General features: G+C 45.9%; 45 protein-coding genes and 1 pseudogene (1 of these 46 running past the window's edge). 16 read left to right on the forward strand and 30 right to left on the reverse strand.

The features are described 5' to 3' along the window. Positions 1 to 177: 177 nt before the first annotated feature. The 3 genes from ABMY42_RS08770 to ABMY42_RS08780 form a co-directional block, all read right to left on the reverse strand. On the reverse strand, positions 178 to 1,536 hold the full coding sequence (locus ABMY42_RS08770; RefSeq protein WP_349266215.1) for an MATE family efflux transporter: 1,359 nt from the start codon (positions 1,534 to 1,536) through the stop codon (positions 178 to 180). A 118-nt stretch (positions 1,537 to 1,654) separates the two neighbouring features. Continuing rightward, on the reverse strand, positions 1,655 to 2,365 hold the full coding sequence (locus ABMY42_RS08775) for a FadR/GntR family transcriptional regulator (protein ID WP_349266216.1): 711 nt from the start codon (positions 2,363 to 2,365) through the stop codon (positions 1,655 to 1,657). A gap of 119 nt (positions 2,366 to 2,484) precedes the next feature. After that, positions 2,485 to 3,261, reverse strand: a complete 777-nt coding sequence (locus tag ABMY42_RS08780) for an SDR family NAD(P)-dependent oxidoreductase (RefSeq protein WP_349266217.1) — start codon at positions 3,259 to 3,261, stop codon at positions 2,485 to 2,487. A gap of 368 nt (positions 3,262 to 3,629) precedes the next feature. Between ABMY42_RS08780 and ABMY42_RS08785 the strand changes: the two genes are divergently transcribed. From ABMY42_RS08785 to ABMY42_RS08800, 4 genes and pseudogenes are all read left to right on the forward strand, one after another. Beyond that, positions 3,630 to 4,349 (forward strand): FadR/GntR family transcriptional regulator, encoded by a 720-nt coding sequence (locus ABMY42_RS08785; RefSeq protein WP_005450857.1) that lies wholly within the window; start codon positions 3,630 to 3,632, stop codon positions 4,347 to 4,349. A 177-nt stretch (positions 4,350 to 4,526) separates the two neighbouring features. Then, positions 4,527 to 6,389, forward strand: a complete 1,863-nt coding sequence (locus ABMY42_RS08790; protein WP_053053419.1) for a putative nucleotidyltransferase substrate binding domain-containing protein — start codon at positions 4,527 to 4,529, stop codon at positions 6,387 to 6,389. Next, positions 6,389 to 7,105, forward strand: a complete 717-nt coding sequence (locus ABMY42_RS08795) for a 3'-5' exonuclease (RefSeq protein WP_349266218.1) — start codon at positions 6,389 to 6,391, stop codon at positions 7,103 to 7,105. Before ABMY42_RS08790 ends, ABMY42_RS08795 begins: the two co-directional genes overlap by 1 nt. Before the next feature lie 18 nt (positions 7,106 to 7,123). Next, positions 7,124 to 7,261, forward strand: a pseudogene (locus tag ABMY42_RS08800) (EamA family transporter); the annotation flags it as partial. A gap of 158 nt (positions 7,262 to 7,419) precedes the next feature. Here ABMY42_RS08800 and ABMY42_RS08805 read toward each other — a convergent pair. Continuing rightward, positions 7,420 to 8,136, reverse strand: coding sequence for an oligogalacturonate-specific porin KdgM family protein (locus ABMY42_RS08805; protein ID WP_349266219.1), 717 nt, complete (start codon positions 8,134 to 8,136; stop codon positions 7,420 to 7,422). A 69-nt stretch (positions 8,137 to 8,205) separates the two neighbouring features. Next, positions 8,206 to 9,465, reverse strand: a complete 1,260-nt coding sequence (locus ABMY42_RS08810) for an alginate lyase family protein (RefSeq protein WP_005450861.1) — start codon at positions 9,463 to 9,465, stop codon at positions 8,206 to 8,208. A 1,429-nt stretch (positions 9,466 to 10,894) separates the two neighbouring features. Here ABMY42_RS08810 and ABMY42_RS08815 point away from each other — a divergent pair. The 4 genes from ABMY42_RS08815 to ABMY42_RS08830 all read left to right on the forward strand — a co-directional run bounded on the left by ABMY42_RS08815 (position 10,895) and on the right by ABMY42_RS08830 (position 16,388). After that, entirely contained in the window at positions 10,895 to 12,673 is a 1,779-nt protein-coding gene (locus ABMY42_RS08815; RefSeq protein ID WP_349266220.1) for a sodium:solute symporter family protein, read from the forward strand. 65 nt (positions 12,674 to 12,738) lie between these two features. Then, complete coding sequence (locus tag ABMY42_RS08820) at positions 12,739 to 14,355, forward strand: polysaccharide lyase 6 family protein (RefSeq protein WP_349266221.1); 1,617 nt, start codon at positions 12,739 to 12,741, stop codon at positions 14,353 to 14,355. Positions 14,356 to 14,534: 179 nt separating this feature from the next. Beyond that, positions 14,535 to 15,491 (forward strand): AEC family transporter, encoded by a 957-nt coding sequence (locus tag ABMY42_RS08825; protein ID WP_349266222.1) that lies wholly within the window; start codon positions 14,535 to 14,537, stop codon positions 15,489 to 15,491. 87 nt (positions 15,492 to 15,578) lie between these two features. Beyond that, the gene (locus tag ABMY42_RS08830; RefSeq protein WP_349266223.1) at positions 15,579 to 16,388 is read left to right on the forward strand and encodes a fumarylacetoacetate hydrolase family protein; all 810 of its coding nucleotides are present in this window, start codon (positions 15,579 to 15,581) and stop codon (positions 16,386 to 16,388) included. Positions 16,389 to 16,452: 64 nt separating this feature from the next. Here the strand turns inward: ABMY42_RS08830 and ABMY42_RS08835 are convergent, their stop codons facing one another. The 3 genes from ABMY42_RS08835 to ABMY42_RS08845 form a co-directional block, all read right to left on the reverse strand. Next, on the reverse strand, positions 16,453 to 17,154 hold the full coding sequence (locus tag ABMY42_RS08835; protein ID WP_349266224.1) for a DUF1028 domain-containing protein: 702 nt from the start codon (positions 17,152 to 17,154) through the stop codon (positions 16,453 to 16,455). A 22-nt stretch (positions 17,155 to 17,176) separates the two neighbouring features. Then, positions 17,177 to 18,568 (reverse strand): TIGR00366 family protein, encoded by a 1,392-nt coding sequence (locus ABMY42_RS08840; RefSeq protein WP_349266225.1) that lies wholly within the window; start codon positions 18,566 to 18,568, stop codon positions 17,177 to 17,179. Positions 18,569 to 18,701: 133 nt separating this feature from the next. Then, positions 18,702 to 19,949 carry an allantoate amidohydrolase gene (locus ABMY42_RS08845; protein ID WP_069686979.1) on the reverse strand — a complete coding sequence of 416 codons (1,248 nt, stop codon included), beginning with the start codon at positions 19,947 to 19,949 and terminating at the stop codon, positions 18,702 to 18,704. 517 nt (positions 19,950 to 20,466) lie between these two features. Here ABMY42_RS08845 and ABMY42_RS08850 point away from each other — a divergent pair. Then, positions 20,467 to 21,213 carry an FCD domain-containing protein gene (locus ABMY42_RS08850; RefSeq protein WP_349266226.1) on the forward strand — a complete coding sequence of 249 codons (747 nt, stop codon included), beginning with the start codon at positions 20,467 to 20,469 and terminating at the stop codon, positions 21,211 to 21,213. Positions 21,214 to 21,241: 28 nt separating this feature from the next. On the opposite strand, the gene ABMY42_RS08855 is transcribed toward ABMY42_RS08850, so the two are convergent. The 3 genes from ABMY42_RS08855 to ABMY42_RS08865 form a co-directional block, all read right to left on the reverse strand. Then, complete coding sequence (locus tag ABMY42_RS08855; RefSeq protein WP_005446725.1) at positions 21,242 to 21,694, reverse strand: MarR family transcriptional regulator; 453 nt, start codon at positions 21,692 to 21,694, stop codon at positions 21,242 to 21,244. 1,166 nt (positions 21,695 to 22,860) lie between these two features. Then, complete coding sequence (locus tag ABMY42_RS08860) at positions 22,861 to 26,022, reverse strand: efflux RND transporter permease subunit (RefSeq protein ID WP_017188233.1); 3,162 nt, start codon at positions 26,020 to 26,022, stop codon at positions 22,861 to 22,863. Positions 26,023 to 26,024: 2 nt separating this feature from the next. Beyond that, positions 26,025 to 27,161, reverse strand: a complete 1,137-nt coding sequence (locus tag ABMY42_RS08865; protein WP_349266227.1) for an efflux RND transporter periplasmic adaptor subunit — start codon at positions 27,159 to 27,161, stop codon at positions 26,025 to 26,027. Positions 27,162 to 27,658: 497 nt separating this feature from the next. Between ABMY42_RS08865 and ABMY42_RS08870 the strand changes: the two genes are divergently transcribed. Continuing rightward, complete coding sequence (locus ABMY42_RS08870) at positions 27,659 to 28,297, forward strand: winged helix-turn-helix domain-containing protein (RefSeq protein WP_033008669.1); 639 nt, start codon at positions 27,659 to 27,661, stop codon at positions 28,295 to 28,297. A gap of 438 nt (positions 28,298 to 28,735) precedes the next feature. On the opposite strand, the gene ABMY42_RS08875 is transcribed toward ABMY42_RS08870, so the two are convergent. From ABMY42_RS08875 to ABMY42_RS08920, 10 genes are all read right to left on the reverse strand, one after another. After that, complete coding sequence (locus ABMY42_RS08875; protein ID WP_349266228.1) at positions 28,736 to 29,632, reverse strand: alpha/beta hydrolase; 897 nt, start codon at positions 29,630 to 29,632, stop codon at positions 28,736 to 28,738. Positions 29,633 to 29,649: 17 nt separating this feature from the next. Beyond that, entirely contained in the window at positions 29,650 to 31,569 is a 1,920-nt protein-coding gene (locus ABMY42_RS08880; protein ID WP_274876764.1) for a TonB-dependent receptor, read from the reverse strand. A gap of 145 nt (positions 31,570 to 31,714) precedes the next feature. Further along, entirely contained in the window at positions 31,715 to 32,653 is a 939-nt protein-coding gene (locus tag ABMY42_RS08885; RefSeq protein ID WP_020195661.1) for a LysR family transcriptional regulator, read from the reverse strand. Positions 32,654 to 32,849: 196 nt separating this feature from the next. Continuing rightward, positions 32,850 to 34,487 carry a methyl-accepting chemotaxis protein gene (locus tag ABMY42_RS08890; RefSeq protein ID WP_349266229.1) on the reverse strand — a complete coding sequence of 546 codons (1,638 nt, stop codon included), beginning with the start codon at positions 34,485 to 34,487 and terminating at the stop codon, positions 32,850 to 32,852. 192 nt (positions 34,488 to 34,679) lie between these two features. Then, positions 34,680 to 35,147 carry a hypothetical protein gene (locus ABMY42_RS08895; RefSeq protein WP_069686975.1) on the reverse strand — a complete coding sequence of 156 codons (468 nt, stop codon included), beginning with the start codon at positions 35,145 to 35,147 and terminating at the stop codon, positions 34,680 to 34,682. A gap of 164 nt (positions 35,148 to 35,311) precedes the next feature. Further along, a complete protein-coding gene (locus tag ABMY42_RS08900) occupies positions 35,312 to 37,021 on the reverse strand; it encodes an ABC transporter permease subunit (RefSeq protein ID WP_349266335.1) in 1,710 nt (569 codons plus the stop codon). A gap of 46 nt (positions 37,022 to 37,067) precedes the next feature. Continuing rightward, a complete protein-coding gene (locus ABMY42_RS08905; RefSeq protein ID WP_171344149.1) occupies positions 37,068 to 38,582 on the reverse strand; it encodes an ABC transporter substrate-binding protein in 1,515 nt (504 codons plus the stop codon). Next, positions 38,572 to 39,420 (reverse strand): dipeptide/oligopeptide/nickel ABC transporter ATP-binding protein, encoded by an 849-nt coding sequence (locus tag ABMY42_RS08910; protein ID WP_213965112.1) that lies wholly within the window; start codon positions 39,418 to 39,420, stop codon positions 38,572 to 38,574. The genes ABMY42_RS08905 and ABMY42_RS08910 overlap by 11 nt, the downstream gene beginning before the upstream one ends. 20 nt (positions 39,421 to 39,440) lie before the next feature. Next, a complete protein-coding gene (locus ABMY42_RS08915) occupies positions 39,441 to 40,202 on the reverse strand; it encodes an ATP-binding cassette domain-containing protein (protein WP_079401269.1) in 762 nt (253 codons plus the stop codon). Positions 40,203 to 40,631: 429 nt separating this feature from the next. Continuing rightward, complete coding sequence (locus ABMY42_RS08920) at positions 40,632 to 41,936, reverse strand: MATE family efflux transporter (RefSeq protein WP_349266230.1); 1,305 nt, start codon at positions 41,934 to 41,936, stop codon at positions 40,632 to 40,634. A gap of 307 nt (positions 41,937 to 42,243) precedes the next feature. On the opposite strand from ABMY42_RS08920, the gene ABMY42_RS08925 reads away from it, so the two are divergent. Both ABMY42_RS08925 and ABMY42_RS08930 read left to right on the forward strand, forming a co-directional pair. Next, complete coding sequence (locus ABMY42_RS08925) at positions 42,244 to 42,909, forward strand: DUF1007 family protein (protein ID WP_349266231.1); 666 nt, start codon at positions 42,244 to 42,246, stop codon at positions 42,907 to 42,909. Next, positions 42,909 to 43,778, forward strand: coding sequence for a nickel transporter (locus ABMY42_RS08930; protein WP_349266232.1), 870 nt, complete (start codon positions 42,909 to 42,911; stop codon positions 43,776 to 43,778). Before ABMY42_RS08925 ends, ABMY42_RS08930 begins: the two co-directional genes overlap by 1 nt. Before the next feature lie 80 nt (positions 43,779 to 43,858). On the opposite strand, the gene ABMY42_RS08935 is transcribed toward ABMY42_RS08930, so the two are convergent. Both ABMY42_RS08935 and ABMY42_RS08940 read right to left on the reverse strand, forming a co-directional pair. Further along, positions 43,859 to 44,182 (reverse strand): cupin domain-containing protein, encoded by a 324-nt coding sequence (locus ABMY42_RS08935; protein ID WP_009698239.1) that lies wholly within the window; start codon positions 44,180 to 44,182, stop codon positions 43,859 to 43,861. Between the two features lie 3 nt (positions 44,183 to 44,185). Then, entirely contained in the window at positions 44,186 to 44,992 is an 807-nt protein-coding gene (locus ABMY42_RS08940) for a class I SAM-dependent methyltransferase (RefSeq protein ID WP_069686970.1), read from the reverse strand. A 212-nt stretch (positions 44,993 to 45,204) separates the two neighbouring features. Here ABMY42_RS08940 and ABMY42_RS08945 point away from each other — a divergent pair, with 212 nt between their 5' ends. The 3 genes from ABMY42_RS08945 to ABMY42_RS08955 all read left to right on the forward strand — a co-directional run bounded on the left by ABMY42_RS08945 (position 45,205) and on the right by ABMY42_RS08955 (position 49,272). Further along, entirely contained in the window at positions 45,205 to 45,885 is a 681-nt protein-coding gene (locus tag ABMY42_RS08945; protein ID WP_069686969.1) for a Crp/Fnr family transcriptional regulator, read from the forward strand. 201 nt (positions 45,886 to 46,086) lie between these two features. Beyond that, positions 46,087 to 48,342 (forward strand): TonB-dependent hemoglobin/transferrin/lactoferrin family receptor, encoded by a 2,256-nt coding sequence (locus ABMY42_RS08950; RefSeq protein WP_349266233.1) that lies wholly within the window; start codon positions 46,087 to 46,089, stop codon positions 48,340 to 48,342. 93 nt (positions 48,343 to 48,435) lie between these two features. Continuing rightward, positions 48,436 to 49,272 carry an ABC transporter substrate-binding protein gene (locus ABMY42_RS08955; RefSeq protein ID WP_187992393.1) on the forward strand — a complete coding sequence of 279 codons (837 nt, stop codon included), beginning with the start codon at positions 48,436 to 48,438 and terminating at the stop codon, positions 49,270 to 49,272. A gap of 81 nt (positions 49,273 to 49,353) precedes the next feature. Here the strand turns inward: ABMY42_RS08955 and ABMY42_RS08960 are convergent, their stop codons facing one another. From ABMY42_RS08960 to ABMY42_RS08975, 4 genes are all read right to left on the reverse strand, one after another. Then, positions 49,354 to 49,689 (reverse strand): zinc ribbon domain-containing protein YjdM, encoded by a 336-nt coding sequence (locus tag ABMY42_RS08960; protein ID WP_005450215.1) that lies wholly within the window; start codon positions 49,687 to 49,689, stop codon positions 49,354 to 49,356. 153 nt (positions 49,690 to 49,842) lie between these two features. Further along, positions 49,843 to 51,297 (reverse strand): sucrose-6-phosphate hydrolase, encoded by a 1,455-nt coding sequence (locus ABMY42_RS08965; protein ID WP_349266234.1) that lies wholly within the window; start codon positions 51,295 to 51,297, stop codon positions 49,843 to 49,845. Positions 51,298 to 51,328: 31 nt separating this feature from the next. Further along, positions 51,329 to 52,252 carry an aminoimidazole riboside kinase gene (locus ABMY42_RS08970; RefSeq protein WP_349266235.1) on the reverse strand — a complete coding sequence of 308 codons (924 nt, stop codon included), beginning with the start codon at positions 52,250 to 52,252 and terminating at the stop codon, positions 51,329 to 51,331. Between the two features lie 165 nt (positions 52,253 to 52,417). Next, positions 52,418 to 53,857 (reverse strand): sucrose-specific PTS transporter subunit IIBC, encoded by a 1,440-nt coding sequence (locus ABMY42_RS08975; protein ID WP_005450218.1) that lies wholly within the window; start codon positions 53,855 to 53,857, stop codon positions 52,418 to 52,420. Between the two features lie 235 nt (positions 53,858 to 54,092). Here ABMY42_RS08975 and ABMY42_RS08980 point away from each other — a divergent pair, with 235 nt between their 5' ends. Next, positions 54,093 to 55,079: a LacI family DNA-binding transcriptional regulator gene (locus ABMY42_RS08980; RefSeq protein WP_349266236.1), complete on the forward strand. Its 987-nt coding sequence runs from the start codon at positions 54,093 to 54,095 to the stop codon at positions 55,077 to 55,079. Positions 55,080 to 55,142: 63 nt separating this feature from the next. Here the strand turns inward: ABMY42_RS08980 and ABMY42_RS08985 are convergent, their stop codons facing one another. From ABMY42_RS08985 to ABMY42_RS08995, 3 genes are all read right to left on the reverse strand, one after another. Beyond that, positions 55,143 to 56,516, reverse strand: coding sequence for a carbohydrate porin (locus ABMY42_RS08985; RefSeq protein ID WP_069686966.1), 1,374 nt, complete (start codon positions 56,514 to 56,516; stop codon positions 55,143 to 55,145). Between the two features lie 459 nt (positions 56,517 to 56,975). Beyond that, positions 56,976 to 57,359 (reverse strand): carboxymuconolactone decarboxylase family protein, encoded by a 384-nt coding sequence (locus ABMY42_RS08990; protein WP_009698247.1) that lies wholly within the window; start codon positions 57,357 to 57,359, stop codon positions 56,976 to 56,978. A gap of 58 nt (positions 57,360 to 57,417) precedes the next feature. Next, positions 57,418 to 57,671, reverse strand: the 3' portion of a protein-coding gene (locus ABMY42_RS08995) for a MerR family transcriptional regulator (RefSeq protein WP_038898134.1). 103 nt of this gene lie beyond the right edge of the window; the window shows 254 of its 357 coding nt (coding positions 104–357); the start codon falls outside the window, past its right edge; it ends in the stop codon at positions 57,418 to 57,420.

A 57,671-nucleotide genomic window follows, 5' to 3' on the forward strand; every position in this document is an offset into this window, starting at 1 on the left:
CCAGAATGAAGATAGGAAAGTATGATTCGACATGAAAACGGTAGTTTGTGTAGGTTTTGTTTGGCGATAAAACTCTATCACTTACTACCGTTTTTGTTTTCAGTTCCCGCTTATCCGCGATGAACCATAAAAAAGCCCTCGTCGTTGAGGGCTTTTAATCGGATGACAACTTACTTATTAATCATACATAAGCTTTTCTGCTTTCTTTAAATCAAACTCATTAAGGGATTTACGCGCCAAATGCCTAAACGGTAGCGCTTTTACTACCTCCTCAAATGGCATGACGGCGAACGCCCAGAAAAAAGAAAGGTCCCAATGCAGAATGATCAACGCACATAACGGGATAGACACGATCCACTGCCCAGTGAAGTTAATCTTGAATACTTCCGTTGTCTTACCTAATGCACGTAAAACATGCCCATGCACCGTGTTATAGCCACGCACAATTGGCAACAAAATGTACAGCGGGGCAATAGAAGCAAGTGCAACGTATGTAGTCGGGTCCAAATCTGGATACAAATCTGGAAGAACGAAACTCAACGCAAGGAAAAAGGCAGCGGACACAAACGAGATCATCACTGCCATATCGATGCTGATATCAACGTTCTTGCGTAACTCATCCATTTGTCGTGACCCGATAGCTTGACTGATCGTAATCGCCGACGAGTGTGCCCAAGCGGTGATGAACTGTGTACCTGCTTTAATCCAAGGCATCACAATGGTCATAGCTACGTAGGCGTTCAAGGTAAGCTGCGAGTACAGCAACATGTAAATGGTCGCACCGGTTTGCAGCATGGTCACGTTTGCTGCAACAGGGAAAATCTCTTTAAAGTGATTGAGTGTGTTTCTCTTCAGTGAAGCATCCAGATTTTTAGTCGACAAGACAATGGAGTCATCTAACTTGATACAGAGAGTCAAATACGACAGTCGAATGGTGATCGCGATTAAGCTGCCTGCCGCTGCACCTTGCACACCAATCCCCTCAAAGCCTGCTAATCCGTGAATCAGCACATAAGACATTGCCATGTTCACTGGCAACTCAATCAAGTAACCTTTAAACGGCACTTTGGTTCGACCAAGTGCATTAAACAAAGCGATCATCACTTGAGTAATTGCGTTGAAAATAATGACGAACTTAGCAACAGCGAGGTAGCGTTCGGTCTCTGCATAAAGGGCGACATTATCGGTTAACTTACTGATCAGCGCTTTGTCGAAGGCGGTAATTAATGTCCAAAACAAAACCGCGACCAAAACGTTGATAATTAAGCCCGCCCAGAAGCCTTTGTTGAGCGACAAATGTTGCCCAGATCCGACCGCACGGCTAAGTACCAACTGTGAACCGTTCGCCAACGCCATTTGTATACCTAAAACAAAGGAGACGATGGTGGTAGCAATACCCATGGCAGCAAGAGAAACTTCACCGAGCGGTGATACTAGGAAGGTGTCGATCATTAACATCGACTGCATTAACAGTGCGTTCAAGGCCAGAGGCCAAGCGAGGGACAGATTTTTTCTTATATAGGGTTGGGAAGACATGCTAGACCTTTCAAAGTTGTCACAGAGAACCGCTAACACAACAAGCGGTTGTCATTAAAACCTTGGCTCTGCCCCCCTTTTCATATTCATGGAGCAAAGCCAAACATATGTTGATTCATCAACCGTTAACGACCTGGGACAGTTTTTGGTTTTCGTCATTCAGCAAAGTGTTCGACGCTAACCGAGCTTGATCACCATTGCCCGCCATGATGGCGTCATAAATTTCACGATGCTCTTCAATGCAGAATCGACCACCTTCAGCTGAATGATCGATAAACAGCTTAAAGATGGTCGAGAGAATATTGCCAAACGGAATATAGAATTGGTTACCCGTGGACAAGAAAATTGTCTGGTGAAACAGGTGGTCGTTGACCGTCCAATCGTCATAGCGACTGGCTGCCATGGTCATACGCTGAAAAATGACCGACAATTCCTTTCTTTGCTCTGCCGTTGCGTTACTTGCAGCCAAGGCACATGCCTCAGGCTCAATCGCTTTACGTAGCCCCAAAAACTGAGCCAGAAACGGCTCGGTATCTTCTAAATCTTGAATCCATTCCAAGAGTTGTGGATCGAGAAAATGCCAATTATTACGCGCACGAACTGTTGTCCCTACTTTTGGCTTAGACTCGATCAACCCTTTTGCTGAAAGCAGTTTGGTTGATTCGCGCAATGCCGTACGACTCACCCCAAATGCGTCACAGAGTTCCATTTCATTCGGTAGCCTTTCATTTTGATTTAGCTCACCTGACAGTATTTTGCGGGCGATTTGTCTGGCAACTTGCACATGAATCTTGCGGTGTGAATCTTCCACAAGAGAAAATTTTGCCATTTGACGCTCCTTATAATTATGTTTCCAGTGCTTTGACACTCAATAAATGATCAAAAAAAGCCAGACGAAGCTGGCTTTTTGAGGTCAGTGTATTCGTCTGAAACGAAATGGGTCAGCGCTTATGGCGCCATTTGACCACCATTTACATCCAGAACTTGACCAGTGATGTAACCCGCACATGCATGTGAAGCGAAGAAAGCAAATGTTGGTGCAACTTCGTCGATTCGACCAAAGCGTCCCATTGGAATGCCATTTGCGATCGCCGCTTTCAACTCATCAGACTTACCATCGTGGAATGCTGTGTCGATTGTGCCCGGTGAAACGATGTTGAAACGGATATTGTCTTTAGTGAACTCTTTCACCCAGTTACGGTGAATGTCATGCAACCACGCTTTTGATGCTGCGTAGATACCTGCACCAACACCACCACCTTCGCGAGCAGCGATAGAACCAGTACTAATCACACAAGCAGTTTCACCAGATTCTGCAGCCGACGTACGTAGGTGTGGGATTGAATATTTGGTTGTCATTAACGCTGAACGTGCGTTCAGATCCATTACACGGTTGTAAAACTCATCATCAATGTTTTCTAGGTTTTCACGACCGCCAAGACCACCAGCGTTGTTGATTAGCACGTCCATGCCACCGAAATAATCAGTGAACTCCTTAACCAGTTTTTCGCAATCAGCGGTCACCATAAGATTCGCTTGGAAAAACTTCACATCACCACCAAGTGCGGTAAGCTCGGTTACCGCAGCATCGGCATCCGGACCAGCTTGATGACTGTTGATGCCGATTTTTGCGCCGTATTTTGCAAACACGCGTGCAGCCGCTAAGCCCATACCTGCTGTAGAGCCAGTGATAAGTACGCGTTTACCTTTCAAATCGTTAAACATTACGGTTTGCCTATGTTAGTTATTCGTGCTGAACTAATAAATCATACAATAAGATCTTTCTCCTGCAAGCGTATTTACTATCAATTGAGTGAGAACTGGCAAAATTCGTCATTTTTGAACCGCAATTGTGCTTCTGGTCACAGTGCGCTGGATTTTTGAGCTATTATTTGTATGAATAATTTAACAAGTTGATAGCGTTCAAAACGATTGAGAGAATAGGCTGAAGTCAACGCAAACATTGATTATGCCTGCTGCAAAGAAAGGTTCTGTGACCCCTCTTATATTACGTTAACATCCGCTTGGTACAGGGGTGTAGGAGTGCTATAGTACGGCTTAAATAATACATATTTAGCAATTAAGTGAAGATTATGTCTGGCGAATTTCATTCTATCTCAGGCTCGAAGCGAAGCCTTCATGTGCAAGTTGCACGTGAAATCGCTCGTGGCATTTTGTCTGGTAAGCTCCCTCAAGGTTCTATCCTACCCGGTGAAATGGTTCTTTGTGAGCAATTTGGCATTAGCCGCACCGCATTACGTGAAGCAGTAAAATTGCTGACGTCTAAGGGTCTGTTAGAGTCTCGTCCTAAAGTTGGTACGCGTGTTATCAACCGCGCTTACTGGAACTTTTTGGATCCTCAATTAATTGAATGGATGGACGGACTTGCTGACACTGACCAATTCTGTAGTCAGTTCCTAGGTTTACGCCGAGCTATCGAACCGGAAGCCTGTGCACTCGCAGCTATCCACGCGACAGCAGAGCAACGAATTGAATTATCGGAAACTTTCCAACAAATGGTTGAAGTGGCAGAAGCCGAAGAATTTGACCAAGCACGTTGGATGGAAGTCGATACCCGTTTCCACAGCCTAATCTTCAATGCGACAGGTAACGATTTCTACCTCCCGTTTGGCAATATTCTGACGACCATGTTCGTGAACTTCATTGCCCACTCTTCGGAAGAAGGTAGCACGTGTATCAAAGAACACCGCCAAATTTACGATGCAATCATGGCAGGTAACCCGGATAAGGCTCGCCAAGCTTCGGCAAACCACCTACTCGATTCAAAGCACCGCCTGACCGCAGTCAACTAAAGCACTTTCTAGATCTGACATTAAAAAGCACGCCCTAGCGCGTGCTTTTTTGTCTACTCTTTCCTTCTTATCCTCTCAGAATCCCTTCGACCTTCACAAAAATTTTCCTAATCAATGATACTTTGCATGGTTTTGGATATATAATAATACAAATTAAATCATCTAATGTGCCTTGTTATGACTGAATCTCTGCTGCCAAACATCTTGCAATTTATTGGGCAAATCGACCCATTCGACAAAATTCCAAAACCGGCTTTGCGTGAACTCGCATCGCACGTGCAGATTACTTACCTTGGCAAAGGTGAAGTCATTGACCAATGCGTGACTGGGCAAGAGAAATCACTCTATATCATCCGCACAGGCTCCATGGAACAAAGAAAGTCTGATGGTGTACTGCGCGCGAAACTGGGTCCTGAAGACATTTTCGGTTTTACTTTTCTTGGTAGGCAAATAGACAGCAATAAGGGCTATCGAGCCATCGCTATCGAGAACTCGCTGGTGTACGTAATTCCTAATTCTGCTCTCAAAAAATTGTTTGAAGCGCACCCTGAATGTGCGGAGCATTTTGCTTCACAGGCACAGGTTCGTTTGAAATCAGCACTGGATGTCGTTTGGTCCAACAAAGAGAAAGGTTTGTTCATTCGCCGAGTTGGTGAAGTCGCCAGTGGTCGCGTTGCTGTAGTGACAGCCGACCAGTCGATTCAAACCGTTGCCAACGAAATGCTAACTAAGTGCTCACCTTGCGCCGTGGTTTATGAGAATGACAAAATCGTCGGTTTAATTACCGACCGCGATATGACCAAGCGTGTTATCGCGCAAGGGGTAAGTACCGACAGCCCTATTTCAGAGGTCATGACGCACGATCCACAGACCATCAAACCGGATGACCTAGTTTTACACGCTGCATCTATGATGATGCAACACAATATCCGCAATCTACCGCTGGTCGAGAGCAATAAGGTCGTAGGTGTTCTTACTACGACGCACCTTGTACAAAATCACCGCGTACAAGCGATCTTCTTAATCGAAAAAATCAAATATGCGGGCAGCGTAAAATCACTGTCGAGCTTCACACCAGAGCGCCAAGCTATCTTTGAAGCTCTGGTTGATGGGCACGTTTCACCGGAAGTCATCGGTAAAGTGATGACGATGATCATGGACGCTTACACGCGCCGCTTGATTCAAATCGCGATTGATAAACTTGGCCCTCCACCATGTAAGTTCTCATGGATTGTGGCAGGTTCGCACGCTCGTAACGAAGTCCACATGCTGTCGGATCAAGACAGTGCGATCGTCCTTGCTGACCACGCGACGGAGAATGACCGAATTTACTTCAAGCATCTTGCTATGATCGTCAGTAACGGCCTTGCGAGTTGTGATTATCCTTTGTGTCCTGGCAAGTTTATGGCCGCAACGCCAAAGTGGTGCCAACCTTTGAGTGTCTGGAAGAAGTACTACAAGAAATGGGTTGCCAACCCAGAGTACGAACGCTTACTGAACATCAGTGTGTTCTTGGAAATTCGTACCCTTTATGGCAATAAAGATTACGAAAGTATCTTGCGAGATGAACTGCACACCAACATTCGCAGTAACCGTGAATTCCTTTCCATGCTGGTGAATGATGCGGTAAACACGAACCCTCCGCTTGGCATCTTCAACAGTTTAGTCTTGGAGAAATCCGGCGAGAATAAGAAGACGCTAGACGTGAAAAAGTACGCCATCAACCTAATCATTGATTTGGCGCGCATTTACGGTTTAGCAGTTGAGTGTGATTTAACCGCGACCGACGAGCGTTTCAAAGCCGCCAATGAAGCGGGTGTATTGAGTGAAGATGCGTACAAGAACATCCTGAACGCGTACCAGTTCATCTTGTCGTTCCGTTTTGGTCATCAGTTAGAGGCGCTTAAACGCGGTGAAGAGCCAAATAACCACATCGACCCAAACACGTTCGGTAGCTTTGAACGCCAACACCTGAAAGACGCCTTCCGTATTATTGCAGATTTGCAAGAAGCCGCGAAAGTGCGCTTTGGGAGCCGTTAATGAAGGGTATCTTAGACCACTTTCATCCTTGCTCACGCCTGAATCGAAAGCGTGAGCAATACGCGAAGCAAACAACAATGCCAGAGCACATCAAAGCGTTGGTTCAAACGCCATATTTGGACGCCACGCAATTCGCTCAGGATGCCAGCTATATTGTATTGGATTTGGAAACGACAGGATTAGACAGCGAAGAAGATTTGATTTTATCAATCGGCTGGGTCGACATTGTTCATGGCAAAGTAGATCTTGCCACCAGTCAGCACATGTACATTAATAGCGATTCGCAAATCAAGCCAGAAACTGCCGTGATCAACCATATTACGCCGCAAATGCTGTCTGAAGGCGTTTCTATCCATGATGCAATGCGTGCATTCTTCTGCGCAGCCAAAGGCAAGATTTTAGTCGCTCACGCTTGTGTCGTCGAAACTCAGTTCATCAATCAGTATCTTCAGCGCGTGTTTAAACTCTGCGAGCCGCCCTTGGTTTGGCTCGACACTATGTGCATTGAAAAGCACTTACAAAAAGCTATCAATCCTCGTGACGAAATTGATGTCACCCTGTCAGGCACTCGCGCTCGTTATGGCTTGCCTGAGTACAACGGACATAATGCGTTAGCGGACGCGGTCGCGACAGCAGAGTTGTTGTTGGCACAAAAAACTCGAATTACACCTCAAGGAAAAACTACCATCGGTACCCTTTATCGATTGAGTCTCTAGCTCACTATACATTCGAATATGAAAAAATCTGACGTATCTAGCGCCAGCTTCCTTTTGGTGGCGGCGTACTTGGTTGCGTCTCTTTCGAACGTGTCACTCAAAATGCTCAATGGCGAAGTTCCCACTTTTCAATACCTCTTTATTCGCCAGTTAATCCGACAAGTTACCAATCTAAGTGGATTAAACATAGATCATGCAGACGTTTTTAGGTTCATGTTGATATGCTCTTGTACTGTAATCATGCGAAAGCCATACAAAAATAGCCCGCTTCGGGGCGGGCTATTGGAAAGACTCTAAATTTGTATTCGCTTGGATTAGAAGCTGTACGTGACACCAACACGGCTACGTAGCTGGCGCGATGAGCTGTCATCACAAGAGCTGTTACACTGAACGTTGCCGAACTCAACGTATGGACGCCAATCCCAATCTTTCTCTTTGTAACCCACTTTTAGGTTGTAATCCCACTCGTATTTACCGTCACGGTTGCCAAGCTTCCACTCATTACTGAAGAAATCTTCTTTGTAGTTCGCTTCAAAGCCAAATTGCCATGCGTTCCAGTTGTAATCGATATTACCTGTGATCTTGCCTGCGTTTAGTGAATCATGTTGCTGACCATCTAAGCCCGTTGAAGTTTTACCCGATGCGTAGTTGCGGAATTCGTGACGGTAGCGAAGCTTCGTTGTGATACCAGAATCGAATTTGTATTGAACGCGAACCTGAGGTTTGTATGTTACGGCTTCATCACCAAACGTAATTGGCATCGAAGTAGTAATACGCCAGTGGTCATCCAATTTGAAGTGGTAACCATATTCAAACTCACTGTCACCGCGCTGAAGTTCACTTAGGTTGCCTGTGTGCTTCATTTCAACGCCGTAGTAATGATTGCCAGTGCTACCACTGATCTTAATACGACCTGCCCATTGTTCTGAATCGTGTTTGTATTCTTCACGGAAGTCTAGTGATGCGGCTGAAATACTGCCTGCAAAAAGGGTGGTCGCGATCGCTAAAGCAATTTGTTTTTTAGATGTCATAGTAGTGTTCCACTGTAGATAAATAGTTTTTCAAAGTGGCGACGCATTACACGCCGCCCTTCTAGGGTTTTATTGTTTTGGGTAAAGCAATTCGATATCGCGCTGAGCCCAAACTTCTGCCAAATTCTTCTTCACTGTGAATTGGCTAAAGTCGGTTTCTGTTGCCAGTTTCACCCATTCAGGTTTCTCCATCGCCACACCTGCTTTTAGGTAAATTGGTGTCATGCGTTCTACTCGGCGTGGATTGTCTTTTGCGGTGTATGGCCAGTCAGACGCTGGATCTTGATAAGTCGCCATTAGCTGAATACCTTGTGCTAACGAGCCACCTTTCTTGTTTTGGTAGTGCCAGAGGTCGATGCCCACTTTGTCACCGATTTGAGCGATGCCGACCAATGGATCTAAGCTGAAGTAGTGGTAGTGGTAAGCACGAGTGCGTTCGATTTCATGAGGTTGAGAACCGTCTTTTTCAAACTGAGTGTCTACACGCATCTTGCCCTTTTGAACCATCTGTTTTGCTAGAGGCTCATTACCTAAGAAGTAAGCAATACTCGCGACTTGGAAGTCATACCAAGTGCCGTGGTTGTTCGCCGCTGCCGCTTCGCCTTTCGGACCACCTGATAAGTCATCAACAATCAACCAATCTAAGTACTCGCCGTACCATTGTGTGATTTGCTGTTCGTCTTTATCCGTCCAAGCTGGAGAAAGCGATAGGATGGCAATGGAATCCAGCATGCGATCTGCCAGCGTACGTGTATCAATGATGCCGCCACGACGTCCTTCTGCTCGTCCAGGAACACCCTGCCCATAATTCACGTTCGGGTTCATCTTGGTTTCGTCATTCATAAACCAAGTGCGAACATACTCAATACCTTGGTTTGCGTATTTCTCGTCTTGACTGAAGTAATAAGCCAATGCAAGTGCACGAACAGAGCGCGTGAAATGACCTATGCGTTTAGAATCTGTTTCCGCCGTTTTCGAAGCAGGGTTAGTTTTGCCATCATGGCGGACCCAAGGAAGACCATCTTCTTTGGATTCATCTGGCCACCAGTAAGGGCTGATACTCATGTAATCGTTTTTGCTACCGCTTGGTGGAGTCATGCCTTTCGCGGTAACCGTGAACGGGCCATCTTTCATTGCCAGTTCTGCTTCTTCAATCAGACGATCGTACGCGTCTTTCATTGAATCGCTCGCTTTATCTGACTGTAAAACAGCGCGATTTTGTTCAAGCGTTGCTTCATCAAGAAACACAAAGTCTGCAGCAAGAGTGTTAGCACTGAAAAGAATGGTGCTGAGGCAGGTTGCTAGATGTAGAGGTCGTAGGGATTTCATTATTATCGGCCTTTTATCTTGAGTTAAAATACTACAAATATAGTACCTAGCCGATGTTGAGCGATCTGTGAATTAGATCTAATTGTATGATTTATCCACCTTATAAAGCTTTATTACAACTTCCACTTAATTAAATAAACCATTGATATTAAATATATTAAGGCTGTTTCAGTGTTTTTAATTGTCTTAATATTTAGGGCAAAAGTGTGCTCTACCGCATATTTTTACACCAACTTAGTTTACCTTCATTTGTCATACAATATAATCATTTGGAGATTTTGAGACACAGAACATAAAGTTACTGTTGACGTGTGCTTTTCGCCATGATCTTTCCTGCATAGAGTCAAATTACAGGTTAAGCATCCTTGGTTTTTAGAGGTGAAATGAAGAGGGCTCGACGCAACAGAAGCGAAGATCACTTGTGTAAGGCTGAGACATAAGTAGATAGAAAGGTGAGCAAGCAGCAGAAATAGCCAATAGAGGCAAAGCAAAGCGAGCAGGATGGATTCACCCGGTGAAAATTTCAACATTGAAGAATACTGTTTTGTCATCCCTACTCACTTTTGCTCAAGTTTTAATGGTCCTGAGCAGCTTGTTGTTACTCCCTACCGTTGTCGTCCTCATCGGACTTAAGTGGGTGTAGAGATTGTTCTTTTTGTCGCCACGCCCCATCTCGACCAGCGACCAGCGACCAGCGACCAGCGACCAGTTTAGGCTTGCTATTGACGGACAATAAGCTAATGAAAACGCTTTATTCGTCAGTAATCATTAATTAAGTGGAGAAAGTTAAGCGGAGATCATTAATACCAATCGGCATAAGTAAAGCGCCGAGATCGATCAGACGAGGATGATGACTTGTGTCGATTGGTATAGTTGCTCCCATATCATAACAACACTTTACAGAGCCTAGCTTTGTTGAACTTTGCAATGATTGTCGAAGATCTTACAGCGTAACGTGCTTAGCAGCGATGAGAGATATACCCCTCGAGTATCTTTCAGCTACATCCAGAACCGCGTTTCACTGTTCTATTGCAATCCAACAGAGCTATTGGCTCAGACGGTATCAATACCGTTTTTCGCCCACGCATTACAGGCATGTCGTGGGCGTTTTTTTATCTGAAATAGTCATACAAATCTAATAATACTTCCTACCTTCTTACACCGTTATACCCTTTGATATCTAAACCTAGAAATCCTACTGAACGTACCTCGTACACATCCAATTTATTGATAGATTAATGTGATGTTGTAGTGGTTTTCCTTTCCCTTTTTGAGTGCAATGTCAATATTCGATCACGATCACTTGTATGATTATTGAAACAACCCATTCCGGATCATTCGTCACGCTTTTGAGTTATTGTACTACAAATAAACAGGCTGATAGTTAGTATTACCTCAAGACATTAAATAACTATCAAAAGGTCTAAAGATGGAACTCAATACCCTTATTGTAGGCATCTACTTTCTATTCTTAATTGCAATAGGTTGGATGTTCAGAACGTTTACCAGTACCACCAGTGACTACTTCCGAGGCGGCGGCAGCATGCTTTGGTGGATGGTAGGTGCAACCGCATTTATGACGCAGTTCAGTGCATGGACGTTTACTGGTGCAGCTGGTAAAGCCTATGCTGATGGCTTTGCGGTGGCCGTCATCTTCTTAGCTAACGCATTCGGTTACCTAATGAACTACCTCTACTTTGCGCCTAAGTTCCGTCAGCTACGCGTCGTGACGGTTATAGAGGCAATTCGTATGCGTTTCGGTAAGTTCAACGAGCAAGTGTTTACTTGGTCTGGCATGCCAAACAGCGTAATCTCAGCAGGTATCTGGTTGAATGGTCTGGCAATCATCGCATCGGGCATATTCGGCTTCGATATGACCACCACAATCATAGTGACAGGTCTTGTTGTACTTGTAATGTCGGTAACGGGCGGCTCTTGGGCGGTTATCGCTTCTGACTTCATGCAGATGGTCATCATTATGGCAGTAACGGTAACCTGTGCGGTTGTGGCGATCGTTCAAGGCGGTGGCGTTACAGAGATCATCAATAATTTCCCTGTAGAAGAAGGCGCATCATTTGTTTCAGGTAACAACCTGAATTACCTAAGCATCTTCGGTATTTGGGCATTCTTTATCTTCTTTAAGCAGTTCAGTATCACCAACAACATGCTGAACTCTTACCGCTACCTTGCAGCAAAAGACTCTAAGAACGCGAAAAAAGCAGCTCTATTGGCTTGTTTATTAATGACAATGGGTCCACTCATTTGGTTCATGCCTTCTTGGTTCATTGCAGGTCAAGGTATTGACCTAGCAACACAATACCCAGATGCAGGTTCTAAAGCTGGTGACTTCGCGTACCTTTACTTCGTACAAGAGTACATGCCAGCAGGTATGGTGGGTCTACTGATTGCCGCCATGTTCGCAGCGACCATGTCTTCTATGGACTCTGGTCTAAACCGCAACTCAGGCATCTTCGTTAAGAACTTCTACGAGCCAATCCTTCGCCCTCAAGCAACAGAAAAAGAGCTTGTGGTGGTATCTAAGCTGACCTCAACGTTCTTTGGTGTTGCCATCATCTTGGTTGCTCTGTTCATCAACTCACTGAAGGGGCTGAGCCTGTTCGACACCATGATGTATGTGGGCGCGTTAATCGGCTTCCCAATGACCATCCCTGCGTTCTGCGGCTTCTTTATTAAGAAAACGCCAGACTGGGCTGGCTGGGGCACGCTAGTCATGGGTGGTATCGTTTCTTACTTTGTTGGCTTCGTCATCACAGCAGACATGGTTCAAAACTGGTTTAACCTAGAGCCGTTAACAGGTCGCGAATGGTCTGACTTGAAAGTTGCTATCGGTCTGATCGCTCACCTAGTCTTCACCGCTGGCTTCTTCATGATGTCGACATTGTTCTACAAGCCGCTTTCAGAAGAACGTCAAAAGAACGTAGACAAATTCTTCGAAAACCTAGCGACACCACTTGTATCTGAGTCTACAGAACAGAAGAAACTGGATAACAAACAACGCCGCATGCTTGGCTCACTGATTGCAGTCGCAGGTGTTGGCGTGATGACCATGTTCGTTCTGCCTAACCCAATGTGGGGACGCCTAATCTTCGTCTTCTGTGGTGTGATTGTTCTTGCTGTTGGTCTACTGCTTGTAAAAGCGGTTGACGACAAAGTAGAGCAAGCTTCAGAAACGGTTACAGAAAGCTAGATTCCTCCCTTCTCTAATTAAGCGGTCGTCTTCCGACCGCTTTCTACTTAAAAAAGATCATGACTATGAAAAAAACAATGCTTGCTGGCGTGGTTACCGCGTCCATTTCTGCCCTAACCCTAGTAGGTTGTAACACTTCACCTTCTCAAACCACGGAAGCTGCGGCTCCCGCTGTTGTTGAAACCGCAGTGAATGACATCACTCGCGATTACTTGCTTGCTACGGATCGCTTAAACACAGTGGATGGCAGCGCACTTCAAGCGCAATCCGCAGACACCGTGCAAGCATTGAAACAACAAATGGAGAATGCCGCAGACGGTACAACAATTACGATTCCTGCGGGTAAATACGCGGATCTTGATATCGTCACGGTAAAAGCCAACGACATTACCATCAAGGCGGAGCAACCTGGCAGCGTTTGGCTAACGGGTTTGGCTCAGCTTCGTCTTGAAGGTAACAACATCACTGTCGACGGTTTGGTGTTTACCAAAGGCGGTCCTGCTGAACGTTTCGGTGGTGTGCGTATGATGGGTAACAACAACACTTTACAAAACTCTACGTTCTACTACTTCAACCACGCTTACGAATACCAACCGGACGAACGTCGCTCGGAATACCCGAAATACTTGTGGGTTTCACTTTGGGGTAAAGATGGCAAGGTGATCAATAACCGTTTTGAAGGTAAGCAAAAGCGCGGCACTTTGATTGGTGTACAAAAAGATGACACACCAGATAACCACCTTATTGCTAACAACATTTTCTTGGACCAAAAGCCAAATCAGTTCAATGAATTCGACATCAAAGATGCGATTCGTTACAACGGCAACAGCTGGGAAGCAATTCGAATCGGCGATTCAAAATCTTCTCAGTGGGCATCAAACTCTAAGTTCACCAATAACCTACTGATTGATATGGATGGTGAACGCGAGCTGATTTCGATTAAGTCAGGTGGCAATGAAATCTCTGGCAATACTATCTTTGAAAGTGCGTCTCTGATTTCTCTTCGTCACGGTAAAGCGAACGTAGTGAAAGACAACGTGATTCTAGGTAACGAAAAATTGCTTACTGGCGGTATGCGTATTTACGATGAAGACCACGTGATCGAGAACAACTACATCACTGGCACGCGTGGTCGTGATGGCAAAATTGAAGGCAATGCGGATCTACGTGGCGGCATCGTGATCAACACCGGCATTATTGATGTGGCAAACGGCGAGAAGCTCGACCAAGCAGTGAAAGGCAAAGAGCTCAACAAACAATGGACACCAAAGAACATCACCATTCGTAACAACACCCTTGTAGATACGGAATGGGGCATTGTCTACGGCAACCAAACGCACCGTGTGAGCCTGTTCAACAACAGTGAAGTGAAGAACATTTTCGCTGGCGTGGACGTTCACTTCGATAGCAACGTGGTTGATAACCATCAGCAAAAGCAATTCGTCAGTGTACGTGCGACAGAAGAGTTACCGCTGGTCAATCCTACCTACAACAACGAAGTGTACGTTGGCACGGTGACTAACGCAGAGCAAATCGCTTCTTACTCAGTAGAACTGCCGAAGAGCGAGCAAGCAAAAGGCTTTACCCAATACCAAGGCGTCGGTGCGGATACAAGCAAGCTGTCTGTAGTAACGGCAGAAACAGCAGGTCCTGATTACCTCCTTGCAAATACCCAAAAGTAATTCTGCTTTAGAGTTTGCTTCCAGTCTGGTGATACAAGCCAGACTGGTTTCCCTCTCCTTTCACCAGTAACCCCACAATAACTGAAGAAAATTTCACCACCCTACTGTCTCCCAAGATTGAGTTGTGGTTTAATTGTATGACAATTATAAAACTCTTTTCTTTTGCTGCGGATACACTCATGGATGCTGTTTTACATCAGTTGCAATTCTCGTTGTCGATCACTGTCCCCATCTGCTTAATGTTGGTCTTGGGCGTTGTCTTCAAACGCATTGGGCTTATCAACGACAACTTTATCGAAGTCGGTTCTAAACTGGTGTTTCAGGTCACGCTGCCTGCGATGTTGTTCTTGAGTATCGTCGTCTCCGAGCACGATTTCTCTGCGGCCAGCGGCTTCGTCAATTACGGCATTGTTGCCAGCATCGCGTTTTTCACCTTCACCTACGCTTCCGTCAAACTGTTCTTCAAATCTTCACCCGACCAAGGAGTATTGATCCAAGGTGGCTTTCGCGCAAATACGGGCATCATCGGCATTGCGTATGTGGCGAATGCTTACGGTTCACAAGGTGTCGCTCTGGCTGCGCTTTATGTTGCGGTAACCACCTTTATCTATAACGTGCAAGCCGTGATTTGTTTGTCTCCAAAAGGCGCAACGTCTGGCTCTCAAGCCGCCAAAATGATGGTGAGAACCTTAACGCGCAACCCACTGATCATCGCGATCGTCTCTGGCATGGTGTTTTACCTTTTGTCGATTCCGGTTCCGGATGTGGCGATTGATGCCGGTAACTATCTATCGAAGATGACGCTTCCCCTTGCCCTCTTGTGTACCGGTGGCTCACTCGATTTAAGTTTGATGAAGAAAGAGAAAGGACCGTCTTGGTTTGCCAGCAGCTACAAACTGATCGTCGCCCCTATCGTGATTACCACAGGCGCGTATTTAGTTGGCTTTAGAGGGATTGAGCTTGGAATTCTGTTCTTTATGAACGCCTCTCCTGTGGCGGCGGCAAGCTATGTGATGGCACGTTCGATGGGAGGAAACTCCGTCTTAGCGGCGAACATCATCGCTTTAACGACCGTACTCTCAACAATTACCTGTACATTGGGTATCGTCATTCTTAAGAGTTACAACCTAATTTAATCGGGACATAACCCCAAGTAGGAGAGTTCGGCATACGCTTCCCAGCAATTAACCGATATAATGCGCTAAAAAATAAGGATTTCTATAATGAAACTCATCGCATTATGTTTGGGCGTGTGTTTAAGTGTGGTCAGTCTAAAGGCAAATGCAGCTTCAACGACTTATGTTCGCTATCAACACCTCGGGAAAATCAGTTACGGCAAGTTAGTAGAAGACTCAATCTATCCTCTTAAAGGGGATATTTTCTCCGATTCATCACTCTCACCTCGTCAAGTTTCCGTTGATGATGTCAGTCTGCTGCTTCCGACTAAGCCAGAAAAAGTGTTCATCGTTCAAGCGAAAAAACAAGCAGATAAGGCGAAGAAAAGTGATTATCAGTTTTTCTTTAAACTGCCTTCAGCGTTAATTTCTACCGGCGCTCCAATCCAAGTACCATCTGATGCCGATAACATCGAGTATTCAAGCTCCCTCGTGGTCGTGATAGGAAAGCAAAGTAAGAACATCGATACTAAGCAAGCGTCAGCCGCTATATTTGGACTCACCGTTGGGGGCGATCTTACGGAAACAAACTGGTTGCAGCATGATGCCCATTCGTTAAGAGCAAAAAGTGCAGACGGTTTTGCCCCAATTGCGAATGAGATCGTTCGCGGACTCGATTTCACCCAGATTCATGTTTCTTCGCAAATCAACGGTAAAGCCATTAACAATGACGCCTTTGCTGAAATTACCTATTCTCCAGCAGAAATCGTGAGTGAACTCAGTCAGTATTTCACACTCAAACCGGGCGATTTAATTTACATCGACTTACCAACTCACACAGTTGAAGTGAAAGATAACGATGTCATTTCTGTTTCACTCAATGGCATCATTAAAGTTGAAAACAAAATTATGTTTTAACCAATACAAAAAAGCCGAACAGCAGTCACTGTTCGGCTTTTTATTTTGCGCGACATGAATCCTCTTACTGATTCGGCACGCCATTAAGAAACTCTTGAAAGCTCGGCGCTCGTACTCGACTCAGTACCTTCCTCATGTCTTCCATCAAGCTGTCATCAGACCAATCGACACGAATATCGATCGGCGCATGAGTATAACTTTCTATACGAAGAGAGGCAGAATAGGTACCTCGCTTATCCCCTCCTGCTTCCAATGCGGCTTCTAGTGCAGCAATAAGCACTTCCGCTAGCGTTGCCTCATAGTTATCACGATATTGCGGTTTGCCCCCGGCTCTCACTTGCTCAGCATTGAGCACAGTCTGAGCTAGGAACGAATCTGCAAACGCCTCAATAACCGCATCACTTTCAAGCATGTTTCCGGCAACTGCCAAATCTTGAAGTGCTAGAGATCCGACGTACGCGATGTTCTCTTCGCCGTTTATAAACGCGGTATGGCCATGTTTGTCCATTACCATACATTGGCGCTTGGCGAATTCCGCATCACCTTCTTTCAAACGGTCAATCGCCTTATGACAAGACAGTCCTTGAGATAACCATCGCTTGGCATTGTCTGCATACCAAGGATTGGTAAACAAACCTTGAGTTGCACAGGCGCCAATTCCACGCCAACTATGGTTCACATAACCACCAACGGCAACGCCGCCAGTGGCTGTGATGGAAGCCGATAATCCCGTTTCAGGATTAACATGAATAAGTGAAATCGTCATAGATTCTCGATATAAAAAGACGTTAGTAGCCGACCATTTGTCCAATAAACAGCGCCAACCAACACAAGGCGTAAACAAATACCATGAATGGCATAATTGCCTTTAGCCACTGCTCGTAAGAGACGCGACCCAGCGCCAACATGGCTAGCGTACCACCAGAAGTCGGTACAATAAGGTTGGTAAGACCATCACCTACTTGGAATGCAGTGATCATAAGCTGGCGGCTCATGCCAGTAAGATCTGCAACAGGAATTAGGATCGGCATGGTCACCATCGCTTGACCAGAACCCGATGGCACAAATAGGTTGATCACACCTTGCACCACACTTGCGACAATCGCAGAGATAGCAATCGGCATATCTTGGATAAGTGAGCTTAGCGCGTTAACGATGGTATCGATGATTTGCGCCTGGTCGAGAATGATTTGAATCGACGCCGCAACACCAATCACCAATGCACCTGCGGTTACGCCCGATGCACCTTCCATCATTTGCTTCACGATGCCATTCGCACTTAAACCGTTCACCGCACCGATCACAATTGCCATTAATAAGAACAGACCTGCAATCTCGTTGATGTACCAACCGTTAGCAAATACGCCGTAAAGCATCACACCAAGACCAGCTAGGAATACGCCTAGCGTCAGTTTGTCTTTCTTCTCTAGGTGGTATTCCGATAAATCTTTGCTTAAGCCTTCTGCTGAATCTGGCTCTTCAAACTCCATCTTCGCCACACGAGTACAGATGTAGTAAGACAGCAATGCAAGAGAGGAAATTACCATCGCTGCACGCAACCAAGCGCCCGAGAAAGTAGGCAGTTCAGCAATACCTTGAGCCACACCTACGGTATAAGGGTTGATTGGTGACAGTGCAAAGCCTACACCGATACCGCCCACTGCCATTACCGTACCGACAAGGCTGGAGTAACCAACCGCAGCAGAAATCAGAACCGCAACCGGAACGAGTGCGATGTTGTTCTCAAAGCCTACCGCCACGCCAAAGAAACCGTAGATAAAGGTGCCGATTGTGATGATCAGATTACGGTTCTTCACGCCGGCTTTGTTTACCGCCACACCAATCGCGTTCTCAAGCGCACCAGTGCGTTGCAAGATGTGGAACAAACCACCAGCAATGAATACGATGAACAAGTAAGGTGCCGCGCTGATCAAACCTTTCGGAATCGCGACAAAAATGTCAAAGAAATGCACCGCAGGCACATCACTCAGATAAGCAAATGAGTTTGGGACAACGGTAGTACGACCGTCCACCACAACACGTGAGAACTCCCCGGCAGGCACAACAAAAGTCAGTAGATACGTTGCCACCAAAATCATAAAGATCAGGACCATTGGGTCCGGCATACTCTTGTACCAAGCCTTCTTCTCTGTTGTCTCCATCTTTTTTGTCATATCCATAACAAAATCTCTCCTTAGTATAGGAATGAAAACCCATTGGTATGAGCCTTCACGTTCACAAGCTAAAACCAAGTCTTGGTTTTGAAAGTAAAAAAGAGGATGAACCCCCACCCTCTCTTGTGTTATTTCGCTTTTATTGGTGTTTCATCAGCATGCAGAAATGGTTCAGAACCTCGACTGCTGCTACGAGGTCTTGTTGTAAAATCGCTTCATCAGGATGATGGCTAACCCCGCCCGTACAACGCATAAACAACATCGCAATATCCGTCAGCTCACACACAGCCAGACCATCATGACCCGCGCCACTGAATAGATGTTTGGTGTCAATATTGGATAGTGCGATCGCTTGAGTAAGTGCCGAAGAAAGTGAATCAGAACAGGTGACAGCAGCTTGCTCATAAGTTTGTTCGTGGTGATACGCGAGGTTGTATTGCGCCATCAAGGTTTGAATGTTCTCCAGCATTTCTTTTCGTGCGGCAATGCGAGAGGCATCATTTGGAGAGCGCAGTTCGATAGTGATGTCCGTCTGCTGAGGAATCACATTCACACCATTTGGGAAGTTGGCGATTTTACCTACGACGCCCACTAGGTCGTCTTCACGTTTGCACAGTTGGTCAAACATATGAATGACCTGAGCTGCCCCAACTAGCGCATCTTGACGCATGTCCATTGGCACGGTGCCTGCGTGTCCGGCTTTGCCAACAATCGACAAAGTATGACGCTCAATCCCAGTGATGGCAGTAACCACACCGACCGGCAAGTTCGCTTGTTCAAGCTGTGGCCCTTGCTCAATATGCAGTTCCACAAAGCCCAACACCTTTTCTTTGCTGTAAGCGTCTTTTTCGATCTGATCTGGATGACAACCAAACGACGTTAACGCTTCACGCATGGTCACACCGTGGGCATCTCGCGCATCCAGCACACTTGGGTCAAACGTCCCAGATATCGCTTTTGAGCCAAGTAGTGTCGATTGGAATCGAGTGCCCTCTTCATCGCTAAAGGCAATCACATCAATATTGAATGGGAATTCGAATTTCTGTTGATGAAAATAGTGAATCAACGCAACTGGTAGAATCACACCCAAGATGCCATCGTATTTACCACCATTTGGCACCGTGTCTTGGTGAGAGCCAAAAATCAGCGTCTGGGCATTTGGATTTGGGCTGTGATAGCGACCAATAAGATTTGCAGCATTGTCCATGCGCACTTCCATACCAGACAGCAGCATCCACTCACGCAGTTTTTCATTCGCTTTTGCGTGCTCTTCACTGGCACATAAGCGAGTAACACCTTCGCTATCTGGGTCTTGGGTTTGGCTGCATTGAGCAATATCTTCCAACCACTCCCATGCTAGGCTGGCAGTTTCTACAAATTTTTCCATCTTGAATCGCTCTTTTTCTAACCATGTTCATTTTTAATTTATCATGATAAATATCAAATGAAAGACATTTATCATGATAAATAGACTTTTTTGTGAGAGTGATTCGATCGATAATCGGATGGTTTCATAATCAACAACCCGTACTTATTCCAAAAAAAGAAACGTAGAAAACAGGTGACATCCTTTGAATTTCCTTCAGAATTCAATAGGGTCTGTTAACCTTTCGTGCTGATTTTTGCAGCGAATTGTTGGGTGTTTATACAAGGCAGAGACTTTGATGTGTAGTTAGCCTACATGAGAAGTCGATAACGAAGTAGAAATGGCCAACAAACGCTGCCCAAAGGGTTCGGGCTAGGCGCCCCCGCAAAATCGTTTTATGCTTTGTTAAGGAGTATTTGCTTAGAGTGACTAGGCGGCACACTCCTTGCTCCGCCTAAAACGATTTTATCTCGAACAAAATTTAACCACGAAAGATCAACAGACCCTAGATACCGCGAGAAAAACCAGCGAGGATAATGTGGCAAGCAGCGCAAAAGGACGTAGAACTCAACAATTAGCCGAATCGATCAAAGCATGGATTGTCGATCAAGCTTTACAACCCGGCGATCGTCTCCCAAGCGAAATCGACGTGATGGAAACTTTTGATGCGTCAAAAAGCACAGTACGTGAAAGCATGCGTATCTTAGAGGCTCAAGGTATTCTCTCGACCAAGACTGGGCCAAAAGGCGGTGTGTTTGTTAGCGAAATGAGTGAGAACAAAGCTCAGGCACTACTGAGTAACTACCTGTTCTTCAAAGACGTTTCAATTTCTGATCTGTACCAGATCCGCTTATCTCTGGAACCAGAGATCGCGGCATCGTTGGCGGGCACATTGACCGATGACCAACTTGCTCGTCTCGATCAGCAGATCGATAAGTACCAGACGCCACCGGAAGATGTGTATCAAGAGCGCGAACACCACATTGCATCGATTGAGTTTCACAGCCTCTTAGCGAGCTATTCTGGTAACGAGCTGCTGAAGTTTGTGGTTCGCTTTACTGCGCAAATGCTTACCGAGCTAACGATTTATCGCAAACTGTATGAACCGGGCAACCACAAGCTGTGGCAAACGGGTGTGCAAAGCCAACGTGCACTGGTTGAAGCATTGCGTAAAAGTGACGCATCAAAAGCCAAACAAGTGATGGAACAACACATGCTGACCGCGCATCAATTGATGAAGAAACAAGAAGCTGAAGTGGCGAACCGTTTTCTCACAGAAAGCTAATTGGCTCGCCATCGTTTGAAATGCTGAATTAAGCGTGATTGGCTAAGGTCATTTTACGCACCAAACGGAAGAATTCATCGGATTCTTCTTCCGTCAGGCAAGAGAAGAAATCTTGTTTGAGGTTAGTCATGATGCGGTGCACTTTGCGTACCGCTTCTACCCCTTCTTTTGTGAGTGTTAGAATCTTTAATCTCTGATTGGTTTCGCTCTTAGAGACTTGTACAAAGCCACGCTTTTCTAAGTTGTCCACCATGCGTTTTGCGACACTTCGCTCTGTTAGTACCGCATCCGCCAATTCTTGCTGACTCATCGGTTGAAACTCTTCCAACGCTGCCAAGGCACTCGCCATTTCCAACGTCATCAAGTTCTGACGCGATAACTCTGCTTGTGCACGATTACGGAATGTTCGGTGCATCACACCACACACAAACATTGGGCTTTGATCCAACACGGATATCGGAGAAATCTTCTGATCTTTCATATTGCCTGTTCTACTTTCGGCTTTGTTTTCAATTGGATAGTCTGGTGCTTGCAAGAGATTCCCGACTGCGCTCCTTCGTCGCTTTCGGGAATGACGAGAAACACAACCGAGAGAGCAACATCCCGTCATTCCGACGAGCCTAAGCGAGATCAGGAATCTAATTGCCGCGAGCTCTCACTCAATATTTCACATCAAGCCACAGCTCTCGGTGAGCAGATTCTGAATCACGCTCGTCCCTCGCTGTCCAGAATGACGAGAAACATAACCGAGAGAACAACACCCCGTCATTCCGACGAGCCTAGGCGAGCTCAGGAATCTAACTCCCACACGCTCTTGGCTCAATATTTCTCATCAAGCCACAGCTCTCGGTGAGCAGGTTCTGAATCACGCTCGTCCCTCGCTGTTCAGAATGACGAGAAACATAATCGAGAGAGCACCACCCCGTCATTCCGACGAGCCTAAGCGAGATCAGGAATCTAATTGCCACACGCTCTCACTCAATATTTCACGTCAAGCTACGGCTCTCGGTGAGCAAATTCTGAATCACGCTCGTCCCTCGCTATTCAGAATGACGAGAAACATAACCGAGAGAGCAACACCCCGTCATTCCGACGAGCCTAGGCGAGATCAGGAATCTAATTGCCGCACGCTCCCACTCAATATTTCACGTAAAGCAACAGCACTCGGTGAGCAGATTCTGAATCACGCTCGTCCCTCGCTGTTCAGAATGACGAGAAACATAACCGAGAGAGCAACACCCCGTCATTCCGACGAGCCTAAGCGAGATCAGGAATCTAATTGCCACACGCTCTTGGCTCAATATTTCTCATCAAGCCACAATACTCGGTGAGCAGATTATGAATCACGCTCGTCCCTCGCTGTTCAGAATGACGAGAAACATAACCGAGAGAGCAACACCCCGTCATTCCGACGAGCCTAGGCGAGCTCAGGAATCTAACTGCCACACGCTCTCACTCAATATTTCACGTCAAGCTAAGGCTCTCGGTGAGCAAATTCTGAATCACGCTTGTCCATCGCTGTTCAGAATGACGTAAAAATTAAACCTCAAACCCAAACTATCCAATTGAATCCAAAAATAAAGGACGCCGAAGCGCCCTTTTCTGTACTTATTAGCAATAGTATAACTTAGTCTTTAGCGCTAAGTCCTACTCTTGGCTTGCCGTTGGTTGTGAAGTAGATTCCACTTGCTCTTTTTGAGCCTCTTTTCTTGCGCGGCGGTCGAACAAACGCTCAACCACAACGAAGAACACAGGCACGAAGAAGATACCAAGCAAGGTCGCACTTACCATACCACCAAGTACACCCGTACCTACCGCGTTCTGACCCGCAGAGCCTACGCCCGCACTGATCGCTAGCGGCACTACACCCAGACCAAACGCAAGCGAGGTCATGATGATAGGACGGAGACGAACACGTACCGCGTGCAGCGTTGCTTCAATCAAGCCCGCGCCTTTCTCGTAGTATTCCTTCGCAAATTCAACGATAAGAATCGCGTTTTTCGTTGCCAGACCAACAGTGGTCAACAAACTAACTTGGAAGAATACGTCGTTATCCATACCGCGAGTCATTACTGCAAGTACCGCACCTAGCACACCTAGAGGTACAACAAGCACAACCGCGAATGGTACTGACCAGCTCTCGTACAGTGCTGCTAGTACAAGGAAGACAACCAGAATCGACAGCGCGTAAAGCATTGGCGCTTGGTTACCAGACAGACGTTCCTCGTAAGAGATACCGTTCCAGTTCACCGTAAAGCCAGGAGGCAGTTTTTCTACCATGGCTTCGATTTCTGCCATCGCTTCACCAGTACTTACGCCCGGAGCAGCACCACCTTGGATATTCATCGCTGGTAGACCGTTAAAGCGTTGCAATAGCGGAGAACCGTAGGTCCACTCACCTGTTGCGAATGCCGAGAATGGCACCATTTCACCCTGTGAGTTTCGTACGTACCAAGAGTCGAAGTCTTTCGGCTGCATGCGGTGTTCTGCGTCACTCTGTACCATTACCTTCTTCACGCGTCCGCGGTCGATGTAATCGTTGATGTACGCACCACCCCATGCCGAAGCGAGGATTTGGTTTACATCATTAATGCTCACATCAAGCGCACGCAGTTTCACGTGGTCGATATGAACTTGGTACATCGGCGCATCTGCCTGACCGTTTGGACGCACGCCCACCAATTTCGGGTTTTGTGCTGCCATACCTAGGATTTGGTATTGAGCCGCTACAAGCGCTTCATGACCGTTACCGGTTGAGTCTTGTAGGTAGAAGTCGAAACCGGTTGCGTTACCCAACTCTTGAATCGCAGGTGGCGCAAATGCAAACACCATTGCTTCTTTAATGGTTGAGAAGTACCCCATCGCACGACCTGTTAGCGAAGCCGCATCCGAACCTGGTGCTTCACGCTCTGACCAATCTTTCAGACCGATAAACGCCATACCCATGTTCTGACCTTGACCTGCGAAGCTGAAGCCCGCAACCGAGAAGACAGATTTAACATTGTCTTTCTCTTCTTCAAGGAAGTAGTTACGGACTTTTTCTAGTGTCTTTTCAGTCTGCTCTTGAGTCGAGTTCGGTGGCAAAATTGCCATTGAGAACACGGTACCTTGGTCTTCATCCGGTAGAAACGATGTCGGAAGGTTCATGAACAACCAACCTGCGCCCGCACTCATTGCCGCGAATACCAACAGCATACGACCGGTGCGTTTTAGCATTTTCGCTACGCCCGCTTCGTAACCCGCCGTTGCCGCATCAAACTTACGGTTGAACCAGCCGAAAAAGCCTTTCTTATCCGAAAATTCTGCATCGCCTTTCTTCAGTAAGCTCGCACAAAGTGCCGGAGTAAGAATGATCGCCACCAACACCGATAGCGTCATCGCCGCTACGATGGTGATAGAGAACTGACGGTAGATAACACCAGTTGAGCCAGACATGAACGCCATCGGTACGAATACCGCAGACAGCGTCAAACCAACACCCACTAGAGCGCCAGTGATCTGCCCCATTGACTTCTTCGTCGCTTCTTTTGGATCGAGACCGTCTTCGTGCATTACACGTTCCACGTTCTCTACCACAACGATCGCATCATCCACCAGCAAGCCGATTGCCAGAACCATCGCAAACATGGTTAAGGTGTTAACACTAAAGCCTGTCGCGTAAAGGATCGCAAACGTACCCAGCAATACCACCGGAACCGCAATCGTTGGGATGATCGTCGCACGGAAGTTCTGCAAGAACAGGTACATGATCAAAAATACCAACACGATCGCTTCAAGCAGTGTCTTGATTACCTCTTTGATCGACGCATCAACGAATGGCGTTGTCTCAAACGGGTAAGCGATCTTCAAGCCATCAGGGAAAGTCGCACTTAGCTGACCAAGACGTTCTTTTACTGCTTCTGCCGTTTCTAGCGCGTTCGCACCAGTACCAAGCGAGATACCAAGACCTGCTGCCGGGAAGCCGTTGTACTGACCTTTGATATCGTAGCTTTCTGCGCCGCGCTCAACACGTGCCACGTCTTTAAGGTAAACGTTCGAACCGTTCGCTTCTGATTTCAGAATGATGTTTCTGAATTCAGCCACACTGGTTAAACGGCTTGCTGAAGAAATGGTTGCGTTAAGCAACTGACCTTTTTGCGCAGGCGCTGCACCCAACTGACCAGAAGAAACCTGTGCGTTCTGTTCACGAATAGCGTTCGCGACGTCGATTGCAGTAAGGTTGAACTGAGTCAGTTTGAATGGGTCTAGCCAAACACGCATTGCGTATTGAGAACCAAACGCTTGCACTTGACCTACGCCCGTTACACGGCTGATCGGATCTTGAATATTGGTAACAACAAAGTCACCGATGTCGTTTTCTGTAAAGTCCGGGTCTTCAGAGTAAACCGCCACAACCATCAAGAATGAGGTGTTCGATTTGTTTACAACGATACCTTGGCTTTGTACTTCCATCGGAAGCGACGTCATCGCCAATTGCAGTTTATTCTGCACCTGAACTTGCGCGATATCTGGATCGGCTTCACTATCAAACGTCAGCGTGATGGTGGCATTACCAAACGCATCACTGCTTGAGTTTAGGTAACGCAGGTAGTCCAGACCCGTCATGTTTTGCTCGATAACCTGAGTTACTGAGTCTTCTACGGTTTTCGCAGAAGCACCAGGGTAACGAGCACTGATTGAGATCGTGGTCGGTGAAATCGTTGGATATTGAGAAACTGGCAAGTTGAACAAAGACATTACGCCCGCCAACATAGTCAGAATCGCAAGTACCCAAGCAAATACCGGACGATCGATAAAGAATCGTGCCATGATTAAGCCTGCTCACCTGATTGAATAGTTACTGGACTACCCGGTTGGATCATCTGTAGACCGGTTGTGATGACTTTATCACCCACTTTCAGACCGTCAGTGATACGCCACTGGTTACCAATAGACTCCGCCGTTGTTACCGGAGTTATTGTTACCTTGTTGTCCGCACCCACCGTCATTACTGAGGCCTTGCCTGTTGCGTCACGCGTAACTGTGTTCTGCGGGATAAGAATCGCCACTGGGTCCACACCTACTGTTACCGTTGCGCGCACAAACATACCCGGTAGCAATAAGCCATCTGGGTTCGCGAATTCTGCACGTAGCGTTACGCTGCCAGTACTTTCATCTACATTCACTTCGGTAAACTTCATAATACCTTTATGCTCATACGTCGAACCGTCTTCAAGCGTTAGTGTTACTTGAGCGGATTCGTCTTTTTGCAAGTGACCTTGTGACATCGCTGCTTTCAAACGGAGTAGCTGAGCAGAAGATTGCACGATATCAACATTGATTGGGTCTAGCTGTTGGATAGTCGTTAGCGTCGCCGCTTGGTTTGCCGTTACTAGCGCACCCGCCGTTACGTTAGACTTGCTGATCACACCGCTGATTGGCGCTTTCACTTGTGCGTAAGAAAGATTGATCTTCGCTGTATTGATCTTCGCTTTCGCTACCAACACTTGCGCTTTCGCTTCTTTGTACGCTGCTTCTGCTTCATCGAGATCTTGTTGGCTGATCGATTTCTTCGTAATCAACGCGCGGTAACGACGAACTGTTGAGTACGTCGATTCTTCCGAAGCTTGAGCACGGATCAATTCCGCTTCTGCACTTAATAGGTCTGCTTGGAACGTAGAATCGTCGATCTGGTAAAGCGATTGACCTTTCTCAACCACACCACCCTCTTCAAAATTGCGCTCAGAAATAATACCCGTTACCTGTGGGCGAACTTCTGCCTCTTTAAACGCTCGGCTACGACCAGGCAATTCTACCGTTAACGCTTGGCGAACCGGTTCAACCGTCATTACCGTCACTTCTGGTGTCGGCGCTGGACCACCTTGTGCTTGTCCTTCTTGGCTCTGTTCACACCCGACCAATAATAGGCTCGACGCAATCAAGAGCGATAGCGTGGTTCTACGTGTCATGAAAATTCTCTCTTCCTAACTAAAAAACGTGACTCAATAAAAAGTCAGCAAATATTAGTCGGGATGATAATTACTCAATGTTGTACATACAACAAAATTTACCGCTCTTTACGATAGACAAAAATGTTTGTTCTAAAGCTGTTATTGATCTCTCAATTTGAGCGCTTTTCTATTGGAAAAATAAATTTTCTGTGAGCAATTGAAATTGGATTTTTCTTAAGAAAAACAGGAGAAAGAGTAGACAAAACCAGAGAATTCGTGACAAAGAAAGTCAACAAAAAATCATATTGGAGAGAAATTAATATAAGCAGAGCATAAACTGAAATGATAACAAAATGGCATTGAATTGCATTTACAACTGATTAACATTGAATCATAAATTGAACATTTAACCTTCGCTTTGCGTAATTAATTTTCAAATATAGACGTTGATTTCCTTCTTCATTTCCCTATAATTCGCTCCCCTAAAACAGCCTGAAATACGAAATAAGTTGGTTATGAAAAACAACAATAGAATAGTATTAGGGAAATTCACATGGGACAGGACGACTCACTATTTACTGCCCTCCCTTTTGAGTGGCAAAACAGAAGAGCAAGACACAATTAAGCTCACCAATAAACAAAAAGCATTATTGAACTGCCTCGTTGATGCGCATCCAAACACGATCAGCAATAAAGAGATTATTCAACAGGTTTGGGGTTATGAGCATATCTCACAAGAGAGCTTGCCGCAGCTGATCAATCGCACTCGACGCACACTAGAAGATGACGACAAAGCGATTCTCATAAACACTCCTGGTGTTGGCTATGCATTAAACTTCGATGTTGCTGAGCAAGAAAAGCTCGTTTCTGAGCCAATAATTGAGCCAAAGCCAAAAACGCCTCCAATGAGTGTTATCAAAACGGGTCAAAGCCAAGGTTTATGGAGCCTTCTACTCACAGCATTGCTCATGCTAACAGTCTTCAACCTTTATGAAACGGCGAAAGCGCTGTATTACAAGCACGACTTTGAACAAGTACTAAGAGCCAAAGCTTACCCAGAAATAAAGCGTTCCGATGACGGAAAAACGATAGTGACAATTAACAACCATGAATGCATTTATCACAAAGATCAGCTTCTACTTCAATGCCCATAAATACAAAGTATTGATAGCATTGGTTGTGTTCAACGGCATTCTCTTGTTCACGGCACACCAGTCAAAAGTTCAACAGTTTGGCAAGGTAGAAGCGATGCAATATAGGTGGACGACCTATACTGAACTCTACAAAGATCACATTGAGACTCGGAATCATTACTCACCGATCGGTGGTGCTGTGACAGACTTCCAAGCGCTTGACTATCAATATGAATATTCAAAGTCTAAGGGAAACGAATACATTGTATTGAGTTACGAAAAGCCAGTGACCATGCGCCACAATCGTATCTACTATCTAGATGAACAATGCAGTTTGCTCTTTTTTGGCAGAGCGGAGCGAACCCTAAAAAACATGGGATTTAGATGCTTTTATTAAGACGATTGTAGTCGCAGTTAGAGCATAAAAACCGAGCTGAATAATTTCAGCTCGGTTTTCTTTTATTTCGAAATAACGGGAGAGTGTTTGTTAAGAAACGCCATCACGTGAGGAACATACTTCTGGGAATCAAATATCAGCGCACTATGCCCCACACCTTCTTCAATCCACAACTGGTTCTCAATGTTATTCTCATCCAATTTAGCTTTGAGTAGTTCGCTTTGTGACAAAGGAACGCGCTTATCTATCGTTCCATGTAACTGGATAAACGGTGGCGTTTTGTCGTTAACATAGGTCGTTGATGATGCCTGCTTGGCGATTTCAGGAATGGCACTTGGCGTATCACCTAAAAAGCGAGACACCGATGATTTCTTACTCGCACTCTTTCCCCCCTTACTGCCTAGCGCTAACAAATCAGTGGGACCAAAAAAACTCACAACCGCTTTCACCTGATATTTGGGCTTCACATAAAATGAGATGTCGCCGCGCGCATTCGTCGTTCCAATCAAGCCCGCTAAGTGTCCACCCGCAGAGCGCCCCATCATCACTACGTTATCTGCCGCAATATGATATTGCTTCGCATGATCATGAAGGAAGTTAATAGCATCATTGATGTCTTGTACTGGCGCCGGAAATATAGCCTCGCCGCTCAAACGGTAATCGACTGAAGCAAGCGCATAACCTTTCTCGATGACTGATTGCAATAACAGTGGGTTCTTAGTAGGTATCGCATCCTTACTCCCGCGCTTCCAAGCACCACCATGAACCCAAACCAAAAGTGGATAAGGTTGCTCACTGTGCACTTTCGGTTTGTAGAGATCGAGTTTAATCTCTCGACCTTTAACGGTTTTAAACACAATATCCTTGTCAACGACAGCACTTTCTAAGGTGTTTGCCTGTACATTTACCGTCAATACGCTCAGTGAAATTGCACTAAGCAAACTCATGATTTTCTTCATTAATTTTAAGTCCACCATTAGAACGATGCTTCCGCAGCAACCCAGTATCGACGACCATCTTCAACATAGCCATATTTATCGTATGTTGTTTCCGCATCGAATAGGTTGTAGATACCTGCCATCAGCTTAAATTGGCGATTGATTTGCCAGTTACCACCAAAGTCAACATAAGTAATTGACGGAGCAGAGGCATTTCTTGAATCCACAGTAATTGGGTCGGATTCTTCGCTGCGATAAGACACACGAGCCCACGAGTTAATATTGTCACGAATTGCCCAATCTGCGTTCAGTGCAACCAAATGCTCTGGAGCTTGTGTTAAAGGCTGACCTTTATCTTCACCTGACTTTTTCTCACTATAGGTATAAGTGTAAGTGGCACCGACATTGATCGTTTCAGTAATGCCTTTGTTAATCGAGCCTTCCGCACCATACGTGATAGCATCTTCAATATTTACATACGTTGAATCACATGCGCGCCCAGTACAGCTTGGATCGAGGTTAATCGTGTCGATCTTGTCTTTAAAATCGTTGTAAAACACCGTCAAACTGGAGTTCAAATCATTCACTCCGGAGTAATACATGCCTAACTCAGTGTTGACGGAAGATTCAGGTTTCAAATCTGCATTGCCATAAACTTCACATTTACCGTTACAGCTTTCTTGCACCCAATCTTCCTCCATTTCCGTCAAACTTGGTGCGCGATACCCCGTTGAAACACCACCTTTCATGGTCCATTCTGGATTAAGAGTCCAAACACCGTACACACGCGGACTAAAGTGTGAGTTAAACTGCTCGTTGTCGTCGTATCGTAGACCCAATGTGAGCGCAAAGTTGTCTGTCAGGTACCATTCATCTTCGGCAAATACCGACCATTGCGAGTTCTTAAAAACAAAATCACCGTTATCCAGTTCTTCACTTTCAAATGCAGCACCGATTGAAATGTAATGCATACCAAATGCCTTGGACCATTGAGTATTGGCATTGATGTTTTGCACTTCTAAACCACGCCCTACATTTTCAACCGTTTCAGTGCTGATGTATGAAGAACCAGTTACAGATTCATAGTTAGCATCATGTGCAATACCAACCGATTGACGGTTATTGTTGGTCGCAGAGCTCCTAGTCCGTGATTTCCCTTCCGTGTTCACTCGCTCTTGATCGTGATGAGTGTAATCAAGGGTGAATGTATCTTCTTCCGTTGGAGTGAAATACACAGATGCACGATAGTTCTCAAGCGTTTTACCGCCGTTTGCATAAAGTATTTCGTCTTCAATACGCTCTTGATACATCCCTGAAATCGCAGTGCTCACCAAGCCATCAATCAAAGGACCTGCGAGGTACATTTCGCCTTGATAGAAATCGCCTGACTTACTGTTTTCTTGTAGCGTTGCTTCCGCGCGGAGACTACCTGTCCACTCTGGAAAATCTTTGCGTGTAATAATGTTGATCACACCACCGATGGCATCTGAGCCATACAAAGTCGACATTGGACCACGCACTACCTCAATACGCTCAATCGAATTTAGCGGTGGTAACCAATCCTGCTCAAAGCCTCCCCCGCTACTAACCTGTGTTTCACGACCAGATTGCTTACGTCCGTCAACGAGAATTGCGGTGTAATCTGAAGGCATGCCACGCAAGGAGATCTCTTGGCGAGAACCGCCACCAGTGATAACAACACCCGGTATGTCTTTCAGAGCATCGGTTAGATCTTTATAAGAACGGTTTTCGATTTGCGCACGGTCAATCACACTAATCGACGCAGGGGCTTCCAACGTAGATTGCTCATACCCAGAAGCCGTCACCACCATGGTTTCCATGATGGTGTGATCTTCAGTTATTTGAGAATCAGCAAAAGAAACAAGAGGGAGTGCCGCTGAAATACCTGCGGTAACGTTTACCGCAGTGCGACAATTAAAAGGGATATTCTTGAGCATGTTTGATAACTAATTTTATTTACAACTGATAATTGTTATCAATTAAACTCTCATTACCCTATGCTTTCAATTAATACAGTATGCACGACATCGAATCTTACTATGCAGGATCTGCAACGTTGATTCACAATACCCAATCAAGCATTTATGCATGCATTTCGTTATCTTCGAACAACTCGTTGAATAACTCACGGATCCAAATACACATTGGGTCATCATGAAAACGCTTATGCCAATACAAATACACTTGTGAGAAATCCAAACGTAGTGGTTCTGGCACTTCGCGTGTAATTAGGCGTTCATCCTGACAAGCCGCTTCGGCGAATGGCGTCGGTAAATGAAAGATGATATCCGTCTCAGCCGCAATACTCGGTGCTGATGTGAAGTTAGTAAGTTGTACTGGCGCCGACAAACGCTGCTTTTTATCTGCTAAGCCTAACTCAATGAACTTGTGCTCAAATGACAACGTTTTCTCTCCTTGTAGAGAGATTTGACCAAAATGGTAATCACGCAACTTCTCTGCCGTTAAGGCTTCATTGGCAAGTGGATGGTTTCTGCTCATTAATAAACGGAAGTCTCGTTTAGCCACGACCTTGCGATAAATATTTTGTTCCGATGTCGGCGGCTCGTGGGAAGAAAGCGAGAAATGCACATCGCCAGACACCAGTTCCTCAAAATGGCGTTTCGGTGTTGTGTCGATACTGACCACAAGATTTGGTGCTCGCTCACGAATGGCAGCAACAAGCTTGGGCATCATAGTGTTGATCTGCGGCTGCAAACCATAGAATCGAACGGTGCCTTCCACCTTCTCTGGTTCGAATGAATTCTTATGCGATAACTTTTCAAGACTAATAATCAACGCAGATATATCTAACTTGATCGCTTCTGCCTTTGGGGTAAGTTCATAGCCAAAGCTCGTACGTACCAATAACTCATCATCAAAAAACACTCGCATCTTTTGCAGTGCTCGACTTACTGAAGACTGACTCGTATTGAGCAGCAAAGCAGTATTCGATACGTGCTTTTCTTCGAGAAGGTATTTAAGAATGTAGAGAGACGTTACGTCAATTTGAGGAATTTGCATAAGCGAAATCTGGCAGCGAAAAGTGAAATTGTAGAGCCAGATTATATGATCGATGCTGCCATGAGTAACAACTTTTCACCAGTTTCAATAATGAATAGAGAGTTCCCGCCCCCCGCATAATGGTGTGGATTCAAACACCTAAAGACAAAAAAGCCCCAAACTAAAGGGGCTTTGAGTTACCTAATCTTCCACTTGATTAAACGCGGAACTGACTGACTTGCTTGTCTAACTGTTGCGTCTGTTCTGACAGCATAGACAGTGACTGTTGCGCTTGGCTCACCACATCAACAATCGACGTGCTGCTGTCTGCGATACCTTGAACGTTGCTGTTCACTTCATCACTCACTGAGCTTTGTTGACCTGCTGCTGTCGCAATGTGCGTGTTCATCTCGTTCATACGTGCGATCGCGTTAAGGATTTCAGCCAAAGATTCTGTCGCCAAACCTGCCGATTGAATGGTGTCTTCGCTGCTGGTTTTACTGCCCTGCATCACTTCCACCGCCTGAGCAGCGCCTGCTTGCAGCTTCTCAATCATCGATTGAATCTCGCCCGTGCTCTTTTGCGTGCGGCTGGCTAGGGAACGAACTTCATCTGCCACGACAGCAAAACCACGACCTTGCTCACCAGCACGCGCCGCTTCAATCGCCGCGTTCAATGCCAACAAGTTGGTCTGTTCTGCAATGCCACGGATAACGTCCAATACCGAAGCAATGTTGCTTACGTCATTATCTAGTGTATTGATAACTTGGCTTGCACTTTCAATCTCACCCGCAAGATCACGAATCGCTGCGACTGTTTGCTCCAAAATCACATTGGTATTCGACAGCTCTTCGTTCGCTGTTTGGCTTGCCAAAGCGGCTTCTGTAGCGCTGTCGCTTACGTTGCGACTGGTCACTTGCATTTCATGAACTGCTGCGGCAACAGCTTCGCTATCACGTTGTTGGTGAACTGTTGAATCTGCAATGGTTGAGGTCAACGAATTCAGGTTGTTCATTTCCTGACGCAATGTGTTTGCGCTTTCGACGACTTGTGACACTGTCGCTTGAATTTTAGTCACGAACTGGTTGAAGCCACCGGCAAGTTGACCAATTTCATCTTGCGAGTTGATGCTAATACGTTGGCTCAAATCCCCTTCTCCAGACGCAATTTGCACCATTGCTTCTTTGATGTCGTTGATTGGCTTCACAACAGTTTTTAGCAGTAATACCACCATACCAAGCGCTGCGATAATTACGATTGCGATGCCTGCTTCAAGAATAAGTTCTGCACGGAGCGCCGCTGCTGCGATATCCGTTTTTAGCGTCTTTTGTTTCGCTTCAATCGCATCTTTCACCACATTTAGTTGCTTACGTACCGCACCAAATTGGTGTTCAAATTCCGCTTTGTTTGACTCGTAATAACTTACCCACTGCGATTGTGGCTTGCTGACCATGGTTTCATAGCTTTGCAGCCATTTCTCACCTGTTGATACTAGCTTCTGCACCTCGCTACCATGACTGCGAGGCATTACCCCCGCATCGGACAGTGACATGACTTTTTTCATACGTGGCAGAGCTTTGTATGCGTTGTCTTTGTATTCAAATAGATGGTGGTCAATTTCCGCTTGAGACTGCGCCAGAGCTAAACCTTGAATCGCTGAAGTTGCTTGATAGAGGTCGCGATACGCATCTTCAATGGTAAAAAGGCTTGGGGTAACCTGCTCGTTAAGCGTGTCGCTAAGCTCGGTTTGTTTCCACATCGTGAGAACATTCAATACTGAGCTTAAAGTCAGTAATACAATCATCAAAGATAGAGGGAGAACTATCTTTTGCTTGATAGAGAGGTTGCTGAACATGAATAGATACCTTTTGTTATATTGTTCAAATCGCGCCCAATTATAACAAAGAGACAGCACAAGTAATTTCATATACAGTGCAACGTATTATAATAATTTTTATCTTTACGACTAATATTTTAGATTCAACAAATAATTGAATTTATTGGCTTATCTATAAGGGACCAAGGTCACAAAGACACATCAAGAACTTCAGTCAATACAAGTTGTTTCCCCTTGTTTTGGTTGGAAGATCTCCATCATGGGTTCGATTTGACCATTACCCCACACGACAGAACCAAAGCACAATAAGGGGAACAAGAGATGAATAAGGGATTTGAACGTACCGAGCTTGCCGCGTTGAATCACAGTGGGTCTGAATACCTTCACACCTTTAGGTGGAAACTGACCTTCGATCAAACCACGTACGCCAAGTGGCAACATCAATACCGCAGCAAGTAAAAACACGGACAGTGGCACCCAAAAGAACAGTATGTAAACCAGAAGTTCTAATCCCTGCATACCGAACACTTCATAACATTCCGGCGCTTTGGCAACTGCTTGCAGTAGAGGCTCCCCCTCAAGCTTAAACAGCACACCAGCTAGAATGCAAAATACGCCGGCAATAACGACCCTGATGATCTTTTGTTTTTTGCTGTACTGCGGTGCGTATTCCTTCATGCCCTTGCCTATCAAGATAAAAACCGAGAGAGATAGCTTAAGAATGACACGCCAGAGCGCAAATGTGCACGTGGCTTTTGGGACGCACAATGGCGAATAATGAAACTGAAAGAAAACAGCCTCAATATCGCTATTGAGGCTGTTAGAAAGTTCATGAATCCGGTTTAATCGTCGAACAACAAGTTAATTGCAATCGCCATCAAAACTAAGCCTGAAATTGGCAGTAAGACACCCAATGGTGAGCGCTCTATGTAAGGCAAGTTTTCCGCAATCAATAAGCCCCATTCAGGTTCTGGCGGTTTAACGCCAAGTCCGATAAAACTCAGAGACGTCAGGCTAAGCGTAATGTACGGCAAACGCAGAAACGCGTGACGAATCAATGGCGGCAGTACGTAAGGCAACAAGTAGTAACGGAGTACTCGCCACTGACTGGTTCCCCAAATGGGCGCAAGATGCGTGTAAGGCTGCGCTTTGGCTTCCATCAACAAGCTCGCACAGTGCGCTGCTAATGGTGCCCATGACACCATAACAATCGCAATCAAAGCGCTGTTTGGGTTCATCCCCGTTAGACCAGCAATCAGCAGACCCGCCACAATGTATGGCACACCTTTGGTGATCTCAATTAAGCCTTGGCTATAACGAGTCACGAAGCCGAGCAGCAAACCAATCACCAAACTTAGGAAGGTGGCGATGATGCCCATTTTGATTGTCGACATCATACCGCCGCCAACACGAGCAAGCAGATCTCGCCCGACCGCATCAGCACCAAACGGGGCAGCTAAGCTTGGCGATTCAAGGCGAGTAAATTGGATGGTGTAAGGGTCGCGCATTAACGCCCATCCCGCACAACCAATCAGCAAGGCAAAGATTGTCGCACTGACGATACGTTTAGTGGTGCTTTGGGTAAAACGGAAAGTACTGTGACTGCTGATCAGCTTGCCACTTGTGACACTGTGTCCGAGTAACCAGCGTTGCAATAAGATGCTCGCACTGCTGATCAACATCGAGAACACCAGCAACACCAACAAACCACCTTGCAGCATAGGCAGATCTTGTGACTTCGCTGCGCCTAAAATCAAACGTCCGATACCCGGAATGGAGAACACTTGCTCCACAGCAACCGCGCCGCCGGTCAAACCAATCACCGTCATTGCGATTTGAGGAATCAAGTTACTAACGGCACGCCACAAGGCAAAGCGTAAGATTTGAAACTTACTGACGTTCGCCGATAGCCAAGTGATCACCCAAGGCTCATCTAGTACACGCTTGAGGCTGTCATTGAGTAGGCGCCCGAACAAGCCAGCAGCAGGCAATGCCATTGCCAAACTGGGTAGCCAGAGGTTTTGTACGCCTTGCCAACCATAAGGCGGGAACCAACCCAACCAGATGGAGAACACCATGATCAGCAACGAAGCAATCACGTATTCAGGCAGTGAGACCAACACCGAACTGAGCGTGTCATGATGTTTGTCTAAACGATTCTGTTGCCAACGACGCACAGTGTAAAACACGCTCGCCATACACATTACAAATGCCATGCCTAGCGCTGTAAGCATCAGTAATAGCGACGTTTTTGCGGTTTGTTGAACGCTCTCCATCACGGATACGCCACTCACCCAAGAGACACCTAAGTCACCTTGCATGGCAAGCGTCAACCAATCCCACAGTCGCTCAGCAGCGCTGCGGTCAAGTTGAAGATCTTCTCGAATTGCTTGCAGAGCTTCCGCCGTCAGCAATTGTTGAGCACCCGCACGGGCACGCAGGATTGATTGGCTTGGGTCGATACCTGCAATATCCGGCATCAAACCCACCAACACAACCACTACCCCGAGAGACAGGAAGCGCGACAAAAAACGCGTAAACCATTCAGGCATACAAGCGCTCCAACGAGAGCGCATGTTGGCAACAGACGACATCGAGTTAGTTCACCTCAGTAAACTGGTCGATCAGGCGACGCTCACGTGGGTCACGTTGTGCATTCTTCACACGATCACTCTCACCTTGGATTACACGCTCGTGAAGCAGTGGAATCACAGCGTATTGTTCAAGGATTTTGCTTTCTGCTTCGATGATCGCTTGTTGGCGTTTCTCACCCAATGGTTGGCGGTCAGCGTGTTTCAATGCTGCGTCCACTTCTTCAGAGCAGAACTGACCTAGGTTGTAAGAACCTTTACAGCTAAAGTCACTTTGCATGTACGCCACTGGGTCACCAGAATCCAACACTGTTGCACGTGACAACAAGAACGCATCGAACTTACCTGCTAGTGCATCGTTTTCGATTTGTGCGTATTCACGAACGTCTAGTTCAACCACAAAGCCAGCCGCTTCAAGTTGTTGCTTTAGCAGCACCGCTACTTCTGGCAACTCAGCACGGTCGGTAAATGTACCGATGGTGATCTTCTCACCGTTCGCGTGGCGCATTTCCATGGTTTCCATACGAGGGTTCGCGTCACGAATTGGTTGAGCCCATGCCAATGCTGGACCTAACAGACCTTTCGCTGAATCGGCGTGGTTCTCGTAAACCGTTTTGATGATTTGCTCACGGTTAACCGCTTGAGCCGCTGCTTTACGCAAACCGAACTGGCTAAACACATCTGATTTGTTGTTTAGGTAAAGCGTATTGGTACGTGGCATTGCAACTTCGTGCAGCTGTGAAGATTCCATCATCGCGATTTGCGAAACAGGAACCGCTTCAACTACATCCGCCTCACCGGTACGCAGCGCTGCAGCACGAGCAAAACCGTTTGGTACGTATTCCGCAAAAATGCTGTCTACTTTCGCTTTTTCACCCCAGTAACCGTCAAAACGCTTCAGTTTTGCGCTGGTTGTCCCGTTGATTTCTGTCAGAACGAATGGACCCGTACCCGCATTGATTGGCACAACACGACCGTTTTCTTGATATGCAGCACCAGAAAGGATCGCTAGCTGTGGGCTAGAAAGACGGCTTGGCAACAGTGGATCGTTAAAGGTCGTTTTGATTTCAACAGTGAAGTCGTCCAGTGCGCGAACTTGCCATTCGATACCATCCAAAATGCGTGGTTTTGGTGCGGCATCTAATGCTTTTTGTAGAGAGTTCACAACCGCGTTTGCATCAAGGTCAGAACCATCGTGGAATTTCACGTCCTTACGTACCGTAAATTGCCACGTCATCGGATCAACTTGTTCCCACTCTGTTGCCAGCATTGGCTCTGCTACCGACTGATCGTTGAGGTTCACTAGCGTTTCTGCTGTGCTCCAACGTGACAGTTTGAACGCGTCATCTGAAAGTGGCGACAAACCTGTGCGTGGTGGTTGCATCATGGCTACGCGAATTTCCGTCGCTTGTGGTGCAGCTGCTTTTTCCGCTTCTGGCTTACTTTCGCCAGAGTCAAAACAACCCGTCAGCAGTGCGCTTAAAGCCAGCGACAAAGCTAACTTGGGAGTACTAAGGTGCATAAGAAACCTCTCCAATGGTTTTTGTGAATTCATTACTTTTGTGTTGAGCGCTCATCAAGGCTCTCGTGATCAAGTGCGATGGGTTAGTTGTCACGTTTTGTGCTGTGCCGTGCTCGACAACGCGTCCTTTGTCTAACACTAGGATTTCATCGCATAGGGTTTGTGCCGCATCGAGGTCGTGTGTCACCAAAATCAGGCGCATCTGACGACTCTTTTGAATGCCTGCCAACAAGTCGAGAATCTGTTTACGACTGACGGGATCTAGGCTGCTGGTTGGCTCATCGGCAACCAACACACAAGGCTCAACAATCAAAGCTCTGGCGATAGCCACACGTTGCGCTTGCCCAACTGATAATTGCTGCGGGTTACGATCCAACAATGTGAGATCCAAACCGACATCCGCCAAGACCTTTTCCACCTTCTCGTTAAGCTCTTGCGTTAAACCAATATTGCTTAGCGGTTCGAGTAAGATCTGACGAACGGTGTAATACGGATTCAAGCTCGATTGCGGCTCTTGCGGAATCAATTGAATGTGCTGACACAACTCTTGGCGCTGCTTAGCCGAGCTACGCGATAGCGGATAACCACACACATACACTTCACCAGATGTGGGTTTACGAAGACCAAACAGAAGCTCAATCAAAGTCGATTTACCCGCACCAGAAGGACCAACAATCGCAATGTTCTTTGTGTCGATGGCAAGATCCAATTGCTCGAGCGCTTTAAACGGTTTACCCCCTAACCAACTTGGTTTGGAGTAATAGTGAACACTGGCTTGCTCAAAGCGAACTTCCGCCGATTTAGGCTGCGTGTGCCCGCTCAAGTTGTGCTTAGTCAAAATAGGCTCCAGAGATGAAGTTAAGGCAGCAGTTGCGCAAGTTGTTGGCAGAAAGGATGCGAACTTTGCTGAATGGCTTGCCACGGTGCGCCATAAGCCACCATGGTGTTGTCCGCAATCACCAAGACTTTGTCACACGCCAAAGCCGCAGAGAGATCGTGCGTGATCAACAAACCACTGATGTTGCGTTGCTGAACACTACTGCGAAACAACTCAAGGATCTCCGCTTCGGTGATTGGATCGAGCGCACTGGTGGGCTCATCAGCGATGATCAAGTTAGCACTACCAAGCAACGCAATGGCAATACAAATACGCTGGCGCTGACCACCAGATAGCTGACTTGGATGCTGCGCCAATGCTGCTTTTGGATCTGCAAATCCGAGTTGAGACAACAAGGTCGTCACCGTTTCTCGGTTTGCTGAAGACAAGCGCGTTTTGTTGCCCGTCAATGCCAAACACAGTTGTTGTTCGACAGACGCCAATGGATTCAGTGCTTTAAGTGCATCTTGGAAAATGACCGCAGGACGCTGAGATTGACTACGTTGCAGCATGGCAGTTTGTGCGACTTCGCTGCTGTTAAGCTGGATACTTCCGTCTACCCAAATATCAGACGGCAAAAAACCTGCGACGGCTTTCGACAACATGGATTTACCAATGCCGGAAGGTCCCATAATGGCAAGAACTTCACCTTGAAACAGCTCAAAAGAAATGTCTTTGAAGAGTGTGCGTTCTGAGTCTGTAAGGCTGAGATTATTAACGGAGAGTATTGGTTGAGAAATCACGACATCAAGCTAAATGTAACAATATAACATAACGATAGTATCACGCAGGTCTGAGCAAGAAAACAACTCAGAGGGGTTATTTCATCACCTTTTTCACGCTTTTATCAGCAAGGGCAGATGGCTCCGCCCTTGCGATAAAAAATCGAAATAATCTATACCCAAGTGACCTCAAGATGCCGGATTCAGAGTGAGTCACTGATTCAAATTCAAGGAAAACAACGCAGTGGAATAGCGAGCTCTTTCCAAGTTGTTTGACGCAGAAGTTGCTTCAGTGACTCACTCCCAAAGGGCGAATTGCCTTGACCCGCATACTTTGTTGACGATTATTGATTTAGAGCCACTAGATCTTCAAATCGTCGCCGCGTCTGCAAGCCAAGGCATTTTCGCTGAACTAAGCATCTCGAGGTTACTTGGGTATAACAGCGTGAATTACTGACACTTTTGTTTTACTTGATCGAGGTACGGGAACAAGAAGACAAAGCGCCCAACGTAGAACAAAGTGAATGCCAGCCACAAACCGTGATTGCCCCAATATTGCACCGCAATAAATTGCGTCACTAAGAACAACACCATGGTTAGGAAGGTAGAGTTACGTACTGGTCGCGTCGTCCCTGTGCCAGTAAAGATGCCGTAAAACGTAAGCCCAAAACCAGCAACCAACGGGAATGCCAATAACCAAGGGCTCATGTCCAAATACAGCTCAACAAGGTTTGGTAAGGTGGTAAACAACGTCACCACTTGGTGTTTGAACAGCACCAACAGCAAGGTCAATACAACAACGAACGCCGCGGTCCATTGCATGTTTAGCTTAATCACGTTATCAAGCAATGTCGGATTCTTCTGCCCTACTGCTTTACCTGCGAAGACGCTCGACGCATTCGCCACACCATCGAACATATAGCTGACGATGAAGGTCACTTGCATCAAGATTGCGTTCGCCGCGAGCACATCAGAACCAAGCTGAGAGCCTACACGCGCCATCATGTTGAAGAACACCAATAGACACACAGTACGAAGCAGCAGATCCATATTGGAAGACGCGATAACTTTAAGATCTTTACGCGTCATTTTTGCGGTTTGAATGTAATCAAACAGCGGGAAACAACAGGTTTTCAACACCAGCACCGCACCAATAACAAACGTCGAGATTTGTGCGATAAGTGTCGCCACCGCAACACCAGCAATGCCCATATCGAAGTACAACACAAAGACGATATCCAGCACGATGTTCAATACGTTACCAAACACTTGCGTAAACAAGGTTTCTTTGGCTTTCGCCTGCCCCATCAACCACCCAATCACGGTGTAGTTCAGCAGTACAAATGGCGCACCAAAGATCATGATATCGAAGTAAATCTTAGCGTTTTCAGCCACGACGGCATCAGGGGAGATAATCAGCTCTGCCCCCATCCAAATCACGGACTGCAACGCAATGAAAATCAAGCCAAGGCAGAGCGAAAGCACGAAAGGACGGAATAAGCTGCTCGCTTGATCTTCTGGGCTATTTTTACCTAATGCGATCGCACTTTGCCCGGTAGTACTGACGCGGAAAAAGCCAAACAGCCAATACAAGGTATTCATGATGACGGTGCCGATCGCCACACCACCAATCATCTCAGCCACACCAAGTTTACCGATCACCGCGGTGTCCACCGCCCCCAATAATGGTTGGGTAACAGTAGAAACGATGAAAGGAAATGCGATTTTAAAATAGTCTTTATGAGTCAGATTCATGATTTGAAAAAGTTGGTTAGAAAAGTGCAGAACGCGTGAAGAGTCGGTTTAAGTCATCTTGCCACCGAACTGCATTCTATTTGTTTAATGGGCTCAAGTTAACCACAAAATGGGAAAAAGAATGAGAACGAAAATCAATAAAACAGTTAACCCATCAGCTTTATTGCCACCCTATGCATCTCAACAGGTAAACGGATAAATCGTCGATAAATAACCACACTAACAGTAATGAACAATGTTCAAATGCCACTAATGTTATGTTATAACAATCGGAAATTTTCGCATCATTTTAATCATAGGTAATCGGATGTCCATTTTTGGATCGTTTTCTCTTTCTAGATTACGCCTAACTCTTACTGCTTTCTCACTGCTGTTTTCTTGTTTTGTCCACGCCCATCCTCATTCTTGGGTGACAATGGAAACCAAAATCAATATCAAAGAAGATAAGATTCAATCGCTCTCAATGAACTGGGAGTTTGACGCCATGACCACGGCTTACATGCTCGCGGGAGAGAAACTCACCGACGAAAATCGAGATGAAGTGCTTTCGACACTCTCTAGTCAGGTGATTTACAACCTGTTATCAAGCCATTACTTCACCTACTTTTATGCCGACGATGAACCGATTCGCTACAAGATGGTGGAAGAAGGGGCTATCGAGATGAATGGCGCAAAAGCAACATTAAAGTTCAATCTTGAACTCGCTAAACCCACCAGTATCTACACGCCTGATCTGCGTCTGCTTATCTTTGATCCAAGCTACTTCGTAGATATGAGTTGGGAACATAAGCACGCCATCACCATCAATAAGCCTTACGCTGATCGTTGTCATATTGACGTGGTTGAACCAAACCCAACGCCTGAGCAAGTGACTTACGCGATGTCACTCTCTGTTGATGCAGACCCAGATAACGAACTCGGTCAGCTATTTACCCAAAAAGCCCTCTTCACCTGTGAGCCGGAGGAGAACTAATGGGAAACTCGCCAGTCTTCAAGCGCGCTCTGTTCGCTGTGTTTAGCGTAATGCTATCAGCCATTACTCTGCATATTTGGAATCACTTCCCTGCTTACTGGATGCAGTTGATTCGGCTTCAACGTGACACGGTAAACTCGCTCAGTGAATACCTGATGCTCATCAGCCAAGGGCAACTGTTGTACGGTTGGTACTTGTTGGGTTTTAGCTTTCTGTATGGTTTGTTGCATTCAGTTGCCCCTGGGCACGGTAAAACGGCAGTGACATCAATGAGCCTTATTCATGGCTACCGTCGTCGACAAGCGCTTGTATTGGTCGTGATTATTGCCGCCCTGCAAGCCGCAAGCGCGTGCATTCTTTTCGTGATTACCGCTAAGATTGCAGAGCAGTTTGCTTTCAGCCTTTCCGATAATGTTCGTCTGCTGACGCAAGGTTGTGCGGTGTTTATTATCTTATTGGCGTTGAAAGAATTTGCGTCGGTGGTTAAACGCCGTATCAAACAAACACCCTCTCAAGAAGATGATGATTCCGCAGAGTCTAACGGCAATATTTCATGGAAAGCACTACTGCTTATCGGCTTCCGCCCTTGTACTGGCGCGGTGCTGGTTCTGTTTCTCTCTAACATGCTAGGCAGCTTGATGTGGGGGATGATCGCGACATTCGTGATGGCTTTAGGAACAGCAATGACCAACTCGATATTGGTGTTCAACGCTTTAACGATTCAACGCCAAATGAAAAACCACAGCGCCAAACCTAATGCCAACTTGAGCGATACGCTTAACCTCGTTTTGGCAGTCACCATGGTGGCATCGGGTTTTATTCTCTATAACTTTGCCAGCGTGGCAGGGTTGCAGAACTTCGTCAGATAAGTACCGGCAGCAATAAACGCAAAAGCCCCAACACTTGATTGGGGCTGAATTTACATTGGTTTGTATTTCAATACTGCGTGTTACTTAGGCTCGCGCAACAGATACAGCATCAGCTTCAATGGCGTTTTCGCGATAATGCTGTGAGGCAAATGCGCGTCCATTAGTAGCCAAGCGCCAGCTTTTAGTTCCTTCGCCTCTTCTTCTAATGTGAACGTACATTCTCCTTCGAGTATTTGTGCAATCGCTGGTACTGCTGCAGTATGTTCGCTCATTTCTTCACCCTCAGCGAACCCGAAAATAACACCTCGCAAACGCTCACTTTTGTACACAGGACAACTTGTGATACCTGCTTTGGGGATATCCACTTCGCTGGCGAGATCTTCATATAAGGTGTATTCAAACATGATTTAGCTTTCCTTCTTTCTTGCGACAAGCGTTATCGCAGATAGGTTATTTTCGTATTTGCGGAAAATCTTTCGCATGCCTAACACACGCTTTCTCGCTTGCGGTTTAGTCAGTACGTTTTTCACGATTTTTAAGAACCCACTCAAGCCTTCATCGGCGATAACGCGTTTTGGTTCGAGTAAATGCATTGGAACAACAGCTTCAAATTCAACGACAAAACCATTCTCTTCCATCAGAGCTTTCCACTCTGCAGGTGTGATGGGTTTTGCGGGGTGTTGAATGGTCTCGGAAACTTCTCTTTGAATCGCGCGCTTTTTATCTTCATCGATAGTATCTGGCGTAATGCACAGTTCATGGATACCGTAACGACCATGAGTCGCGAGGATTCGAGCAGCCTCAGCAATAATTTCGTTTTTACGCGCACCGGATTGCATCGTCAGCATAGCTTCGCCATAAACCACAGAAGCGCATTCTGGCTCTAACCCTGTCTCTTGTGCATTCCCGACATGACAACGTTGGTTTGCACCGTGTAAGTAAGAGCGAACAATCTCCGCTGCCTGCTCATTTTGTTCGATAGCGGTGTAGCTTGCAGGGGATTTTTCCAAGCACAAACGTGCCGTGTAACCCATACCGGGCGCGAATTCGACAACGCGGTCATCACAGTTAATTGCCAACCCTTGCAACATTTTTTGTGTTAACTCTTTGCCACCAGGACGCAGTACTTTCTTACCCAGTTGAGCGAGTACCCAGTGTCCCGGTGTTTTTGTCACTTCTCGCCCTTCATTGGGCATCGCTAATCGTTTAGACATAATGACTCCTAAGCAAAGATGGCGACGGGAACAAAAAGAACGACCAGACCGCACAAGGCAACCCATCGAAATACGTGGCTAATACCGTCCATAACTGTTCTCCTTTCTCAGGCTGGATAAGTTGGCACATCAATCAATAATGATTATTATTTGTATCTTATCCCCCAAGTCCGAATTTGCTGCTTGATAATTATCAAGCTAAGGAAAACAGCGTGCCCGGCTCTATTGTTTCGCTCCTGAACGAAGAAGAAAAAACACAACTCTTCTCAAAACGCTCGCCTTTGCATTGCGATGCAGGGCGTCAACTGTTTGAACGTGGAGAGCCTGCGGAAAAAATGTATTTGGTAGAGAGAGGAAAAGTTTCACTGTTTCGTTTGATGCCAAACGGCGACGAAAAGCTGTTTCGGGTGTTTATGGCGGGAGAAATGATTGCAGAAATGGCGATGTTTATGTCCCCAAGAGTCTATCCGATGAGTGCCCGTGTCGATCAGGATACGGAGTTATCTGTGTTCCACTACCAAGATGTGTTAACGGTATTTACTCAGTCTCCGCAGACTTCATTAAAAGTCATGAACTACATGACCAATCGCATCCACCAGCTGATGGATACCGTGAACATTTTGACGCAAGTAAACGCGAACCAAAGACTGGTGATGAAGCTGGCTGACTTCTATCGTGCTCAATCGAGAAGCGAAGGGAAAATCACGTTACCCGTGACGAAAAAGCTGCTTGCAACACAGCTAGGGATGACGCCAGAGACGCTTTCTAGGGCGTTCAAAAAACTGAAAAACGATGGGTTTATTACTGAGTGCGAAAGTCATATCACGCTGCTAGACATTCCCGCCATGTGCGAAGCGGTGGAGTTAGCACCAGAAATATTCCAACGAGATTGAGAGGCAGCCATCAGCGGTGTTTGCCGACTTGAACATTCCACCACCACCCAAAAGATGCAAATGAGATGCATTATTAATTGATAAAGATCAAATCTGGGTGAGCAAATCTTGTTCATCATACTGCAATAATAATGATAACCATTCCCACTTGAAGCGCTAAGAGCTTTTATTTTTAGTGCGATTTTTCTAAGGAAATGCAGTATGTCTCTTTTAAAGCCAAGGGTGGCACCTTTTACATTATTGCTGCCAACGCTTATTGCCCCTCTCACCTATGCATCTAGTGATGCCGAACAACAAAAGCCCACGGCAAACACACAAAAAATGGAAACCGTTGTCGTCGTTGCGTCTCGTATGGAACAGTCTATTTCTGACGTCGCAGGTAGTGTGGCGGTTGTCAGCTCAGAAGATATTGAAAAGCAGATGGCAAACAATATCGAAGAAAGCCTGCGTTACATACCGGGCGTCAGCATGAATGGCAACTCACGTTTTGGGGCGTCAGATTTCAATGTCCGAGGAATGGACGGAAGCCGGGTTAAAGTTCTAGTCGATGGCGTAGAACAACCCGTCGCTTACGGTTCAGGAGTCAGCGGAACTGTGATGAATGTTCTTGGCAAAGGTCAAGGGCAAGTCGAAGTTGATACGCTCACCGCCATTGAAGTTAACAAAGGTTCATCTTCAAGTTTGTACGGCAGTGGTGCACTCGGCGGCAGCGTTTTGATGAGAACAAAATCCGCGGATGATCTCCTCCAAGGCGAAGAAGGTCATGCGAGTGTCGACGCAGGGTATCAATCTCGCGACGGCAGTTACAAAGCAACCGTAAACGCGGCTCGCCAGTTTAATGAAGACCTTAAAGGGATGATTATCTTTACTCACCGCGATGGTGACGAACTGGAAACGCATGGCGATGGGGCTGATATCACTGGCGAAGGTCGCGGTAAAGCCGATCCGATGAACTACACATCAAACAACATTTTGTCTAAGTTAGAACTTCAAGCCAGTGAAAAGCATCATTTCGTGTTTACTGGGCAGTACTTCGAACAAGACTCGGATGGGAAAAGTCGTTCTCTAGAAGGCAGCTCTAGTGGCTTCAATAAATATTCTAACTATCATTTCGAGGACACTCAGCGCAGAGGTCGCGTTGGCATTGAGCACACTTGGAATGCTCAATACTCCGCTTTTGATCGCTTAACTTGGCAAGCAAACTGGCAGATTTCGGAAGCGAAAAACACCACAAAAGACACACTGACAAGCGCTTTCCCACCTTTTACCAGCACCGATCGAACCAGACAGCGTAACGCGAAGGATACTTCGCTCCAGCTGGATGTACAGCTCGATAAATCGTTCGTGCTAGGAAACACAAATCACGACTTTATTTACGGAGCAACCTTAATCGACAGCGAGTTCAAGCTCGAAACTCGTGACACGGATAATAAAGGGAAAGACACCAGTGGCGTTGTTGAAATGCCACCAAAAACTGACGTACGCAAAGCTGGGCTTTTCGCGCAAGATCAAATGTATCTGATGAATGACAGCTTGATTGTAACCACTGGTCTTCGCTACGACACCTTCCAATACCGACCAACTAAAGATCATCGTAATATCGACGGCAACCTAGGTGAATACAAAGATCTCGATACAGATGCAATCACAGGACAATTGGGGGGCGTGTTCCACTTTACCGATACCACCAGCGCCTTCGCTAAATACGCGCGTGGTTTTAAAGCACCAACACCAGAAGAGCTTTACTACAGCTTTGAGCGTAATCCCGTCCCTGGAATGCATGTTGTAGTGCTTGCAAACCCTGATTTGAAGCCCGAATCCAGTGATTCTATTGAACTGGGTGTTCGCCAGAACTATCAAGCGTTGAACTGGGAATTAGCAGCGTACTACAACGATTACAGTGACTTCATTAACTCAACATCTTGGACTGAAGTGCACCAAGGTACTCGATACATGTACAGCAAAAACGAGAACATCGACAACGCGAAAATCTACGGTGTGGAATTCTCAAGTGCCCTGCAGCTCGGAGCATTAATACCTGTACCAAATGGCACTTACTTACGTGTCAGTGGTGCATGGTCCGAAGGTGAGGATAAAGACTCAGGAAAAGCCATAGACAGTGTCGCACCACTGACCGGGGTATTGGGTCTTGGCTTCGACCAAGCCAATGCACTGTACGGTTGGGAAACCACCTTAACGGCTGTTGCTAGCAAAGATGGCAGCGATTGGAGCAATAAAGATAACTTGTCAGCACCTGGCTACGGCATCGTTGATGTTACCGCCTATGCGCAACCAATCAAGAACCTAACCATTCGAGGTGGTGTATTTAACGTATTTGATAAGAAATACTGGAACTACAGCCGTGTGAAAGGGTTAACACCAACGTCCGTTGCAAATTCAGACTCGTTAACTTCGCCAGGTATCAACTTCGGCGTGAACGCGAAATACGTTTTCTAAAGCACATTTATACTATTTAGCCCCTTCTTCTACGGAGGGGCTTTGATTTATCAAACATACCCGTATTTGTTCATGGTATGTAAGGTGAAATACATGAAAAAACTCTTATGTTTGGCACTCGCTTCTTTGGTCACGATGCCCTTGCATGCTGAAGATCGCATGATCAGCGCAGGCTTTGGGGTAACAGAAATCATTTATGCATTAGGCGCGCAAGACAAGCTAGTCGGTGCAGATTTTACCAGTAGACATTTGATTGAAGGCAATGAAGACATCGCACAGCTAGGCTTGCATGTTCGCCTCTCTGCTGAGGGAGTAATGGCACTGCACCCAACCCACTTGATCGGCACTGATGAAATGGGACCACAAACTGCCATCAAACAAATTGCCAAAAGTGGTGTCGAAGTGGTGACAATCCCTTCAGGGCAATACGTTCCTCAACTGCTGTCTCGAATAGACACTCTGGCAGCAGTCATGGGGCATCCTACTGAAGCCAAGCAGCTAAAACAAAGCGTGACATCAGAAATTGAGAAACTAGAACACAAACAATGCCAAACCAAGCCAAAAGCTATTTTCTTTATGCTTGACCGCTCTGGAGCAACACGCGTCGGTGGCGCTGATACGGCAATCGACACCATCATTACTCTCGCAGGGGCGATTAATCCTGCACAAGCACACTTTAAAGGCTATCGCTCAACCAGTATGGAAGCGATGTTAGAGATGCAACCCGACTACATTTTAGTGAGTCAAAGAGCGTGGGATATGTATCAGAGTGCGGATAAGATTCTGGACAAGTTGCCGGTTCTAAAATCAACGCCAGCCGGCATCAACAAAAATATCCTTGTCGTACCAAGTGGCGCATTATTGGGTGGATTTGGGCTAGCAAGTATCGAGGTAGCAAAAGAGCTCAATCAAACGTTTTGCCCTCAATAATCAAGCTTTGCTTAAAAACAAAAAAACAGCTCCTAATGAGCTGTTTTTGTTGCTTCTGAAAGCGATATCTAAGTGCAGGTATTACGCCTTCTTCACAAACTGCGCCGTCACCATCATCTCGCCAGCGCCATCGACTTTACAATCTAGTTGATGATCTTTGCCGTCTTTAATACGACGAATCACAGCTTTAGTGCCGATCTTCAGCACCAATGAGCTGCCTTTTACTTTTAGATCTTTGGCTAACGTGACCTTATCACCTTCCTGCAGCAAAGTGCCGTTGGCATCTTTCACGTTTACGGCGTCTTCTTCTGCTGCCTGAGTCGGGTTCCACTCGTGTGCGCATTCAGGGCAAACTAAGTGGTCTTGATCTGGATAAACGTATTCTGAGTTACAATTTGGGCAAGGAGGTAAAGACATAAATAATCACGAGCTAATGAATTTGCCAATATGGTAATGGTAATTGCTCACCTTATCGAGCCTATTTGCAAACTATCGTATATATCGGAAAACAAAGCTGATTGAAAACGGCGTCATCTCTTACCCTAGGACAACGCCGTTTGATGCGCCGAACTACATAGACGATTCAAACAAGCCTGTAATACCTTTCAAAGGGAAAAGCCTTGCTTGATCCAACCCTCTCAACGTTACCGTATTGAGGTCGTCAATAAAGAAACGACTGGTCATCGTGTGTTTGCCACCATTAATGAAAATCTCGATGACAGAATGGTCGATATACATCTCAATCGTCTGCTTAGCGTCCAATCTTGGTGCTTTTCGAATGCCACCAAATTCTTCTGCGTACAAGTGCGACATGTGATGACGGTCCAGCACAAACTCGTGCTCTGTCGCACTAAAGACGATGTTGTCACCTTTGAGGTTGCTCAGCTCAAGTTCAAAGCCATCGCCCACAAGGTCTAATTGGATCAAACAACTGGTGCTTTCCAGTGTATGGGATTGTGCAAAGACCACCTCTTCTTTTCTTAAACTTTTCAGCTCAGGGAGCGGAGTTTGAACAAGAAAACCATCTTTCAACGTTAGTTCTCTAGGAAGAGACAGCATTCCTGCCCACTGGTGTGTGACCGATGGCGTGTCGATTTCTGGCAACCCTATCCATGCAATAAGAATGCGACGCCCATTCTCATCTAAATAGGTTTGTGGGGCGTAGAAATCAAACCCATAATCTGGCTGCAAAATATCTTGGTGGTTTTCTAAAGTCATCGACTCTAGGTTCAACTGATCACCCACGATATACGCGACAGAATAGATGTTTTTAAAATCATAAGGATTACTACTGCTCACGCCCTGTGGAGAAAACAGCATCACCGATTGACCATTAATCTCAAAGAAATCAGGACACTCCCACATGTACCCAAGGTCAGAAAACTTGGTCTTGATAGGACCTTTATGCTGCCACGTTTTCAAATCTTTGCTTTGATAGAGCGCCATTGAACCATGTTCAGTTTTGGTTTGAGCACCCACCACCATCAAATAGTCGTCGCCTTTCTTCCAAACTTTTGGATCACGAAAGTGCTCCGTGTAATGTTCGTTCTCAATGACCACACCGTGCTTTTCAATGTTGCCGTCTGAATCCATGGTGGCAAAACACTGTGTTGGGATTCGATTCCAGTTTTGGTCACGCTTGTTGCCAGTAAAAAACAGTAAAGCCTTGTTGTTTTCCACCAAAGCACCTCCCGAATAGACACCATGTGAATCGTAGTCTTGGTCAGGATGAAGACCCACGCCATGATCTTTAAAATGGATGAAGTCTTTAGTAGAAAGGTGGTACCAATACTTCATTCCATGGACTGGTCCCACAGGCGTCCACTGGTAAAAGATGTGGTGCTCACCATTGAAATAGCACAACCCATTTGGGTCATTTAACAGCCCAAATCTAGGGGCGATATGAAAACTAGGAAAGCCTTTATCTTGCTGACGTAAAAGTGTCATTTCTTCGATATCACACTGAGGGATTTGTTCAAGTCGGCGATATCTTTGCTCTACAGTCCAACGGTTGTCTAAGCTCATAATTTTTCTCAACTGAAATTGGATCTGAAGATCATTGCCCAATAAATTGCAGCAATTCTGTCTGGGTTGGAAGCGCGGTCATTGCGCCTTTTTGCGTCGTCGCTAATGCACCACAGCCATTTGCCCATTGAATCGCAGAGCTAACAACAGGATGATTTTTCCAATCCTCATGTTGAGACAGACATGCCAGTAGCCCTCCGACAAAAGCATCACCCGCACCTGTGGTATCAATCGGACTAACGACTTGACCGGTGATCAGCTCACTCTGACTTTCAAAGACGCGCCAAACGCCTTTCGCACCTTGTGTCACCAAGACCAAAGCAATATTCATAGCGGCTATTTGTTGTAAACCTTGTGCCATCGATGTTGAGTCAGTTAAGAACAAAAGCTCTTCTTCAGAGAACTTAACCACATCAGCCATCGCTACAGCCTTCATTACGACAGCTTGGATTTCTGATTGATCTTGCCACACTTCATCACGCAAGTTAGGGTCAAAGCTAATGAAACCACCAGCGGCTTTTGCTCTTTTGATCGCCTCAAATGTGCTGCTTCTACTTGGCTCATTTGCCAGTGAAATCGAGCAAACATGCAGCCAGTCACCTTGCTTAAAGTTTGGGATATCTTCAACAGACATAAACTGATCAGCGCTCGGTTTTACCATAAACGTAAAGCTGCGCTCACCTTGATCGTCTAAATCCACCACCACTGTTGATGTTCTTTGCTCAGGATCTTTAACGAGAAACTCCGTGCACACGCCCTCTTGATCCAGCGTTGATTTCATAAAGCGACCAAATGGGTCATCACCCACACGTCCAAAAAACGCACTCTTACCAGATAGACGAGCAATTGCTACGGCGACATTCGCTGGTGCACCACCGGGACATTTGAGTAAAGAAGTCTCAGATTCCGGTATTAGATCGACAACAGCATCACCAGTTACCCACACTTGATTCATCTTGCTTACCTTAAAATTAAAGCCCTGATAGCCCAACGTGTTGAACACCTTCACTACCAAGTAAAAATTGAAAAAGGCTAGCCAAGCCATTAGTGCTTGGCTAGCACCCCAAACATTTAGGAAAAGAAGTGGATTTTGGGGGACTCCACCCTTAAGGAGTTCAGATTAAGCCGTTGCTTTTTTACCGACTTTAGCGCGGTCACGCATACCAAGAACAATGGTGAGAACAAATGCGGTCAAGAACGCGATCACCATACCCGCGATGTAGTAACCAATCTTATCCGGCGTGATGGAAATGATGCCTGGAAGACCAGCTGCCCCTAATGCCTGAGCTTTCACATTAAACATTGTGATGAACGCACTTGATAACGCCGCAGCGCAAACTGCCGCAATAAATGGGTAACGTAGTTTTAAGTTAACACCAAACATGGCTGGTTCTGTAATACCCAGCAAACCCGTGACACCCGATGGAATCGCAATACCTTTCATCTTCTTATCTTTACTCATCACGCCCACTGCCAACGCTGCAGCACCTTGAGAAACGTTAGACATTGCCGCAATAGGAAAGATAAAGGTGCCGCCCGTCGTCGCAATATCCGCAAGAAGTTGCGTTTCAATCGCAATGAAGCTGTGATGCATACCGGTAATAACAAACGGAGCATAGATAAGACCAAATACCGCACCACCAACAAAGCCAGCTGTGTTGTATAGCCAGTTCAGACCATCACCCAATAGGAAACCGATATCTCGCGTGAATGGACCAACGACAGTAAACGTCAATAAACCCGTGATGAAAATCGCAAGTAGCGGCGTTAAAAGGTTATCTAAAACAGAAGGAATAACCTTGCGCAGACCCAACTCAACCTTCGCAAGAATGAATGCCGATACCAAAACCGGTAACACCGAACCTTGGTAGCCCACTTTTTGAATTTCAAAGCCAAGAATATTCCAAACCGGAATGTTGCCAGATACCGCAGCCCCCCCGAAGCCCCACCCGTTAAGTAATTCTGGGTGGACCATCAACATACCTAGCGCCGCCCCTAAATAAGGGTTGCCGCCAAACTTCTTACTGGCTGAAAATGCCAGCAGAATAGGTAGGTAAACAAACGGAGCGTTCGCAAACGTGTTGATCATGTTCGCCAAGTCTGTCAGTCCTGGGTTGGCATCAATCAAAGATTTGCCATCAATAAACAAGCCTTGAGCAGTCAAAAGGTTATAGATACCCATCAACAAACCGCCAGCGACGATTGCTGGAATGATTGGGACGAAAATATCAGACAGCCCTTTCACCGCGCGCTGAACGATGTTTTGTTTCTCTGCGCCAGCAGACGCAACGTCGTTGGTGGACATTTCACTCATCCCCGTCAACTTCGCCATTTCTGCATAAACTTGGTTTACGATGCCTGATCCAAAAATGATTTGGTACTGACCCGCAACTTTGAACTGCCCTTTTACCCCTTCAAGGCTATCAATCGCTTGTTCATCTATTTTTTGCTCATCTGCAACGGCAAGGCGTAAGCGTGTCGCACAATGCGCAAGTGCGGTGATGTTGCTTTTACCACCTAATAGAGTTAACAACTCTTTTGCTACTGCCGGATAATTCATTTCATACCCCATTGGATTATTATCTGAGCTTGCGATATTTTCGGGAACGTTTGCAAAACAGATTTTTGCTCAATAAAACCAAATGGTCAAAGATAAAGCAGAGAGAATGTGAGAATGATCGTCAAATTCTCTCCCTAAGAGCAGTATAGGAGGTTAGAATCGCTACTTATCAAAGAGATTTTCATCTTCTCTTTGCAAACAATCCCAAAAACGAAAAACAGAATGGATAGGAACAATGGCGAGTCTGCATGATGTCGCCCGTCTGGCTGGCGTATCAAAATCAACAGTGTCACGGGTTATAAACGATGAGTATGGCGTAAAAGAAGCGACAAAACAGAAGGTCCGCCAAGCAGTAGCGGAGTGTGGCTATGTGCCGAACCAAGTCGCTAAAGATCTAAAATCTCAAAAGACCAATCTGGTTGGTATCATTGTTCCTCGGGTTTCCTCTCATGCCACATCCCAAGGTGTCGATGGATTAACCGATGTCCTTGAAAAAGCTGGGAAACATGTCTTACTTGCTAGCACTCACCAAGCCCACGAAAAAGAACTGGAATACATTCAGATCTTTAACCAAAAACGGGTTGAAGGGATCATTCTTTACGCCACCCACCTCGATTCCAAGCTGGTAAAAGCAATTCAAAACTCAGCCGTCCCAGTTGTGCTCGTCGGTCAAGATGGTTCCATGTTTAATATTCCAAGCATCATTCATGATGACGCACGAGTAGGGTTTGAAGCGGGAAATAGACTGGTTGCAAAAGGTTGCCAAACCATGGGTTTTATTGGTGTGCAAGGTGACGATATCGCGGTAGATAAGCAACGCTCTGAAGGATTTGTTCAAGCGCTACAACATCATGGTTTTGAGCTCGCCTTCCATGCTCGTGGTGACTTTACAATCGATTCTGGCTATTCATTGGCAAAACAACACTTAACAAAGAACCCTAAGCTAGATGGCTTGTTCTGTGCGACAGACCGTATTGCTATCGGTGCGATGAGAGCGATTCAAGAGCTCGGGTTAACACCGGGTAAAGACGTTTTAGTGTTAGGAGTTGGTGATGATGAGCTCGCATCAGTGTGCACCCCAACCTTATCAACATTTAACTATGCATTTGATAAAGCAGGGGAAAATGGTGCGAAACTGTTACTAGATAGAATTGCTAACAGAAGTTTTGAAATGAGTAAGATGGTACTAACCTTCAAAACAATTGAGCGTCAGTCCTGTTAATGAAAAAGCGCCAACTGAAATCAGTTGGCGCTTTTCTTATTACTCTTTGTAGGTTAGCTCCCTTTAGAACCAAGTTTCCATTTGCAGTGCAAACAGAACTTCACCACCATCACCCATCGTTGCAGCGCCCGCATCCTGGCTAATCGAGTAGCCATTCAAGTCTTCGCTCCAATCAACGTAGCTAACAGCAAAACGTAGCTCTGGACGGTCAAAGAAACCTGCTGCGGTAGACATCTTAAGCGTTGGTGCAATTGTCGCTTTGTAAAAACTGCCACTTGCTTTATCAATCGCATTGTCTAGGTCCATGTATTGGTATGAGCCTTCATAAACCATCTCAAAGTTTTGTGTAAACTCTTGCGCTAAGCGGATGTTGAACGATGCCCAAGTAAATTCATCATTTTTAGCAAAGCGATCTTGGCTGTGTTCTGCTAGCAACGCAGGTGCTACACGCCAATTGTCGCCGATGCGTGTTACACCATAACTGAACAAGCGTACGGCTTTTGCGTCTTCTAGCAAATCACCGTTTGAACCAATGCCTTTAAGTTCTGCACCCAGTCCATCACCCATCAAAATACCGGTTTTAGAGAAGCCTTCACTCATGCCAAAGAAGTTATCGCCATGGTAAGCAAACATCGCATGTAAACCTTTGTCTGCTGCACCTTCTACGCGATCATTGTTATCAGCAGACGTCATGCCGCTCAGCATCAATTGCCAATTACCAAAACGGTTGTTCATTGTCGCGATATAGTTTTCAACATCAGTTGACGAGCTATCAATCTCACCAAAATCACGACCATAGATCGAGAAGTTTGCTTTCCACGAATCGCTCATTTGGACGTCATACACGCCAGCACCAGTACCAGATAGGAAAACGATATCCGAGTCAAAGAAGTGAATGTCAAAGTTATCACGGTCAAATCGTTTACCTGCCCAAAACGTTGCGTCAGCAAACGCACTTGATTCAGAGAACATGCTCAACTTGTTTAGCTCAGCATATACCTGACGAACGTTTAATTGACTCTCACTTGCTGTCCATTCGTTATTGGTTTCCGTACTATCTGCCAACATGATTCGGAACAATGCGCTGGAACCATCATCTGCAAAGCGTTTGTGAATAAGGTTTGCTTCCACATAATGATCATCCTCAACCCCTAATCGTCCAATTGGCGCGCCAATAGCACCAGCAGCCGTCATGTAAGGACCAGTACCCACTGCACCATTCAGATCATCATTAATGAGCAGCCCGGAACGAGCGTAGCCATGAAACTCAAAGCTTGAGGCTTTCTCATTTGCTTCTGTGGATACTTTTTCTGCCTGTTCAAGTCTCTGTTCTAATTCATTAATTCGTTTTTCAAGAGCGTCAACATCTGTTGCTGCGAATGCAGGTGCTGTAACCAGCCCAAGCGCTACTGCCATCGTCAAAGTGTGTAGTTTCATTTCCATAGTCTCACGTAAATTTATACTTAGGTTATTTGCAAACGTTCCCAAGTAAAATTGCAAACTTATGGTGACTTTAAATACCCATCTAAAGTCTGAATTTCAGAGCGCTCAGACTCAGAGCGTCTCTACCACTTGTATCAATGGGGCGATAATATACAAACTTTTCGGGAACGTTACCGAACAAAAATGATTTTGTTAGCTGCATCACGTCCAGGGGCATTATTTACATAAAAATCATTAACCAGCGCACATTCCATTGATTGAAGCTATATAAACGAGGAATTGGTATAGCGGTGACCAAGCAGAGATAAGAAGATCATCCCATGTTGTCCTCGCCTTCTTAGTAGATTAAATAGAGATGAGTTAAGAAAAAGCCAGAGTCGACGCTCTGGCTTTGTTGTATTACCTTTTCAAGACCTTGAGTGCGGTTTGATGCTACGACCTGCGTGCTCCCTATTAATTCAGATCACTCCGTTCAGCGAGGACCTCCTTGAACGCAAACATTCCGTTTAATGCCGCAGGAAACCCTGCATAAACCGACATTTGCAGCAAGACTTCTTTTATCTCTTCTGCTGTACACCCAACATTCAATGCTGCATTTAAGTGTACTTTTAACTGCGGCTGACAGTGCCCCAATGCTGTTAATGCCGCAACCGTCGCGATTTCACGCGATTTGATATCCAGTGCGGGTCGCGAGTAAATATCTCCGAACGGGTATTCAATGGTGAACTTGGCTAAGTCCGGACAGATATCTTGCAGACTATCAATAACGTTATGCCCTGCCTCACCATCGATGTCTGAAAGCAGTTTTAATCCTTGATCAAAGCGTGACGATGACATGTTGATGCTCCTTTTGTATGAATCTAGGAACACTCTACAAGTTAGAGTTAACTCTAAGTCAACGAACTTTTCCTTGCTTATACAAATCTATTTTTGCTTCTAGCGCTGCAAGGTGTTGCTTCTGTAACTCTAGGTATTCAGTCAGTTTTTCTTGATGTTTCTCTAGCAATACCTGACGCTCTTCAATCGTGCTCTCGCCTACTTCACGTAAATCTGCGTACTTAAGGATCTCTTCAAGCGGCATCGCGGTGTCTTTCAAACGTTTGACGAACTCGATCCAAGACAAGTCTTTGGCGGTATACATCCTATGTC

It is taken from the genome of Vibrio sp. SSH13-20 (assembly GCF_040104475.1).
GTDB lineage: Bacteria > Pseudomonadota > Gammaproteobacteria > Enterobacterales > Vibrionaceae > Vibrio > Vibrio harveyi.

Bases quoted from the DNA above. Each gene is read 5' to 3' on its own strand.
- ABMY42_RS08770 (WP_349266215.1), bottom strand. From the start codon at position 1,536: ATGTCTTCCCAACCCTATATAAGAAAAAATCTGTCCCTCGCTTGGCCT.
- ABMY42_RS08775 (WP_349266216.1), bottom strand. From the start codon at position 2,365: ATGGCAAAATTTTCTCTTGTGGAAGATTCACACCGCAAGATTCATGTG.
- ABMY42_RS08780 (WP_349266217.1), bottom strand. From the start codon at position 3,261: ATGTTTAACGATTTGAAAGGTAAACGCGTACTTATCACTGGCTCTACA.
- ABMY42_RS08785 (WP_005450857.1), top strand. From the start codon at position 3,630: ATGTCTGGCGAATTTCATTCTATCTCAGGCTCGAAGCGAAGCCTTCAT.
- ABMY42_RS08790 (WP_053053419.1), top strand. From the start codon at position 4,527: ATGACTGAATCTCTGCTGCCAAACATCTTGCAATTTATTGGGCAAATC.
- ABMY42_RS08795 (WP_349266218.1), top strand. From the start codon at position 6,389: ATGAAGGGTATCTTAGACCACTTTCATCCTTGCTCACGCCTGAATCGA.
- ABMY42_RS08805 (WP_349266219.1), bottom strand. From the start codon at position 8,136: ATGACATCTAAAAAACAAATTGCTTTAGCGATCGCGACCACCCTTTTT.
- ABMY42_RS08810 (WP_005450861.1), bottom strand. From the start codon at position 9,465: ATGAAATCCCTACGACCTCTACATCTAGCAACCTGCCTCAGCACCATT.
- ABMY42_RS08815 (WP_349266220.1), top strand. From the start codon at position 10,895: ATGGAACTCAATACCCTTATTGTAGGCATCTACTTTCTATTCTTAATT.
- ABMY42_RS08820 (WP_349266221.1), top strand. From the start codon at position 12,739: ATGAAAAAAACAATGCTTGCTGGCGTGGTTACCGCGTCCATTTCTGCC.
- ABMY42_RS08825 (WP_349266222.1), top strand. From the start codon at position 14,535: ATGGATGCTGTTTTACATCAGTTGCAATTCTCGTTGTCGATCACTGTC.
- ABMY42_RS08830 (WP_349266223.1), top strand. From the start codon at position 15,579: ATGAAACTCATCGCATTATGTTTGGGCGTGTGTTTAAGTGTGGTCAGT.
- ABMY42_RS08835 (WP_349266224.1), bottom strand. From the start codon at position 17,154: ATGACGATTTCACTTATTCATGTTAATCCTGAAACGGGATTATCGGCT.
- ABMY42_RS08840 (WP_349266225.1), bottom strand. From the start codon at position 18,568: ATGGATATGACAAAAAAGATGGAGACAACAGAGAAGAAGGCTTGGTAC.
- ABMY42_RS08845 (WP_069686979.1), bottom strand. From the start codon at position 19,949: ATGGAAAAATTTGTAGAAACTGCCAGCCTAGCATGGGAGTGGTTGGAA.
- ABMY42_RS08855 (WP_005446725.1), bottom strand. From the start codon at position 21,694: ATGAAAGATCAGAAGATTTCTCCGATATCCGTGTTGGATCAAAGCCCA.
- ABMY42_RS08860 (WP_017188233.1), bottom strand. From the start codon at position 26,022: ATGGCACGATTCTTTATCGATCGTCCGGTATTTGCTTGGGTACTTGCG.
- ABMY42_RS08865 (WP_349266227.1), bottom strand. From the start codon at position 27,161: ATGACACGTAGAACCACGCTATCGCTCTTGATTGCGTCGAGCCTATTA.
- ABMY42_RS08870 (WP_033008669.1), top strand. From the start codon at position 27,659: ATGAAAAACAACAATAGAATAGTATTAGGGAAATTCACATGGGACAGG.
- ABMY42_RS08875 (WP_349266228.1), bottom strand. From the start codon at position 29,632: ATGAAGAAAATCATGAGTTTGCTTAGTGCAATTTCACTGAGCGTATTG.
- ABMY42_RS08880 (WP_274876764.1), bottom strand. From the start codon at position 31,569: ATGCTCAAGAATATCCCTTTTAATTGTCGCACTGCGGTAAACGTTACC.
- ABMY42_RS08885 (WP_020195661.1), bottom strand. From the start codon at position 32,653: ATGCAAATTCCTCAAATTGACGTAACGTCTCTCTACATTCTTAAATAC.
- ABMY42_RS08890 (WP_349266229.1), bottom strand. From the start codon at position 34,487: ATGTTCAGCAACCTCTCTATCAAGCAAAAGATAGTTCTCCCTCTATCT.
- ABMY42_RS08895 (WP_069686975.1), bottom strand. From the start codon at position 35,147: ATGAAGGAATACGCACCGCAGTACAGCAAAAAACAAAAGATCATCAGG.
- ABMY42_RS08900 (WP_349266335.1), bottom strand. From the start codon at position 37,021: ATGCCTGAATGGTTTACGCGTTTTTTGTCGCGCTTCCTGTCTCTCGGG.
- ABMY42_RS08905 (WP_171344149.1), bottom strand. From the start codon at position 38,582: ATGCACCTTAGTACTCCCAAGTTAGCTTTGTCGCTGGCTTTAAGCGCA.
- ABMY42_RS08920 (WP_349266230.1), bottom strand. From the start codon at position 41,936: ATGAATCTGACTCATAAAGACTATTTTAAAATCGCATTTCCTTTCATC.
- ABMY42_RS08925 (WP_349266231.1), top strand. From the start codon at position 42,244: ATGTCCATTTTTGGATCGTTTTCTCTTTCTAGATTACGCCTAACTCTT.
- ABMY42_RS08930 (WP_349266232.1), top strand. From the start codon at position 42,909: ATGGGAAACTCGCCAGTCTTCAAGCGCGCTCTGTTCGCTGTGTTTAGC.
- ABMY42_RS08935 (WP_009698239.1), bottom strand. From the start codon at position 44,182: ATGTTTGAATACACCTTATATGAAGATCTCGCCAGCGAAGTGGATATC.
- ABMY42_RS08940 (WP_069686970.1), bottom strand. From the start codon at position 44,992: ATGTCTAAACGATTAGCGATGCCCAATGAAGGGCGAGAAGTGACAAAA.
- ABMY42_RS08950 (WP_349266233.1), top strand. From the start codon at position 46,087: ATGTCTCTTTTAAAGCCAAGGGTGGCACCTTTTACATTATTGCTGCCA.
- ABMY42_RS08955 (WP_187992393.1), top strand. From the start codon at position 48,436: ATGAAAAAACTCTTATGTTTGGCACTCGCTTCTTTGGTCACGATGCCC.
- ABMY42_RS08960 (WP_005450215.1), bottom strand. From the start codon at position 49,689: ATGTCTTTACCTCCTTGCCCAAATTGTAACTCAGAATACGTTTATCCA.
- ABMY42_RS08965 (WP_349266234.1), bottom strand. From the start codon at position 51,297: ATGAGCTTAGACAACCGTTGGACTGTAGAGCAAAGATATCGCCGACTT.
- ABMY42_RS08970 (WP_349266235.1), bottom strand. From the start codon at position 52,252: ATGAATCAAGTGTGGGTAACTGGTGATGCTGTTGTCGATCTAATACCG.
- ABMY42_RS08975 (WP_005450218.1), bottom strand. From the start codon at position 53,857: ATGAATTATCCGGCAGTAGCAAAAGAGTTGTTAACTCTATTAGGTGGT.
- ABMY42_RS08980 (WP_349266236.1), top strand. From the start codon at position 54,093: ATGGCGAGTCTGCATGATGTCGCCCGTCTGGCTGGCGTATCAAAATCA.
- ABMY42_RS08985 (WP_069686966.1), bottom strand. From the start codon at position 56,516: ATGAAACTACACACTTTGACGATGGCAGTAGCGCTTGGGCTGGTTACA.
- ABMY42_RS08990 (WP_009698247.1), bottom strand. From the start codon at position 57,359: ATGTCATCGTCACGCTTTGATCAAGGATTAAAACTGCTTTCAGACATC.